The organism is Komagataeibacter diospyri, from assembly GCF_043995075.1.
Classification (GTDB): domain Bacteria; phylum Pseudomonadota; class Alphaproteobacteria; order Acetobacterales; family Acetobacteraceae; genus Komagataeibacter; species Komagataeibacter diospyri.
Window position 1 is genome coordinate 229,705 of record NZ_CP171837.1, and the last position, 56,515, is coordinate 286,219.

Here is a 56,515-nt window from a genome sequence, read left to right on the forward strand (position 1 = left end):
TTTTATGCGTTTCCTTGGTCTGGGGCTGTCGGACCGTGTGCCTGACGCCAAAACGGTCTGGCTGTTCCGTGAACGCCTGACCCAGACGGGTGCGATTGAAAGACTGTTTGACCGCTTTGACGCGACCCTGCGCAAGGCCGGATATTTGCCGATGTCGGGCCAGATTCTGGACGCAACGCTGGTGGCTGCTCCAAAGCAGCGCAATACAAACGCCGAGAAAGCGGATCTCCGGGCAGGGCGTATTCCTGAAGAGTGGCAGGACAAGCCCGCAAAGCTGTCCCACAAGGATCGCCATGCGCGCTGGACGCTGAAGTTCACGAAAGCAAAGCGTCAGGATGACGGAAGTATGCCCGCAACGGATCTTGCCATTCCGTTCTTTGGCTACAAATCCCACGTCTCCATCGACCGGAAATATCGGCTGATTCGCAAATGGAAGGCCACAGATGCCGCCGCCAGTGATGGCGCGCGATTGAGAGAGGGCTTGCTTGATAAAACCAATACGGCCTCAAGCGTCTGGGCGGATACCGCCTACCGCTCGAAAGCCAATGAGGACTTCATGGACAAAGAGGGTTTCGTCTCGAAGGTCCACAGGAAAAAGCCGAATCTCAAGCCCATGCCCCGCCATGCCCAGCGGTCCAACGCGGGGAAGTCGGTGATCCGATCCCGCGTCGAGCATGTCTTTGCCGATCAGAAATCGCAGATGGGATTGTTCATCCGGGCCGTCGGCATCACACGGGCCACAATGACGATCGGACTGGCCAATATCGTCTACAACATGCGCCGTTTCCTCTTCCTGGAGAGAATGAACGCGAGCGCATAGCAATCCAGCGGGGGGTAGTCCCCAATTTGCTCAAAACGCAGAAAGAAAGCTACCTCAGGAACCGTCAATCAAATCGCCGAAAGCCTAAAAACACGAGCCAGGCACATCAATCAGAGGTTTTTTCGAACCCTCCAGGTTGTGCTTATTCAGGTGGGAGAAAACGAGGCTTATTTCTCGGACTCTGCCCGGCTTGCTGACCGTCTGGCACAAGCCAACGTGGATGTCAGGCTTCAGAAATGGCCGCGTGTATTTCATGTCTGGCAGGCATGGAGTCCGCTTTTGCCTCAAGCCAGAGAAGCGGTTGCCAGCGCCGCAGAGTTCATCAAGCGTCAGTTGGCATAAAGGACGGAAGTTCGCTCAACATCGATAGATTATTCACAGTGCCTACCGGGCTCTGTAAAATAATTGATTTAACGCCGGTATTTACGGAGACCTGTGGATGCGTGGCGACGTGACAGACGAGGAATGGGCAATCACTGGAGACCTGCTGCCGCCTGGACGTAGCTGTTGCTCACTGTAATGCTTGATGTCCTACGTTTCGGTTGCCTATGGCAAAATATACATGAGCGCGAAGGAAAATAGCACTCGGTATATGTCCGATACGGCCGCTGATGCTCTTATGACCGCGTCAGTCGCCAACCCCAGCAGGCCTCGGAGCTTTTTTTGATAGCACGTCCTGCAGAGCCGCCTTGTTGAGCGACAGGTCCTCGACGATCCGTTTCAACTCCACGTTCCCGTCCTCGCGCTGGCGCAACCGTTTCATTTCGGCCGGCATCAGGCCCGCGTATTTCTTCCGCCAGTTGCAGAACGTTGCCCCCGAGATGCGTGCCTTCCGTTAAACCCGGTAGCAGGTGTGCCCGTGTCCGTGGACCTCAATACAAACGCGATCTGCGCCTTGGTGAACGCCGATGCCTTCAAGAAATTCTCATTATCCTGGATCCGGGATCATAGGTGGAGAATTCCAACCCCAATTTGCCGTGTTTTCGGGGAACTCGTCAAAACATTCGAGGTGGTATAGTCCCTGGGACGCTTAGCCTCTCGGGGCAAATGCGTCCCTGACGGCCTTCACGAATGATGCCCACATCTCGTCCGTTATTCGCGGGTAGTTACGGCGTAACTTCCTGCCCACACTGGCCTCATCGTTCGCGGTTACGGAGCGGATTATCTCGTCTGCCAACCTGTCCGGCATCTCACAAATTTCCTTCAGGTCCAGCCTGGCGTTGTCGTGGTTCCGGAGATACAGCGCCTCATCCCGCATGTGATGGACTATAGTCGTGTTGATGATATCCGCCAAGTAAATGACATGCGGAACATAGTTGGCATATCGCCAAGTAGGCCGAGCCAGGTCCTCGTCAGAAAAGATCAGGTCTGACTCTACGCCGTCGGGATATATCGTGGGCTTGGAGGCGAATGATATGTGGGATCTAATCTGGCTCATTAGGGGAGCGGAAATCTTGTCGAGGACGTCATCATAGGCTCGACGACTGGTTGGGTCGTCATTGATGGCGACGGATACGGGTAAGATGACGTCTTGGGAGGTCGCACCGTCTCGACGCAAAATGTCGTTGATGAGAAACCGGTGCACGCGGCCATTGCCGTCAATAAGTGGATGGACATAGACGAAGCCGAAAGATGCGATAGCAGCACGCATAACTGGTGACTGGTGTTGCGTGCGATCCAAAAATATCTCAATGCCCTCAAGCATGGCGGCCACGTCTTCTGCCGGGGGGGCCAGGTAGTGCACAACCTGCGAGTGATGGGTTGTCTGTCCGACAAAGACAGGAGACTTTCGATACCCGCTGTATGGAATCAGAGCTGTGTCGCCCAAAATGGCTTTCTGAATACTGGCCAGTCGCTGCTCAGATAGAATGCCACTCGCTGCCTGGTGAGCGTCTGAAGCGCCGCCTCCAAGGGAAGGCGGGACGTTGTAACCGGTCCAAGTCGCAATAACTTGAGCAAAACGCTGGATACGATTTGTCGCTCCAGATTCCTTTTCAATGTCAAAGCTCGCCCGACTTTCTCGTGTTGTCAGCCAGGATGCAGAGCGGGACAGCAATTCCGCACCGAACTCCTCAATGATTTCATCATAGTGTCTCGAGATATTGTAATTAAAGGCTTCCACAAGGCGCTTGGAAAGCGGAATGGCTGGGCAGAAAAATCTTGTCCCAGGCATATTGTTGATAACCTTCCACTTGGAGATGCGGATTTCATTCTCCACTACGCTCGCGGCCAGATTCCTGTCACTGTCAAGAACCGGAATGTAAGACCCTCGCAAGTCTGGTGGTTGGACGAGGTCTTCGCCGGTAAGGAACTCATACAGGAACGCAGCACGCCGGGCGTACTGACTGGTGGGTTTGTTGTTCACCCACTCCTGGACAAACCAAGATCCTCCGACGTTAAAGACGCGTGAGAGCAACTCAAGGTTTATGGGCTCATGACGGATGTGAAACTGCAGGTGGTCAGCTATCTTCTCCCCGGGATACATTTGGGGGGGATAGATTTCCGTAATATATGGACCAATGTCTGTAGTACGGCGGTTGGTTCCGATGTAACTTCTGACAGCTAGGCCCCCAAAAGGTTCTACTTCGAAATTCTCTGCGAGCCAGAGTCCCCCGCAAATCATGTTTCCGCCAGCCATCTCACCACCTGTGAAAAACGGGCGACTTTGCCCAAGAACGATGAGCGTAACACAAAAACGATGAAAAATGAGGCGTCAAACGCAAAAAACGTGTAGAAACAGCATGTGCAGGTCGTCCCAACCAGGACTCTCCGTCAAATTCCTTTGGGCCTGCCGGTCAGTTGGTACTCGGCCCATTGTCCGGGGCCCCCGTTGCCGGAACCGGTCGACCCGACATCGATATATCGCCTCGTCGTCATAGCGCTGGGCTATCGCGGCCTGGCTATGCGACGAAGGATCCGGTCACGGACACTCAGGCGTCTGCGCCGGATGTCTAGACCAAAGGGCAGTGCCCACTCTTATGACTTTCAATAATATTCGTCATGGGCCCGAAGGCGAGGTTTTTTCCAGCCTGTCGATTGCGGCCTGATCGGACGCGGCCTCACGAAGCGCGATCCAGTCGTCAGGCGGATCGCCGGCCTCCAGCATCCCTTTGAAAACCCTGTAAGCATCGGTCTTTGCCCCATAGGTCCGCAAAGTCGTTTCATCGTTCACCCATGCGAAGATGATGATTTTCGCGGTCGAGTCATAGCGAAAGAATAAACGGAAACGACCATTACCAAATTTTGCCCGGAACCAGTGCCTGTGCGCGACGCCAAGTGTCGAGCCTTGCCGATAGACGGTTGCGGTCGGATCGGCAGGAATTGTCTGGAATACCAACTTGCTCAAAGCAGCCAGCAGCTTCGTGTTCGCCTCCCTCTGGTATTTTTCAGGCTTTTTTGCCTTCAATACCTCGACCGCGTCGGTCAGCTTTTCCAACTGATCGAGAAAGAGGGGATGCGCCAGAATGGTCCAGCCATTGATCGTAATCACGATTAGAGCGCAACGTCACCGTCAATGCTGGCATCGAGGTCAATGTCCATGTCCCCGACAAGCGCGGCCATGCGATCGCGAAGGTTGGTGGGCAGAGCGGCAACGGATGTACCAGGGTGTTTCTCCATGTCCTCGGCCAGAAATACAAGGAAGCGGTCTATAACTGGGTCGCTTGCCTCGTCCTTAGCCCTCTCGACGTAGACCCGATGCTGATCGTCGATAAAGAAGGCGATACGTCCGCCGTAGTCCACGCCCAAAGCCTGCCGAACGCTTTTGGGAACGGTCGTCTGGCCCTTGGCGGTGATCCTGCTTTCTTCTTTCAGCAGCGCAGCCATGTTTAGATCCCCAATTTACACTCGGGTGTATGTAAGGGAATTTCCTTACCTTGTCAAGCTAGACTACACCTGCCGGTTATCTATTGGGCGATTAGGCGTTAATTTCTGAACACGCTCATAAGCGCAGCTTATTTATTCGTTGCTTGTGACGGGGGCAGAAAACCCCTAGCCGATGCGAAGTGAAGGCTAAAAGTATGAAAAGCTGAGCGGCAGGTGGCGACCAGAGGTACGGGCAACACGGCGCACCTCACGATACTGCAATCATCGCTTCAATGGCGATGATGGTTTTCAAAACATGAGCTTGTAAGAGCAGTGAGATCCGAGCGAGAGGAGAAACTTGCCAGCAGACGGGTTCAACGCCGAATACATCCAGCAGGACAAAGCTTGAGCCGATCAATCAACCACCGACCAGCTGGGCCTGGCGGTTCGGTTGTTGGATAGACTACAGTCATGGGCATATCGGCGCCCCCGTGGGCAATACCCTCGATACGGAGTTCAACCAGTCGGCCGCCGTCAATGTCCGCTCAAACAGTATGAAGTGGCATGCCACCCCAACCCAGACCGCCCAGCAGAAAATGATGCTTGGCATACAGATCGGCAAGCCGCCATGTCAGGGGCGACATGACGCCACGTTCCTTGCCTGCGGACAGGTTGGTGCGGTCGGTCAGCACAAGCTGGACGTGGCGGGCCAGTTCTTCCCGGGGAATGACGCCGTCAATCCGCGCCAGCGGATGATCATGTGCGGCCACGATCAGGAAGCGGATATCTCCCAGCGCCTCGCTGGACATGGATGGGGGAAGGTCGGGCAGGGGGCCTGCAATACCGATACCGGCCCGCCCATCGAGCAGGGGCTGAAACACGCCGCCAAGGGCCTCGACATAAAGCCGCAGGGGGGTGTGTGGAAACGTCTCGCGAAACTTCGCCGCCATGGCTGTCATGCGGTCCATCGGGAAGAACACATCGACTACGACCGACAGTTCCGGCTCCAGCCCGGACGACATGCCTTTGGCCCGCGCCTTCATGAAATCCACGCCCGCGACCACGCCGCGCGCATCGGCCAGCAGAACCCTGCCAGCGACGGTCAACTGTGGGTAGCGGCCCGTCCGGTCGAACAGCATCACACCCATCTGGGCCTCAAGGCCCGCAACCATTTCGCTGACGGCCGATTGCGACCGGCGCAGCAGTCGGGCCGCGGCCGAGAAGCTACCTTCATCGCTGGCCGCAATGAAGGTGCGCAGTTGATCCAGTGATACGCCATCCAGCAAGACTCACTCCATCCATCGGCTGTGGCGATATTATATATCGGAATATAGCGGGTTTATAGATACCTGTGTTTATGGGACATGCTGGATCATGTTCAGGGCCATCGGAAACCTGTTTTCAGGGCGCAACAGATGGTCCGTGTCCTGCCCCCCTGCGGAGAAGACCAGCGTGAAGATCCTGCATATCGATTCCAGTATCCTTGGCGAATATTCCGTCAGCCGCCAGCTTTCGGCTGAGACCGTCGCGCGGCAGAAGGCCGAGCATCCCGATGCCACCGTGCTCTACCGCGATCTCGCCGCCGATCCGTTGCCGTACCTGACCGGCGCGCACTTGGCGGCCCGTCAGGGTAGCCCCGTGACGGAAGCCACGCTTGAAGCGGATGTGGCGATCGGGAATTCCCATATCGAGGATCTGGCGGCCGCCGACATTATCGTGATTGGCGTACCGATGTACAATTTCTCCATTCCCGCACAGCTCAAGTCATGGATTGATCGTGTGGTCGTGGCTGGCAGGACGTTCCAGTATGGTGCGGCTGGCCCGGAAGGACTGCTGCCGGCGGGTAAAAAGGCATTCCTCATCTCGTCCCGTGGCGGGGTCTATACTGGCGACAGCCCGGCCGCCGTTCTGGATCACCAGGAAAAATATCTCAGTGCGGTCCTTGGCTTCATCGGTGTGCGTGATGTCGTCTGGATCAGGGCGGAAGGCCTGTCCCTGGGCGCTGAGGCCAAAGAGGCCGCCATTGTCCAGGCCCAGAGCGAAATCGCCCTCGTTCCGGCCTGATATCCTTTTGTGCAACAGGAATATTCTTTATGACCAGACATCATTTCGTGGCATCGGCGCTGATGGCCATGACTGTTTTCGGCGCGGTTTCCTATGCCTCCGCTCAGCAGGTTGCCACGCCCGACCCGTCGGCAGTGAGGGCTGGCACCTACAGGGTCGAGCCGTATCATACGCAGGTCGGCTTCACCCTCTCGCATATGGGTTTCAGCAATTTTTCCGGTTTTTTTACCGGTGTATCCGGCTCGCTTAAAATCGATCCCGCCCATCTCTCGGCCACCAGCCTTGATGTCACGATTCCGGTGCAGTCGGTCGACACCACGGTGCCGAAGCTGGATGGCGAGCTGAAAAGCGCGCAGTGGTTCGATGCGGGTCAGTTTCCCAACGCGACGTTCAAATCCACCCGCATTGTCCAGACTGGCGCGAATACCGCCGACATTACCGGCAACCTGACCCTGCACGGCGTGACCCGGCCGGTCACATTGAAGGCCCGTCTAGTCGGCAGCGGGACCAACCCGCTCGACAAGATGTTTACGGTGGGTTTTGAAGCGACGGGCACGATTGTCCGCAGCCAGTTTGGCGTCAAACAATACGTGCCGCTTGTGGGTGACGAGGTGACGCTAACGATTGCAGGGGCATTCGAACTGCAACAGTAAATCGTTACAGGCCTTACGATGTGTCGCGCGACATGCGCATTAACGGATCATTTTGTAAAGCCGCCTGTCATCAGGCTGACAGGCGGCCTTTTGTTGTTTCGATTTCGCTTCTGCCCTGTCCGTTATACGCAATGTAGACACGATCGGATTACAGGCTGTTTGAAAAGTTAGATTAGAAAATATCCAGCAATCATAAGGAAGTTTTTGGTGAAGATTTTTTCAAAAAGCGTCAAAGAACACCGCCTTTTTGAAAAAAGGCGGAACCCAAAAACTTTTATTGTTTTTTATCAATGATTTGTTTTCAAATAATCACTTAGCCTTTTGGGGGCGCTTCAACCCCGGACATGCTCAAGATGGCAGGCGGCAGGCGGGCTCCCTGAATATGGACGGCATCTACGTCTGCATTGATCTTCGTCCGCTCGTCTGGCGTGAAATGGATCGCCGCCGCGCCGAGATTTTGCTCCATATGCGCGATTTTCGTGGTGCCGGGGATCGGCACGATCCACGGCTTCTGGGCCAGCAGCCAGGCCAGGGCGATCTGCGCGGGCGTGGCGTTCTTCGCGCGCGCCCAGCGTTTGACCACGTCAACAAGCGCCATGTTCGCCTTGAGCGCGTCCGGCGCGAAGCGTGGAATGATGGCCCGTAAATCATTGGTGAAGTGTCGCGACGGGGTGATGCCCCCTCCCAGGAATCCCATGCCAAGCGGGCTCCAGGCCACGAAGCCGATGCCCAGTTCCTCACATAGGGGAATGATCTCCTGCTCGGGGCCGCGCCACAGCATGGAATATTCATTCTGGATCGCGGTGACCGGATGGACGGCATGCGCACGCCGGATCGTCTGTACACCTGGTTCAGACAGCCCGTAATGCCTGATTTTGCCTTCAGTAATCAGGTCGCTCAGCGTGCCGACAACATCCTCGATCGGCATGGCCGGATCGACACGGTGCTGATAGACGAGATCAAGGTGGTCGGTTCGCAGGCGCTTGAGCATGCCTTCGATCGCAATCCGAATATGCTCAGGGCGGCTGTTGAGGCCGGGCAGTTGCTTTCCGGTCTCTGGATCAATATTGAAACCGAACTTGGACTCAAGGACGACCTTGTCCCGGATACCCTGCAATGCCTCGCCGACCACCCCTTCGGAGAGGAAGGGACCGTAGGCTTCCGCCGTATCGATTAGCGTCACGCCCCGGTCCACCGCGCGCCGAATGAGGGCAATCCCCGTGGCCCGATCTATAAAGCTGCCATAAAAATCCTTGAGACCGCCCGGCGGGTGCCCCGGAACCCACTGGCAGCCGAGACCGATGCTCGATACTTCCAGATCCCTCAACTTGCGACGGGCCGTGACAGGAAGTGATGTGGGCAGTGTCGCGGCCCGCGCCATGCCTGCGGGAACGAGCGATGCAGCGCCAAGCGCCGCACCGAGCGACAATGCCTTGCGCCGGGTTAGGGAGAGCACGTCGCGAGGAGCAGGTTCAGGAGACATGGCTGTCGGTATCCTTCAGGGTTGACGTTTGAAAACAACGAGCGGCTGCATCAGAGGACGCGATCTGCTGATTGCCCTAGTCTGACAGCTTAATCCGAAGTTTCATTTTCAATTAGTCAGGTTAATCCGCATGACGTCATTAGTATGACTAATAAATCAGCCCCGGCTCTCATCCAGTCAACGCGCATTCGCCCCGAAACACAATGCTACCATCAGATACGCAAACCGGATCGGGCAGATGCGCCTTCATCCATGCCGCCATTGGTCAAACCTGGCGGCATGAAAGGGATCGACCTCAGTAGTGAATGACGGAGCGGATGGATTTTCCCTCATGCATCAGGTCAAAGGCGGTGTTGATGTCTTCGAGTGGCATCGTATGGGTTACGAACGGTGCCAACTGGATATCGCCGCGCATCGCATCCTCCACCATCCCGGGAAGCTGGGTGCGTCCCTTCACACCGCCGAACGCTGTGCCCCGCCATGAACGACCGGTGACAAGCTGGAACGGGCGGGTGGAAATCTCCTGACCTGCCCCGGCGACGCCGATCACGATCGACTGTCCCCACCCGCGATGCGCGGATTCGAGTGCCGCACGCATGACGTTGACATTGCCGATGCACTCGAACGTATGGTCGATGCCCCAGTCGGTCATTTCCACCAAAACCTGCTGGATCGGCTTGTCACAGTCCTTGGGATTGAGGCAATCCGTGGCGCCGAATGCCTTCGCCAGTTCGAACTTTTCGGGATTGGTATCAATGGCGAATATCCGTCCGGCTTTCGCCCGCCGCGCGCCCTGGATTACGGCAAGACCGATACCGCCAAGCCCGAAGACCGCGACTGAATCACCGGCCTGTACCTTGGCCGTGTTATGTACCGCACCGATACCGGTCGTCACGCCACAGCCGAGCAGGCAGACATGTCCCGGATTGGACGCCGGATTGATTTTAGCAAGCGAGACTTCAGCGACGACCGTGAATTCGCTGAACGTCGAACAGCCCATGTAGTGATGGATCGGCTGGCCCTTGTAAGAAAAACGTGTTGTCCCGTCCGGCATGACGCCCTTGCCTTGGGTCGCGCGAACTGAGATGCAGAGATTGGTCTTGCCCGATTTGCAGAACAGACATTCACCGCACTCCGCTGTATAGAGCGGAATGACGTGGTCGCCCGGCGCCACGCTGGTTACACCTTCCCCGACTTCGATCACGATCCCGGTCCCTTCGTGTCCAAGCACCGCCGGGAACAATCCTTCGGGATCATCCCCCGACAGGGTAAAGGCGTCCGTGTGGCACACACCTGTATGGGTGATCTGGACGAGCACCTCGCCTGCGCGGGGCGGTTCAACATCGATCTCGACGATTTCAAGTGGCTTGCCAGCCTCGAATGCAACGGCGGCCCGTGATTTCATGATGTTTCCTTCATATTTGGCAGGATCAGCGGAGATAGGACCGGACGAGCGAGACGACCTTCTCGATGGAACCGGAAGCCGCGTCGCGGTCCCCGGCGCACTCGACGAACTCCTCACGCAAATGGCTTTCCAGGATACCCGCCATCAGGCCGTTGGTAGCGCCCCGGATCGCAGCGACCTGTTGTAGCACCGGGCCACATTCAGCCCCTTTCTCCAGAGCCTGCTCTAATGCGTCGAGTTGTCCCCTGATGCGGCGCACCCGTGTCAGGACGCGCTTTTTCTCTTCGGGTGTATGCGGCACGAAAAGGTCACTCCAATTATACTGTCCCTTAGTATCCTTCACATACTCCCATGCAGTATGCAAACAGGCACGGGGAGAGACAGCGACACGATCTTGTGAAGATCACCCGTCGATCCTTTTCCCGTCATAACGGAGCTGTGCTTCCTGAACCTCCTCCATGTGCTGTTCGGCCCAGTGGGTCAGGCTGGCAACAGCCTGCGTCAATGTTTCGCCCAGAGATGTCAGGCTGTATTCGACCGCCACCGGCACCGTGGCATGGACAGTACGCAGGACCAGTCCGTCGCGTTCGAGGTTCTTCAGAACCTGGGACAGAACTTTCTGGGAAATGCCGCCGATCTTTCTCCGGATCACACTGAAACGTGCGCTGCCGTCCCTGAGACAATCAAGAATCAGAAGCGCCCATTTGTCGCCGATCCGGTTCAGCACCATGCGGGTGGGACAGTTTTGAGCATATACGTCGAACGCCGGGTGGGGGCGTGACGGCATTGGTTTCCTTTGAGTAACCATGTGTCCTGCAGGTGCCTTCTTGTCGTGTTTTTAGTCCATGAGTAACTTGGAAAACGAAACTAGGTTTCAATACGAAACCTGGTCTGAAATGTCACTGTGCTACATCGCATTTACAGGGATTTAGGCATGAGCAAGGTTATCGTGGTCTATCACTCGGTCTATGGTCATACGAAGGTGGTTGCCGAGCATGTGGCGCGCGGAGCCGAGGCAAGGCTCGTCGCAATCGACGCGAACGGAGACATCAGTGACGCGGAGTGGACGGCACTGAACGAGGCAGACGCCATCATCATGGGATCGCCCACCTACATGGGCAATGTGAGCTGGCAGTACAAGAAATTCGCCGATGCGACCTCGAAGATATGGTTCACGCGCGGCTGGCAGGACAAGGTTTTCGGTGGCTTCACCAATTCCGCGAGCCCGAACGGCGACAAGCAGGTAGCGTTGATCACCCTGCAGACCCTGGCGTCCCAGCATGGCGGAATCTGGGTCAGCCTGGGCGTTCCCCCGTCGAACACGAAGGCGGCAACCTGGAGGGTTCGAAAAACCTACTGGTTTTGAGGCCTTCTGTGTGATTCCATTCCTCTGGTTCTGGTTGAGGGAATGGCGATATGAAACAGCCTGGTTTCTTTGATGTTGAGGAGCGGCTTGCCCGGTTGAGCGGGCTTGGCGATCAACTCGAGGCCTTTTCCCGGACTGTGGATTTTGAGGTGTTCCGCCCTGATTTGAAGAAGGCTCTGGCGTATTCGGATGGGAGCAAAGGCGGGCGCCCTCCGTTTGATCTGGTGCTGATGTTCAAGATCCTGGTGATCCAGACGCTGAACAATTTGTCTGATGAGCGGACGGAGTACCTGATCAATGATCGTCTCTCTTTTATGCGTTTCCTTGGTCTGGGGCTGTCGGACCGTGTGCCTGACGCCAAAACGGTCTGGCTGTTCCGTGAACGCCTGACCCAGACGGGTGCGATTGAAAGACTGTTTGACCGCTTTGACGCGACCCTGCGCAAGGCCGGATATTTGCCGATGTCGGGCCAGATTCTGGACGCAACGCTGGTGGCTGCTCCAAAGCAGCGCAATACAAACGCCGAGAAAGCGGATCTCCGGGCAGGGCGTATTCCTGAAGAGTGGCAGGACAAGCCCGCAAAGCTGTCCCACAAGGATCGCCATGCGCGCTGGACGCTGAAGTTCACGAAAGCAAAGCGTCAGGATGACGGAAGTATGCCCGCAACGGATCTTGCCATTCCGTTCTTTGGCTACAAATCCCACGTCTCCATCGACCGGAAATATCGGCTGATTCGCAAATGGAAGGCCACAGATGCCGCCGCCAGTGATGGCGCGCGATTGAGAGAGGGCTTGCTTGATAAAACCAATACGGCCTCAAGCGTCTGGGCGGATACCGCCTACCGCTCGAAAGCCAATGAGGACTTCATGGACAAAGAGGGTTTCGTCTCGAAGGTCCACAGGAAAAAGCCGAATCTCAAGCCCATGCCCCGCCATGCCCAGCGGTCCAACGCGGGGAAGTCGGTGATCCGATCCCGCGTCGAGCATGTCTTTGCCGATCAGAAATCGCAGATGGGATTGTTCATCCGGGCCGTCGGCATCACACGGGCCACAATGACGATCGGACTGGCCAATATCGTCTACAACATGCGCCGTTTCCTCTTCCTGGAGAGAATGAACGCGAGCGCATAGCAATCCAGCGGGGGGTAGTCCCCAATTTGCTCAAAACGCAGAAAGAAAGCTACCTCAGGAACCGTCAATCAAATCGCCGAAAGCCTAAAAACACGAGCCAGGCACATCAATCAGAGGTTTTTTCGAACCCTCCAGGTTGTGCTTGATATTTCGCGTCAAGACGTATCAGAGCATCTTTTCGCCAAAATATCCCACCTGGTGCAGCATGTTGGCATCGACTACATCAAGTGGGACTTCAATAGAGACCTGGTTGAAGCGGCCGATGCTCATGGCCGTGCGGCTTACAGGCGTCAGGTTCTCGCATTATATGCCCTATGGGACCGGCTTCGCGCCACCCATCCTGCACTGGAAATCGAAAGTTGTGCATCGGGCGGCGGCCGCGCGGACTGGGGTGCTCTGGCCCACACCCAGCGGGTCTGGACTTCGGATAATACTGACGCACTGGACCGGCTTCGTATCCAAGGCGGCGCCTGGCAGTTCCTGCCCCCCGAAATTACCGGCACGCATATTTCGGCCGTACCGAATGGTATAACCGACCGCGTTTTCACACTCGGGTTCCGGGCCGCAGTCGCACTATTCGGTCACCTCGGAATTGAACTCGATCCGCTGGAACTAAGTGCCGACGAACGCGACGAACTTGTTCAGTGGATCAACCTGCATAAACGTTTGCGTAGCCTGCTTCATTCAGGCGACGCTCAACTTGGTGAGCAGACAGCAGACCGTGTTGTGCGGGGTGTAACGGCAACGGACTGTTCCGCTGCGGTATTCCTCATCGCCCAGAGTGGCTCCGGACAGGCACGATCTGCAGCGCCCGTCCTACTCCCAGGGCTAGATCCCGCCCGCCAATATAAAGTGTGTGCGCCTTCCCCCCAGAAACTGATGGGCAACAATCCATCTGCAGCGAACCGGTCTTTATTTGAAAAAGGCATCATTGTCAGCGGGGCAGTTCTGACGGAGATGGGCCTGACTCTTCCTCGACTTTATCCGGCACAGGCTCTTGTACTGGAATGCAATGCAATAGATATTTTGCCGGGATAAAATTGCTCAGAGGGTGCACTTTGAAAAGAGCGATATTCGCTAGACATCTGACACAAGCGAACTTTATCCCGATATTTTTTTTGACGCCCGGTTAATGAGATTGCGATTTCGTCGAGCAGGCACCAACCAGCTTATGCTCGCACCAGGCGCAGCTATCTTCACAGTCACTGGCGGAGCTGGTGCACTGTGCAAGATATTACGATCTGCGGGGCCCTGATATAAGTTGAGACATTCGTTCTAACGATTGTTTTGGATCCCATAAGCTGTACCTCGCCTGGCCGATGTAACTGTCACTTTCGCCACCAGATGGCGTGCTGGCACTCTATGGGACGTAAATCCAGCCATGCCGACATGCAGACGCCATGCGTTGTGTCGGTCCATCCGAATCACAACGCCCAAAGCGAGATTCGGATTCGCCCATACAACGCGCAGGTAGGTGCATTCGACGTTCGGTTTCCGCCATAAGAATGTCAGGTGGAAATGTTATCCAGCCCCGCTCGCAATCGTCCATACCGATGCGGCTCTAAACGTCTTCAACCCGAGTTCTGCACGATATGACGCTTGCCAGCGAACCATGGCGGAGAAGGATATATATCTCGGGTATTGAAGATGCAGCATCGTCATGCAGGGAGAGGTGGTCCCCATTTTTCGGACAGGGCGATAAGCTATCATCTGGCCTGAACGAGGACGGGTTTTATGGGCAAGGTTACGCGGAAACGGTATGCGGCAGAGTTCAAGTCACGGGTTGCGCTGGAGGCGATCCGTGGGGAACTGACGCTGGCGGAACTGGCTTCGAAACATGGCGTGCATCAGACGATGATCGCCCAATGGAAACGGCAGGCGATCGAGGGCATGGCAAGCCTTTTTTCTGGTAAGTCAGTAACGGAACCTTCAGTCAGCCTTGCTGATGTAGAGAAACTGCACGCCAAGATCGGCCAGTTGCTGGTGGAACGGGATTTTTTGCGGGATGCCTCTGCTCGGTTGGGCGTGATCAGAGGCGGCAGATGATTGACCCGAAGAGAGCATGCCTGCCGATAATCCGGCAATGCACGCTGCTGCAACTCAACCGGTCGGGCGTCTACTATCGGCCTGTGCCACAGAGCGAAGCCAATCTGGAGCTGATGCGGCTGATCGACGCCCAGTTCCTGGAAACGCCGTATTATGGCTCACGGCAGATGACATGGCATCTGCGCCGCCAGGGACATGAAGTGGGCCGCAAGCGGGTCCGGCGGCTCATGGCGATCATGGGCCTGCGGGCGATCTACCAGAAGCCGCGCACGACCGTGCCCCATCCGGAGCATCGGAAATATCCATATCTGCTACGGGATCTGGTCATCAATCGGCCTGACCAGGTCTGGTGTTCCGATATCACATATATTCCCATGAAACGGGGATTTCTCTATCTCGTGGCGATCATGGACTGGTTCACGCGCAAGGTCCTGTCCTGGCGTCTGTCGAACACGATGGACGTGGAGTTCTGTATCGAGGCGCTACAGGATGCCCTCATGCGCTATGGCGCCCCGGACATTTTCAATACTGACCAGGGGTCGCAATTTACGACACCCCGTTTCAGCGGGATACTGGAAGAGCGTCAGATCCGCATCAGCATGGATGGGCGCGGTCGCTGGCTGGACAACGTGTTCATCGAGCGTCTGTGGCGGTCGCTGAAATACGAATGCGTCTACCTGTACGCGTTCGAGACCGGATCAGAGCTGAGGGCCGGGCTTGGCAGATGGATCGCCCATTATAACGAAAGGCGTCCGCATACGGCGCTGGCTGGACGAACGCCCGATGAGGCGTATCATGACGTGCCGACGCCATCTGGTCCGGGGTTAACCCCGGACCAGATGGCCAACAGCAACGCCGTCAGAAGGGCGGCATAACAACAACCGGGTATAGCTTATCAAGCCCGCAAAACTGTCCGAACGGACGGGACCACCTCAGGGCACCTCTGGTAGATAACCCCGATCCTTAACCTCAAGATCGACCTGCGAAGCCGTTTTCACAGCTGGCTTTGTGAATCAATGACAGATGCTGGCGCTGCATCTGCCTTGTCCCTGCCCTTTCTGCGGCTTTGCAATGAATACTGCTGACGTGGTCCCATAAGGCCTCCTTAAAACCAAACAGCACCATGTTGCCAGCGCATAAAGAATTTCATCTTGCTTTCTTATATAGCGTACTGCATATTTGTGGGGCGCAGATAACAACAGAAGTATGTCCCTGAGTCCTGAAACCCCGGTTACGCGAGAAAGCACGAACAGTTGAAAAGCTTATCAAGTTCTCAAAAGGGTTATCGTAGACCGTCTGACGATATCACCGACTAGATCAAAAGGCTTTCGAAATTGATCAGCCTGCGGACATAACGTTGCGTGCTTAAATCAGGAGAGAAAATTTGTACTCCCAATTTATTACCATTCCTAACGTTGTTCGGATTATAGCCATTATTCTTATCACCGCCACTTTGTGGTCGAAATAATAAACAAATAATATTTATACATAGAATGATAAGAACTATATTGGGAAATTATATTCCATTTAAGATCTATGGGAATTTTTCGATAACCTGCCGGTCCAATTTTTGACCATTGGCTCTCAGGCTGCGACGCTCGATATCCCATTGCGCGGAATAGCTACCTGCAACAAATCCCATCAATACGAAAGATCCGCGCATACTTCCCTCGCGCGATAAGGTCTCATAACCGCCTTTGTCCACAAAGGCAGCATCGCCTACTTTTGGTGTGGGGTCAGCGTTTCCGATCCAGAATGAGACCAACCACATCCCACGTGCAGATCATCGATAGTATTTGATCTCATTGTCGGGTCTCCCGTTAAAATCATTTTGCGGTATTTCGCCCGCAGTATGTGTCGTCCTCTTGTGGATTTTTATCAGCCGACAGGAAAGTGACTATCAGGTTGCGAAACGCAAGGAGATCAGAGCAGCAAGAAAAAAAGATGACACAATCAATACTCCAGCTATCGGTCACCCCGCCCGACTGAGCGGGCCAGAGCAGATCCAGTTTGAATGGACACATACGAACTGCTGAAGATGCTCTAATTCATAAAAGTAAACCTCCTGACTTGCGAATTATCAAAAGCCGTTTTGATCTCCCCGTTGCTGTGACAACAATGATCAATCCGATGACCTCCCATACCACTTACAACCGCAGGATCAGTTATCGACTGACTTCCGGGGCACAGCCTGCAAAAGTAAAACGAAATGGTTTTCCCTTTTCATTTTCTTGTAGAGAACCATCGATTGTCGCAGACAGTATTATGATATTTCCTCATGGTATACAGTAATTATTTTTTCATAAATCCTAATTGCATAGATAAATATGATTATTGTTCCATCAGTTTGAGCACCTTCAAACACACACAGTCATATAAGTTCGGGACGTATATCCGCGATCCGGACCAGGATTTATTTCTCTAAAACGTAATATTACTATGCAGACCCAAAATGGCCTCATCGCCCGTGCGGCGGTAGGGGAAAGACGGATCGCCGCTTCCGCCCGCGGGATGCCAGACGTACTGGAAGTCGGGCTGCATGACCATCCAAGGCGTAACCTGCGCCTGATACGTCAGTTCAAGATGGTTTTCATTCCCCGGTATCAGCGACTGACTATCCCGGTTGAACTGCCGAAGCCCTGAACTGGCGCGACCGATACCCCAACCCAGTCCGATCGTGTCATTGTCGCGCCCCCTGAACGGGGCCTTCAGGTTGATGCCTGCATCAATGGCAAAACTGATCTCGTTGCGATCACCGCCATTGCCTGTCGCACGCACGAATATGCCCACCGAACGGGCGGATGTAAGCGATGGCCGCCAGATCATCTGGTCGATGATGCCATAGACCATCCAGTTGCCCCGGTCCCAGCGTGAAGTGAGATCAGCCTGCGAGGGGTTGGCGGCCAACGTGGCCGCCCCCAGGGAACCCCCATTGCGGTTATAGCGGTAATCGGCAAATCTGGCCGTATCGTAATATCCGCCCAGCTTGTACACGCCTGGTAGGCCGGGCTTCTTGGTCACGTTCGACATATCGGCAGGTTGCGGGTTCAGCGCATATTGCAGTTCGGTCATCAGCAGCGCGCCGGTGCCCATGTTGAAATTTCTGCCGTTGGCGCCATTATAGGTCTGGCTGGTGGGGTCACTGTTGCTACCGAGGTCCGAACCGGTCGCCTGCTGGATGGGTGTCGAATTGTAGCGGTTGCCCGGCGGGTTATCATCGGCAGCGGCGAACATGAAGGTGAACTTCTCGCTCGGCCGGTAGCGGATGCGAATAGCCGGGGACGAGAGCGGCCAGGACGGACCGCCGCCATACAGGTTGACCGAGGGGGCCATCGGCCAGCCGAAGTTCGCATTGAGGTAAAGTGAGGCGTAATCGCTGATCAGGAACTCGGTATCAAGATCCTGCTGGCCGATCTTCACATCAAGTTTGCCCTTGAGGAACGACTGCTGGTACCACAGTTCGAACAGGCGGGTGGAGCGGTCGGCCTCGAACCCACTGACGGGGTTGAAGTTATTCAGGTGATCCTGCGAGATGGAACGGCCGCGTGTCTGCAGCGCGCTGACATTGAACAGACCGCCCTTCAGCCCGAACAGCTTTTCGGTATCAACAGTCAGGGTGGGCATGGTCACAGCATCATAGGAGGGGCCTGTACCCGAACCCTGGCCATCTCCGTTGGTGCTGGGGGTGCCACCGGTGCCATTGCCCCAGACTTCATCGACTTCCTGGATGTCGAAGGTGATGCCGTGTTTGTACATCCATGACCGTGCGCCCCACATGTTCCCCAACAGGTTGCTGCTGGTATCCAGTTTGTCTCCGTCTCCCGCAGCGACTGCAGCCTTTTCCTCCGCATCGGCTGTGGCGCGTTCTGAATCGCGTACCGTGGCAGGATCGATCTGCTGGATCAGCGGGGTAGAGTTACCAAGACGGGCACGATCTTCTTCGATCTGGGTTTGAGGTGACTGGGCATAGGCTTTCATAATTCCGCAAAAATTGATTATAAAAAAAGCATTTATGGCGAACGCGATAAAAATATATCCATAATTGCATTTGATATTATTTTTCATTTCCACCCTGTTATATGAATTTATTATTTTATGCGTTGATTATACTATAAATATTGTTCCGTATTCGTGGGACAGGCGCATCTCGCGAATGATCTGCCCCCCCTTGTATGACGATGAATTCCGACAAACATTCTGTCGCAGCCCTTCCAGTTAACCCGCTTATAGCACGGACGTTTAAGTATGCAGGGTGCTATAATGTATATATCCGGCATATAGTTCCCGTGGGACAATCCGCGGATATCTCCTAAGGTCATTTGATCGGCAGTCCCGGATTCCAAAGAAATGGCGGTACCGACAGATTTGGCCGCCATTTCGACTGTCCAGCCGTAGCAAGAGCAAATAAAGCCGACGACAGCTCTATCTTTGCGAGACAAATCAGCAATGACATGCTCTATATGCGCCGGAAGACTAATCGTTAGGCACCAGACTGCCTAATATAGTACAGCATTGTGCTGTTGGATCTCTATGCAGTCCGTTTTAGGGCGATGATCATGCCAGAGCGGAACGCTGCAGTTGTCCACTCAGATCACGACACACCATCATCCCACGACCTTCATTTATAGACTATCGAGCAGATGCAGTGTCGGTGGCTTAAAAAATATGATGGCCTGAGGGTGATCTCACACGTCACATGAAAGATCGGAAGCGGGAAAAGACCCGATTGAAGACGCGAACGACGGATCTCGCATCAGACTAAGGCGATCAGACGGGTCTGTCGTGCGCTGGCAGTATTGGAACCGCGGACCTGCTGGATGCTCGATCGCCCCTCCTCAACACTGCGTCATCTCGCAAATGATAATACGGCTGAGCACCGGTTGACGACCGATACCATCGTGCTCACCAGAGATTACGACCGCTATAGCTATCGCTGCATCCATGTTTTTCTGAGGCCCGGCGGATCTGTCGGCGATAGGGACTTGACGTTCCGAAGGCACCCCAAAACAGAATTGCCTTTGGTTGGACGCCTGATCTTGCGTCCAGCTGCGCCCGCAGCATCGCGAACGCGTGTGGTCCTGGGACTTCACTGAAGGTCGGACGCACAAGGGCCGCAAATCCCTATTGCTTGACATCACGCTCATACTGAGCAGCCACGCAGTCCGTATTCTCGTCCCAAATCTAACGGAATTTGAGAAACGCCTGCAGCCGTACTTTACACTGCATGCAGCAGGCTCGTCCCCGGTCAGTCCAACCCAGAAAACTCGGGAACGGCCTGCCTGGAACCAACCATAAACTGGGCAAGTCCGGCATTCATTGCGCGCTGGAACGCATCGAGTGTCTCGGCGCTCACGTAATGTTCCAATCCTTCGGCATCGATCCGTGCATTTTCCTGACTGATCCCAAGTGAAAGCAGGAATGCCTCGACGATACGGTGCCGGGTACGGACCGCTTCCGCCATCTTTCGCCCCTCCTCGGTGAGGAACACCCCGCGGTATGGCTTACGGGCAACAAGCCCTTCATCCGTCAGACGAACCAGCATCTTGGCGACGGTCGGCTGCGAGACCCCCAGACGTTCCGCCAGATCGACCTGACGTGCTTCCTGGCCTTCATCCAGAAGGTCGGCAATCAGTTCCACGTAATCTTCGATCAGGGCATTCTGCCTTGCCATCCGGTTGGCACGGAAGCCCTCTGAATGGATTTTGGAGTCCGGGAGCGTATCGGCTGCTTTCTTGAGCCGCTGTAAATCGTTTTGTCTCATTGTGATTTCCACTCCCATGGAGGCAGGCAAAAAGCATTATTCTGGTTAGCATACTTCATTATAAAACGCATAATATGTCATTAGCTTCAGAAAACCGCTTTCACCCAATTGTTTTCCGTATGCTTTCTATTATAGCATATTGCATATCGCCATTCGATTTGATTTAGTGTGTCCCCATGCCCCATGATTCACGCCCCATCCCTCTCCCATCTGCGCCAGAAAAGACGGCGTGGCGCTTTGCCAGCCCGACTGAAGCTGGCAGCAACAGCCTGCCGGAAGTCTTTGCCAGTGTGCGGCTTCCTTCCGGCAACGCGCCCTGGTTCCGCCGCTTCCTGGCCTTCGTGGGACCGGGATATATGGTCTCGGTCGGTTATATGGACCCGGGCAACTGGGCCACGGATCTGCAGGGGGGCGCGCAATTCGGCTATACCCTTCTTGCCGTCATCATGCTGTCGAACCTGATGGCCATTCTGCTGCAGGCATTATCGGCCCGACTGGGCATCGCAACGGGGCGCGATCTCGCGCAGGCGTGCCGCGATCACTTTCCGCCTATCGTAAACATCACACTATGGCTTGCCTGCGAACTGGCCATCATCGCCTGCGACCTGGCCGAGGTCATCGGCACGGCCGTGGCCCTGCAACTGCTTTTCGGCATCCCCCTGCTGGTCGGTGCCGTAATCTCGGTACTCGACGCCTTTATTGTCCTTGTCCTGATGAACCGGGGCTTCCGTTATCTGGAAGCGTTCATCATCGGCCTGCTCAGCGTCATTGCAATCTGCTTTGCCGTGCAGGTCGTGGCGGCGGCACCGCCGCTGGCAGGCATCCTGAAAGGCTTCCTGCCCTCGACCGAGATCGTGACCAACAGCCAGATGCTGTATATCGCGATCGGCATCATCGGGGCGACGGTCATGCCTCATAACCTGTACCTGCACTCTTCAATCGTGCAGACCCGCGCCTTCGAACGCACGCCCGTCGGGCGGCGCGAAGCGATCCGCTGGTCGACATGGGACAGTACGATTGCCCTGATGCTGGCCCTGTTCATCAACGCTGCCATCCTGATCGTTGCGGCCGCCGCGTTCCATACCACCGGGCATCAGGATGTGGCGGAAATCGAGGATGCCTATCGTCTCCTGTCGCCAATCCTGGGCATGGGCATTGCGTCTACCCTGTTTGCCGTGGCGCTACTGGCAGCGGGCACCAACTCGACCATTACCGGCACGCTGGCTGGCCAGATCATCATGGAAGGCTTCCTGCGGCTCCGCATCCCACACTGGGCACGACGTCTGCTGACACGTGGGCTCGCGATCATTCCTGTAGTGATCGTAACAGCGATCTATGGCAGCAGCGGCGTGGGGCAACTGCTCCTGTTCAGCCAGGTTATCCTGTCGATGCAACTGCCCTTCGCGGTGATCCCGCTGGTCATGTTCGTATCCGACCGACGGAAAATGGGCGAGTTCGTGATCTCCAGAAAACTTGCCGCGCTGTCGTGGATCGTGGCGGCCATTATTCTGGTGCTCAACTTCAAGCTGCTTTACGACACGATCTTCTCCGCCCAACCCTGACCAGCCTTATTCATTATCAGAAAAATCCGGACGGCATGCGCACATCGAAATCTGTGCGCATGCCGTTTTGCCAATCATTACGGTCAACACCGATGCACGCGCCACATCATCATGGCCAATACTGTGGCTTAAGGTCGTGATGGCCTGATTTTGAGCGCATAAGCATGCTCAAGAGTCAGATGCCATGCTCCGTCATATTCGGAGATCAGCCTATTGCATTTATGGTACCGTACGTTACCATACCACAATCGGCATGAAGGATCCGTTTCCACTTATGGCCTCAGCACAATCATACCATCCCGTTTCACAGGAAAAAGCACTGCGACCCAGAGGCATCGAACGTCTCAGGAAGCTAACGAATTCTGCCACCGAGCTTTTCCTTGAACATGGCTATGAAGCGACTTCTTTGGACATGCTGATCCAGAAAGTGGGTGGGTCAAGGCGGAACATTTATGAGCGCTTCGGGGGCAAGGAAGGGCTTTTTGCCGCTGTGATCGCGGAAGAATGCAGGAAACTGGCAGAGCCGCTTGAAAATCTGACGCTGGAAGATGCCTGCATCAGGCAGACTCTGGAGCAATTCGGTTCTGAAATTCTCCATATCATCAAACAGCCCCGGGTGATCGAACTGCACCGTCTGATGATCGCGGAAGGTAAACGGTTTCCCCAACTCTCACGAACCATCTGGTCTGCCGGCCACCACAATGCAAAGTCGGTCCTGGCAGGCTGGATCCGTAAACAGCAGGCCCAGGGCAGGTTACGCACGGATATGGATGCATCCGGTCTGGCTTACGCTTTCATCCATATGGTTACGGGAGAAGCGCAGTTGCAGTTGCTGACCGGTGGCCCCCGAACGACCGCCGATCAGGATAGCAACACCATAGCCCTGTCGGTTTCTCTTTTCCTCACGGCTGCTCAGGACACGGACCATGCGTAATGTCCCTGCAAAACAGATTCTGGCTTATGCGCTGGTCGGTTTTTTCATAATCGGCGCGATTGGCAACATCCTTGCGCCAAAGACCATTACGGAAGAATACGCACGGTGGGGCTATCCGGACTGGTTCCATTTTGTAACCGGCAGCCTTGAACTCACATCGGCTATCCTGATGGCCCGACAGGCAAGCCGGACGATCGGCAGCCTGCTCGCGGCCTGTATCATGGCGTCCGCAATCGTGACCGTAATATTCCATGGCGAATACACCCATGCGATTGCTCCCGCCGTCGTTCTTGGTTGCCTGGTGCTGTCTGTCTATCTCCACAGGAAATGATCAGAGCATGCCAGTTCGGCATGTGACCGCCGTTTCCGTAGCTATCAACTGAAAAGGTTCATACATGAGCCAGATCCAACCCATTGCCCTCGTCAGCGGGGCAACACGCGGTATTGGCCGCGCCATCGCGCAGGGCCTTGCCAACAGGGGCGCAAAAGTCCTGCTGGGGGCCCGAAGCCTTGAAGCTGGCCAGAAAGTGGCAGCAGAAATCAGCACGCCTGACACGCAGGTCGAAGCTGTTGAACTGGATACAACCAGCCAGGCCACCATCGACAATCTGGTAACGTTCATCCGCGAGAAGTACGGTCGTCTGGATATCCTCGTGAACAATGCCGGCATCAGTCTGGATTTCTACCCGGATACCCCGGTTCGCGAAAAACTGTCGCGGACGCTTGAGACGAATGTTGTGGGCACGGCTGCCCTTACAGACGCCATGATCCCGCAGCTTGAGAAGTCCGGACACGCAAGGATTGTGAACGTGTCATCCGTTCTGGCCTCGTTTACAAGCCGGACACAGCCGGACTGGATCTACAAGGACGTCGCCATGCCCACCTATCAGGCATCCAAGGCAGCCCTCAATTCCCTGACGCTCAGCTATGCAAAACTGCTGATGGAAAAGAATATCAAGGTAAACGCCATCTGTCCCGGCCTGACAGCGACGGATGCCACCAACCATTATGGCGACCGCATGCCTGATCAGGCAGCACAGGTGGCCATTCAATACGCATTGCTTGATGACGCCGGCCCGACAGGTACCTTCGCTGACGAAAACGGTCGTGTAGATTGGTAATTAGTGAACACTTGGAGACAAAAATATCGCGAAAGGCACGAAGCTTGTAGGGATTTACCATGTGCCATAACGGCGGTTAACTTTGATGCGCCGCACCGGGCACGGGACTACGGCATCATCTGCGAAGATATGCTGTTTGTCAGAAGGGAATGGTATCATAACCCGTCAATGTTTATATTTATTAGAACATATTTATAAATCCATCTATCCTTCGAAATATTATCAGAAATTCGACCTGCTGTGGAATCGATAGAGATTTGTCTCTCCAAAGTCACACATCGGTCGAAATGTAACGTAACATTTAGTCACAAAATAGAGATAAGCGTTACATTGTTCTGGATTCGTGTAGATTGAGAGTTCTACTGATCATGCCGTGCAGGCATGCGAAAGGGAGTTAGAGGAATAATCGTACAATAATAAAATATGTCGTTCTTATATAAGAACTGTATATATGAAAATGTTTTGTGCACTACACGGACCATATTTCCAGAATATAAAGTCGTGTGGGGATGATATGAAGTTTGACGAACTTCGTTTACGGTTTGACCTTATCGACGATGAACCGTCAAGGAAACTTTGTTTGTCGTTGGCTCAGGCCATTCTGGGAATTAGACGCCATATCGAATACATGGTTTCGCCCGAGAGTAAACCCATTTCCAGACAAGAACAGGTGCAGTGGCTGCGCTGGATGCTATCACTTTGCCAAGAAAAAGGGCGTCAATTAATAGACGAGCACCCGGAGTCTCGTTACTTGCTGCTACGTGTCAGTATTCTTGATGAGATGACTAATGAGATGCTCCCTAATGAGCTTGAAGACGAGTCTGAGCGCGAAGAAGCAACAGAATCTTCCGTAACTTTACCCGCTTCTGAAAAGCCTTCTTCACCAGAAGCAGGTATTGATTGCGAATGATGTTTCCTGAAAAAGTCGCATGATTGCCGATTACTGGACATGTAAAGTGTCTGGAGATTTCCTGATATGCGCCATGTTTTCCTTATCCCGTTCCTGCTGGTCCTGCCTCGTCCTGCGTTTGGTCAACAATGTTCTTCCTCTGTTCCTCGGGCTGCCGGCAGTTTAACCACTGTGACAACCATATCGGAGCACGATGACACAGACCCAACTGACGCAATAGTTCACCTCGGAACCGCCGGAGCTCAAGTCGAGATGTTGTCCAATATACATGGGTTTGAGACGGGCATCGCCCATGCGCGGAACAAACTCCTGGTCTTCTTTGCCCCGAGAAGCCACGCGATCGTGCTTAGCGGCACGCTGATTCCGGTAGCCTACGACACCCTACGTTCCCTGGCCGGGTCGCGCGCCCACGATCTCGCACCGGTCGATGGCATCAGGGGAATGTTTGTTCGGGCAGATAACCGTTTTCAGGTCGTCTATGCGACCCCGGATGGCAAGGCAGCAGTCGCTGCCCGCATGTGGGGCGCCACCGGACAGGACATCACGAGAGACCAGATCAGGGGCATTCCTGGAGCCGTCCCGGAAATCAGTATCTCTGGCGCTTCAGCCGACGCTAACGAACAGTCCGGGCTCCCGGGTCTCTCGGGAGGCCTTATAGGGATACCTTCAGCCCCGGAAGTCATCATGTTCATAGACCCGCAATGTATCTACTCGATGAAGGCGATGCATATCCTTCAGCCCGCAATCGATGCAGGGAAAGTTCGCCTGAAAATAGTCCCGCTGTCATTGCTTGATTACGAGGATAATGGCGCCAGCACCGTCAATGCGAGAGCCATGCTGTCGCTTCCGGCAAACGAGATGGCACAAGCGTGGGTCAACGGTCGCCTAAACCCTGGATTGACAGCACCTGAACCGGATAGTGAGGAGAAGCTTGCCCGCAATACCGGGATTGCACGGCGGATAGGGCTCACAGGGAGCCCAACCTTCGTCTGGATGCACCGCAATGGCAGGATCGGCCGGCTCGACGGCGTTCCCACGGATGTCGCCACGTTTCTGACCTCGGTCTCGCAATGAAGACACGACAGGACCAGACCGGCCCGCGGCGTTTTTTTGCAAGAACGCGCAAGGTGGCCCGGCTGGTGATTGGCGATCCACGTACATTGGTCGCCTGGTCCGATGTAACGAGAAATGCCGCGCTGATTGAAGCCCTCGGGAAGGGATTACTGACGCCAAAAGCCGGTATGCAGGGCCCGCGGGCGCCAGATGGTACCCCTATTGATATCGCCGCGATCGCTGCCCAATATGGCGTCGAACCCCGCGTTGTGGCGATCTTACTCGATCAGAGACAGCATGAGACATACAGACGGGCGCTTGCTGCCAGTATGCTCGCTGTTGTTCTGGTTTTTGGCTGGACCGGAGAAATGCTCCTTTCCCGCTGGAAGGGCAGCCAACTCCTTGCTGCGCTGGAGTTCGCGCCCTTCTGGACATTTCTAACACTTGTGGCGTTTCAGAACGCGTGGCTCAACTGGCAGATCCGCGAACGCCGCCTGGGTTCCGCCTGCCAATTTGTCGCCACCGCCGACAGCCTCATTCCACGCAGGCCGTAACCGCAAGTCCATCTGCATTACGCTTGTGAATAGATAGGATCGGCGGAGCACTCAGAACGTGCCGGGTGGCGCGTTCTTGTCGCCGCCCTGAGCGCCTGTTGCCCAGGAGGCATGTTCGTAATCCTCGCGCCCCGACATCGCCCGTGGATCATCAGGCCGGACGATCGTACCGGCGCGATTGTACGTTGGGGGTGTCCAGATTACACGTGTCGATCCGTAGGCCGCGTGCGGATCGTAACGCGCATGCCTGGTCGGGGGAGCCTTTGGGCCATGCACATGGGCAGCAGATGACACGTTGCCAGCGCTGCATGCCGCAAGCAAGGGGGAGAGGACAAGAGGCAGAATGAAATGTTTCACGAATGGTCTCCCGCTTAGAGGAGACCATCCTGACCAAGTATCTTGCGACTAGGACTGCCGCTTTCTCCATTCGTCTTCCATGGAGAGGTAGCCTCGAATGCGTCGTTCCATATTCGCAGCCTTGGTCGTCAACGCTGCATGATCATCGCTGAGTCGGCGATAATTGATACAGGTCGCCTCAAGATCGCGCGCCCGGTCTTTTTCCTGTCCCCTTGATATTTTGAGATCGTTGGCAACCTGCTCAGCATGAGCACTCGTCCGACAAAGATGGTCTTTCAGTTCTCTGATCTGTGATTCCAGGCCATGAGCGTAGTCTTTCCAGTCTTCCAACTGGCTTTCGAGTTTATCAGAATGAGCATTCGCCAGATTAAGTGCCTCGGTCAAGCGACTGATTAACCGAACCTGCTCTTCGAGTTCGTTAAAATGCGGCGGAGCAGCACCATGAAGGGCCTGTCGGATATTGCGTTGCAAGCTCTCGTTATACTGACACGACATGCGTCCGAGTATGAAGCCTGCCGGCCCACTCATCCCGTTGCCACCAAACATTTCATGCCCTCCAAGTGTATCGCACTATAGAATCTTTTTCATTGTCGTATCTACAGCTTTATTTGCACCCGTATATATTTTCTGACTATTTTTATCATCCATAGGCTGGGTCGCAGTTCGATCACTCCCGCCGAGCGACTGCTGAATCGAGAGCAACGTGCCCGCCATACCGACAACGGCGGCGTCTCTGCTGAACTGGTCGATGTCGACCCGGTCCACGTCACCAAATCCGATCATGGCGGGAACCCGCTGGGGCAGGATTGAGATCATCCTGAATGAAATGAACGCCAGGGTGACGTGAATCATGACAAAGAGGCTGACCAGAACAATCATGCCGAGGAAGTTGCTGACAATCCAGCCGTTTGACAGCACCAGTCCGGCCGCAATGCCGAAACACATGTGGATCAGCCACGACACTGAATCAAATATAAAATATCCAAGGAAAAGCCCGAACAGCATCAGCACCGGCCGGAAGATGACATTGAACAGAAGAGCATAACCCTGTTTTGCATGACCGTGCAGCCCCTCCCCGTTCATGGTCATATGCGCGAGCATCCACAGAGGTGCTGCAATCACGGACTCACAGACCATGATGAACCATCCAGCCACGGCAAACATCCACATGACAAACGGGATCATCGGGATGACATAGGCGATGGTGAGGCCTGGCATAAGCATGGCGAAACAGCCGCCGATAATCGGCGCGCCAAAAAAGTGCATCAGCGCGTGCCCGGCCCCTGCCGCAACGGCACCTTCTGGATTCCCGCTCAAAAGCGACAGCACGCCGATACCAACGGTCCCGGCCGTAGAAGAAAGAACCGACGCAGTGCCCATCGTGAGAAGGGCGGTCGTGATCATCCAGTTTCCAAGTGACATGAGATTGCCAAACGGATCCGTCCAGTAGCCGTTCGTCCCGGACGGCTCGATAAATCCGGTCACGATCTGCAGGGCGTAATCGTTCAGGTGCAGGGCGCGGAACAGCTGGTCGAGCACACCTGCACCGTCTCCACCCGGTATCGCGCCTGTGTACAGGTCGGCATTCCCGCCTGGCGCGGTCACGCCATCCTGCGTCGCAACCATGCTGTCGATGTTTTCCATAAAGGTGTCCGCAGACTGCACAAGAGGCGCAATGTCCGAGGCAAGATAGTTTCCGAGACCGGAATAGGATGGGGTGGTGATGGTTGGCGTTGCGGTCATGAGAGACAGGGTCTGGCCGTTGAGGCGCGCAAATTCGAGATAGTAGGCTCCTGCGCCGGTCCATCCGAGATTATCCATCTGGTTGCTGGTGTTGACCGCATCTCCGTTCGTCGAAATCCCCCATTGGTGAAGCGCGAGCGTCTGATTGTTGACCGTGTCCTGAAGCTTAGACCGCAGTTGTGCCGCCTGCGTCGTGAGCCTCGACGCATAATCGTTGGTGGCATTGACGATGATGGTCATGAGTGGGGCCAGCGACGCTGTCGTTTTCGTCTGCCAGTAATTCTGGGCCACCTGCGCAACCTGGCTGCGAATGTCGCCAAGGATCACGGAATCAAGGACCTGTTTTTGCATACCCGCCTGATCGACCTGAAAACCGGCCAGATTCACCGCGTCAGTGTTGGGCGCCTGCAAACTTACGGCCCCGCAAACTGGTGTCCCGTCTCCTGCGCCGGCTGCCATATTGTAAGAATAGTTGATGATTCCCATCTTCCCGCCGGTCACGGACAGGACGGTCTGCCCGGTCGGGGCCGCAATCAGGTTCGTGTTATTCGCAGCAATGTTAATAATGGCCCGGCAGAACTCATTTTTCACAAGACCGGTCACAATCCCCTTTGTGCCGGGGATAAGGGGCTGTGCGATGACCTTGCCGTCTGGTCCGATTGCCTGCTTCGCCTTGTCGTAGACGACCTTCGCCATACCGATGCCCCAGAGCGAGCCCTGCACGACAACGGCCTGCGCCGCATTGAAGCCGGTTGCCGGAAGCGGCCACATCAGGATGGCCGCAATCCCGATCCGCACAATCGACATGCTGGTCTGGTTGTTGCCAAGGAGTTGCGCTGTTTCTGCCCCCCGGTGGATGTTCATGAAGTAGATATAGCTTACGACCGCCATCGCAAATGCCATGACGAACCCGGAGAACCACCCGATCATGGTTCCTATGACGGTCGCCTCGTTGCCGATGCTGGGCGCGCTCGTATCCTGCCCGAAAACCGGGAATACGGACCGGATGACCTGCGCCGCCCAGTCACTGCCCGGATCAAGCAGGTCCCATGTCACGTTATAGCCCGTGCTGCTGGCTGCAACTCCCGAACCGGTCGCAACAACCGTCTGCGCTGCCGCAGACACGGTAACAGCCGACAGAAACAGGAGTGGCAGGATGGCGAATACAGGGCGGCGAAAGCGCTTCATGGTTTGTCCTCCAGCAGCACGGTCACGGCGCAGGACTGGCGGTGGGACCGGGATGCATCCGCATCATGAAATCCGTCACCGCAGTCACAGCCTTGTGCATCATCTCGCGGACCTGCTCGCTCATGTCTTCCAGGGCACTGGCTCCCTCTTTTTTTCCGGGCACTTCGGCAGCAGTCCTGCCGATCTCGGCATCGATCTGGGTGAAGCGCTGCGTCACACTGCCGGGCATTCCCATGCGCTGGCCTGTTGCCTCGGCGGCTTCCCTTCCCTTTCCGTAGGCTTCGAGCCTGCTGGTGACATTCTCCAGTTGCGCCGCGAACGCCTGGTTATTCTGTTTCTCCGTCACAAACTGGCTATGCAGATCTGCATACCGGCCACCGGCCTTCATCTCCGACAACACACCGGCAACACCGTCAGGGTCGCCCTTTCCTGCATCTGAAATCGCCGCCATGATGGAGGAAGCTGGCCGCTCCCTGAGGTCACGCAGGGCCTCCACCGCCTGCTTTCCCAGACGTTCGGTCGCCTCCAGGCTCTTTTCGTCACGCGCGTTGTGCAGCCGGGTGCTGAAATCGGCGGCCTTTTCCATCCACGATGATGCCGGGTTCGCAGGCTGGCTATCAATGCGCGAGGCAATCGCTTCCGCAAGGCGGGCAAAGCCGCCACCGCGAACAACCTTGACGTGCTCCTGATCTTTGGCCCCCGCCCCCGCGTTCATTTCCCGCGTGTTCGCCGCCGCCTTTTCCTTCGTTTCATTGCTATCCGTCGTCGATCGGCTTTCCGGCGCATCTTTTGCCGGACCTGTCTGTTTCTCTCGAAAGTCCTTCTGAGGATCCGTCGTATGGGTCTGTCCGGGCTGGCTGCTGGCTGACTGCTCCGGTCCTGGCGGAGCGCCCTCCCCCGGGGACGCCATTCCTCGGGTTTTGTCCGCCTGACCTTTCTCACCGTGCGTAGACCCGGCAGCATGGTCATGCCCTGGCGCTGGCTGGTGCCCTGGTTCGGGAAAGACGGCCGCCCTCAGGTTCTCGATGGTGTGCGCGATGTCCGGGTGGTCCGGATCCTGACGTCCTTCAACCAGTTCGCTGGCAAGTGTCCGGATCGCGTTTACTTCTGGCTGCTGAAGGCGATGCGTTTCACGCATCATCGCAGCGACCACAGGTTCGTTCAGACCCGGGTAATGCGCCGCGCGCTCCGTCATCTCAGCATGAAGCGGATGGTCATCGTTCAGCGTCGGTCCCAAAAGACGCTCTACATCCTGCACGGCGTATGCCACGCGCGTACGGAAGCCGGGATCATTATGGACGTCAGGCTCTCGGGATTCCTGTCGCAACCGATCATATGCGGCGGCCTGCCCGGGTGCCTGCTTCCTGTATTCGGACTGCACGCGATCAAGGGTTTTCAGCACATCCTCGATATCGCCGGTTTTCTGCTGGGCCTCAGACATGGCAAACCTCTAGGGATTGATCGTGGGGGAAGGCATCGGTGTCAGGCCGTCCTTGAAGGCGACCTCTTCTTCCTGCGCAACCCGGGCAGCTCCCATGGTCGCGAGGTAGAGCCCGAGACGGTAGTTCTGCAGCGCAAGGTAATTGGACTGCGCCATCTCGGTGGCGACTTCGCGCATGACCGATGCGGGAGGCATTGCCTGGAGCGAGGCGTTCCAGCTTACGCTGGAGACCCTGCGATTGACTTCCAGGGCCATAGCCTGCAGCCACGACGCCTTGTCGAGCGGTGTGAGCCCCTCGGCCGTCATTTCAGCCTTCTGGTCCCGCGTGAGCGTGACAGACGGAACACCAAGAGATATGACGTAGCCCGTGACCCAGCGGGCAAGAGACATACGACTGTTGTACGACCGGCGCCGGGTTGCGGCTTCACGTCCCCGAAGGCTGGACAGCTGCTCGCCACGCAGGGCCGCCGGCGCTACCGGCTGGATGAGCGTGGTCGCATAATCATTGGCTGCATCCACTGCGCCATCCGCGGACAGGGTATCAGCGCCGAACAGGCTGGCGGCACGCTGGTCGGCGTTCGGCAGCCGGGACACGGAAGAGCAGAGCCCCTGCGCCACGTCGTCGGATGAACAGTAGCGCTTGAGGTGCAGGGACATGTTCGCATCCGTGCCCTGTGACGTGCCGTAATAGGAGGGCGTCCCCTGACCTGCCTCACCACGGGGATCGCTCACGGTCGCAATGGCATACACTGCGGACCGAGCCGCTTTGGACGCGGCCACGGTGGACTGCTGGGCATCAAGGCCCGCGCAGAATTCCGGATTCATCATATGCTCGTCCCGGATCCCGGTTTCCTGCTGACGCCGTAGAAATCCGGCCATCGCCGCGTCCTGGGCATCCATGAGTTGCGACTGGGCACCGACCTGGGCTTTCACGTAATTGGCAACCTGCGTGAAACCCTTCGTCAGGAGAGACGCAACGGAATTCGGGTTTGTAAGGCTACTGAGATTTGAATCGATGCTGTCCGTCAGGTTTTTCGTCATCGTATTGAGGGCGTTGCCCGTGAACGCCTGGAGAAGCTTGATCGCCGCTACGACAGCAACATCGCTGAAAAGCGCGTATGCCGGACGCGGCGTGACTGCCAGCACGCAGACACACGAAGCGGCACCAATGGCAACCATCTGCAGCCGGCGCATCAGAATACTCCGTCCACGAGATTGCTCAGGCTGTATCCAGTCGGAAGCTGGGGAGATCCGTTGATATACAGGTCAGTCGCACCGCTCGACGTTCCCGCAATGGTGGTCGCAATTGGCGGCCCACCACCACCGAAACTCAGGCTCGGGCACATGAGTCCGCTACTCGAGCCAAAACCGAGCCCCAGGTTAACGCCCGACAGACTGAGTCCACATTGGGTCGACCCCATGGCGTTCCCCCATGCGGCCTGCGCGGCCTGACAGACCTGGCCACCTATCTGGCCCTCGACGGCCTGCAGGAGGGCTGCGGGGTCAAGGCCGTTCGTGATGAGATTCAGTCCGGTGCCGTTGAAAAAATTGCTCAGGCAGGACAGGCCGTTGACGCTATCCGGCTGCTTTTCATAGGCGTCGTTGGCCTGGACGCGTTCGTTTACGGCTGTTGCCGCCGCCTGGGTCAGGGCGGCGCAGCCGACGCTTCCCGTAGATGTCGTGGCACCAGAGGCGCCTGATGACGTGGTCTGTGCATGCCCCTGTATCGATACAAGAGCGGCAGCCACTGACAACAGGACACGGAAGCGCAGACGGTTCATGCGGCCTCCTGACGTCTAGCCGGACGCGTCACAGCCTCCAGCAGGGCAATCCTTTCCGGAGCAAGAAGGCGATGAAGCGCCTGGCGCCTGCTTTCCGAGATCACGCCATGTCCAAAAGGGCTGTCCGCCGACAACAGGTCCCTGCGGCCGCGCAGATAGGGGATCAGCGCATCAAGGGAGCTGACCAGATCAGGCCATTCATGCGGCGCAACACCAGCGAGGATGGCGTGCCAGGCCGTCCTCGCTGTCATATCATTGTCCAACATCGCAATGACGTCCTCTCCGCCCCTGATGCGCCAGATCTCGCCGAGCGCATCCAGCGCAAGGGCGACATTGGGCATCGGGGAAGAAGGTCCGGATTTCCGGACGGATGAGGGCTTGTTCATGGAACCTTCCTCGGGTGATTACGACGAAGGTGTCGGGCCATCATGCGACCGGTCAGCGAATTCGACGTCGGACCGCGACTTTATTATGACCGACATCAATGACGTCGCCCGCCTGGGCTACCGTGGTCGCCAGAACCTTGTTCCATTCCCGGCCGCCCTGCCAGTCAACAGGAACGCTGGTGTCCACGTCCGCCGCGAACACGACACGCACCCCATGCGGAACGATCTGGCGTATGGCGAAGCCAAGTGGAACCTGCTTTCCGTATCCACTGGCGATATGGAAATATCGACGGGCTGGAACATTGCCGGATGTTCGAGGATCCGTACCAGTACCCGGCAATACGCCCGGCCCTTCCTGACCAGCATCTCCCGGTGAGGGTAAGGTCTCCCCGCCGGTCGTCCCCGTTGAGGGCAACGTCAATGCCAACTGGGGCGGAGTGTCCGGAGAGGTTGTCTGGACCAGATGAAACGCGGCAGGTGTGGCAGATATGGGGCCAGAGGCCAGCGCCATAACCACGGCAGGCATAACAGGCATATGAGTGTCTCCATCAAGTTCTCCTGACCAGAGCAGCGGCCTTTGCGACCTCAGACACCTTTTTTACGGGCTCCAACTCGACTATCATGACGTTCCGTCACGGCTGATCCGCTGTCAGGACGCGGCCAGTCGATATCTTCTGGATGTTGGAAGTTTCTTTTGCTGAGGAAAATGCCTGCCGTGAGAGTAAACGAAAATGTCCCATGACAATGGCAAGATGCAAGCCGAGGCTTTATTTGCGTCCGGCCAATTATATAAAGACATCGGGGAAATCATTTATGACAGGCGGACTGCGCTTGACTGGACGCAGGTGCACCTCGCCAAACTGGCACGGTTGAATGTATCGGTCATACGGAGCATCGAAGCAGGTCGTCCGGTTTCCCTGGAAACATTATCGGCGCTGCTACGGGTATTCGAGATAGATCCGCGCGATATTCTTCCGCAAGGTGCACCGGAAGGAACATGGTTTGCCCATCTGGATCTGGTGGCATCCGCCACGCAGCTGAAAAAGACCATGAAGCAGTGTTCGGACTACAATCTGGCAATCCAGAAATTACGCGACATTATTGGCAATATTTCAAAGACGTTTAACCTGCCGGAAATACCGGCCAGATTGCCGATCGATCATTATTCACACAGTGTCGCCTTCACCTCGGGGGAACGGCAGGACCTCCTTGAGATATTTGGGCGCAGGATCCAGATCTTCAGGACGCTTCAGGGGGCAACAGCGAGCCAGATCGCCCATAAATCACACGTTTCCCTGACCAGCCTGAGCCTGATCGAAGCAGGGCTGAGAAATCCAAGCCTTGAAACGGTTTATCGCATTGCCGAAGGACTGTCCGTCTCCGTTTATTACCTGATCCCGGGAATACACGACGACGCAGACCTTTTGCGTTCCCTGGACATGACCGCGTGGGCAATGTCCGCGCAATCACAACTCGAAGTCCTCGCTGATCTCGAGTCCATTATTGGTCACCTCGACGATATCGCAAGCCACTGACCGGGTGCATGAAGGTATGGAGACTGTCAGGAAAGGGGTCTCCTTTCTTATGGCAGGCACTATGCCTTGGACTGCCCATTCCAGGTGATGTGCCCCGGCTGATCACCAACGCGGACCGGAAACCGCGTCCGGAGTCATATTAGCGCGTTCTGCGCTATTTATTTCTTGACGGTTATATAACGCTTAAGAGATATTATTCTCAAAACACGCAGCCTATCCCGAAAACGCGATGACGAGGGCATACCGCCATGAACTCAGCATCGTTCGGCCAGGTCATAAAACACGGTCTGTTTACATGGCTTCAGACCTATCCCACGCCAGAAATGACGCGCGCCCTCTATGCCAGGCTGTGCGACGAGGTCCTTGTAGCGACAATGCTTACCCTGACAGTGCAGGAGGTAAAGGAGTCAGTCGCGCAATGGGCCGACCGACCCCAGGATGTTTTTTATGAAGCGCCTGCACGCAGGGGAGCATGGACAAGGACCCAGTTGCTCATCCTTGGCCAACGCTGGCTCTGTGGTGATAAAACCGCCGACATAGCCGAGATGGTTGGCCGCTCGGCCGGGAGCGTGCGTGCAAAAAGAAAGCAGCTTGGTCTGCCACCGCGCTTCAGGCTCTCAAAAATACAGGCGGAGACCATACTTGCCGAAAAGCGGAGCGCCATTCCCGCAGATCCCGAAGCTGTCCTGACATGGGAACAGGCCTCCCTGCTTCCTCATGAAGCCCGGCGGGGACGGACATGGCTTGTCAGGAACAGCCTCAACAGGCTGACCCTCACAGGACATAAGGGAGGAGACAAGGTACGGTGGCACGAGGCCGCCAACATTGAAATCGCCTACCGCCATTTTGCATTTCAGAACCCGCGTGAAATTGCGCGGGACTTCCTTATTTCGGAAAGCGCGCTGAAATCCCAAAGCTGCTGGGAGCAGCTTCCGCCACGACGCGGCACCAAAGTGCCCTGGTTCATTCACGCGAAGGCCGAATATTATATCGGCGAACACCACTACATCCGGCGGGAATGCCTCTGCAAGAGCGGATGCTTTTTCTGGACCACCCGCAAGGGAGGCGACCGGGTCAGCAGACGGTACCGCCGCAGCATTGCCGCCACGCATGGCATTGCCGCCTGAGTAGTAGCGGGAACCATCAAAGAAAAAACGTGCCGGTCGCAAGATAGACTTCCAGCCTGCTCTCATCACCGTCGGGAAATGAGAGTAGAGTGATGACCACCTTTTTTTCATGCCCCCGTAAGGGAGGCGCGCCATGCGGCTGTTTAATTCCGCAGTAACCAGGCGGCTTACCGACCCCGACTTTCAGGGGATTGTTGTAGACAGATCACTGCTGCTCAACATCGCACTGGCGGGCGTCGTCATCGTGTTCGCGGCGCACGACGCCTATATCCGTGCACACCCGCCCACACCCCTCTATTTCTACGTTGACGGCCAGAACGCTCCCCGACCGGCCGTGGCCCTCACCAGTCCGGTACTTGGCCAGGACCAGCTTCTCGGCTGGGCCGTCAAATGGGCGATCGCACCCTACAACATCAACTATCGTGATTTTCCAACCCAGATGAACACCGCGGGCGCTCACTACACGCTCAACGGATGGAACACCTTTGCAAAGTCTTTCATTACGCAGGGGAATCTGGCGAAACTCAGGGATGCAAAACTGCTCTGTTACGCGCAGCCGACACGGGCCGCGACCGTACGCGCCGAGACTGTCGTGCAGGGACACGCGCGCTACGTAATACAGTTCCCTTTCATCCAGACCTGCGAAAACGTCAACCAGCAGAATACGCAAATGCTGATGGCAACCGTGACGATTGATCGCGTGGAGGACCTGGATCACCCGGATGGACTGGCCATCGAACAGCTTGTCGTCTCGTCGGGGAGGGAGTGACAACCGTGCGAATTCTTTCTCTCTTTCCGCTGACCCTGTCCATCCTGCCACTTGCGGCACTCGCACAGCAGCCATCACAGCCCGGGCCGGCGGCAACGACACCCGCAGACGATCCTGATACAGCAGCCGAAGGTGAGGCCGAGCATGAGGCCATTCCTTTCACCCCCGAAGAAATCCTTCGGCTGGGGGAACGCCTGAAGGACGCGCGTCGTGCCACGGAGCAGGTCGGCACGGAATTCGCGACCCCTAATGCGCGCCCGGCGATCCGTGTCTCCTTTGCGCCTGGTCAGCAGACAAGCCTGATCTTTACGACAAAAGGCTATCCGACCGCATTGTCCTTCGTGGACAGCACGGGACAGCCCTGGCCGATCGCATGGAATACGTCTGGCAATTCCGCCAACCCGGACGGCAGCACGAACTGTGCTTCCGGAAAAAGCAGCGCATCAGCCGGGAATCCTGCGGTTGAGACAACGGGTTTCTATACCTGCGTCCCGTTCAAGGGCTCCAATACCATCAATATCGAACCGATGTCGCTCCAGCCCAGAGGTGGACTGCTCGTAACGCTTCAGAACGCGCCAAAGCCGGTCTCCTTCCTGTTGATCGCGGGACGTGGATCCTACGATGACAACCTGACCGTTCGCATGTCCGAGGGCGGGCCCAATGCCCGGGAGCCGGTCGACAGCCGCCCCGGAGTGCCCGCGACAGGCGAGCCCTACATGAACGCCATGCTAAGCGGCATTCCACCAGCGTCAGCCGTTCCGCTGGCCGTCGAGGGTATTTCACCCGACGACGTGCGCGCCTGGCGGATTGGAAACGAGGTCTATCTTCGCACGCGCCTTCATCTCATGACGCCCTCCTCGGACAGCATGGAGCAGGGTGAAGGGGGATACACGCTCTATGCCTTCCATGAGTCCCCCGTTGTCCTTCTCTCCGATGCGGGACGGACGGTCTCGGCCCATATCAGGGACGCACAGTGATGAAACCCAGGTTCAACCATCTGCTTAGTGATGCGTCGCGGGGCGGAAACCGGCGTCTGCTCGCAATCCTTGGGAGTATCGGCACCGTTCTTGGCGTCACGCTACTCATCTCCACCATCCACCGTAAGGAGCTTCCACGCTCGGACCCCGGCGGGCCGCCCGCCGCCAACCCCCTGCCCGGCGGCCTGAATTCCAATCCGCGCCAGCAGGAACTCCGCGAAGATCAGATCCGCGACGAGGCAGACCGGGCACAGACTGCGGGACAATCGTATTCACCCGATATTGCACCGGGCACGCCCACCCATCCCGACGACAAGCCTCCCCCGCCCGCGGTCGCCCAGGAGGTCGGGGCGGACGTCAACCCGGCGATGGCCAAGGCCGCCGCAGCGCCAGCCCCGCACGCGCCTGAGGTCGTGCCAAGCGTTCCCGTCGTACCAGTGCAGACGGATGCAGCCTTCCGTGCTGCCATGCCACGTGACCCGCAGCTCCAGAAGGACGCAATCGCCGCATACAGACATGCGATCATGGATCTTGCAGGCCGTCTTGATGGACGCTTTCCTGTCACAAATGTCCTGTATGAAAAGACGGAAACCGGAAGGGAGCAGACAAAGAAACCGGTGGTCTCCCCTTCAATAACTTCGGCGGCGACAGCAAATTCCCAGACGGGCCTCTCCCGCGTCCTTGTTCCTGCCGGGCGGGGGATTTACGCCCATACGGTTTCAGCAACCAACAGCGATCTCGGGGGAGAAATCATCCTGGAAGCTGATTCAGGTCCACTCGCTGGCGACAGGATGAAAGCATCCGTCAGAAGGGCCGGGGGACATCTGAACAGGCTGGTTGTCCGCGTTGATCAGGTCTTCCATAAAAATGATCCAACCCCGATCCAGGTCGAAGGTATGGTGGTTGCGCCGGACACCATGGAAGCTGCGGTGGCCTCAAGCGTTGACCAGCTATACGTCGAGCGCTTTGTTCTTCCCGCCGCTGCCGCCTTTGTCCAGGGGCTCGGGCAGGCGATCGAGATGACGTCGAACACGACCGGTTCGATCGGAGCCCTCGGCAACGTCAACTACGTCCAGTCACTGAACTTCCCGCAACAACTGGGGGTAGCGGCCGGTGCGGCGGCCTCGCAGGTCAACAGCGCGCTCATGCAGCAGATGCCGACCCAGCCGCGCGTAAATCTTGCCGCTCAGGTCAGTGTTGGCGTGATCTTCATGTCGGACGTCGTCATGAAGAAGTAAGTTTTCGGGCACCGGTCGCATGATATCGACGAATTCTGCACTCTCTACCAGAAGGCAGCATTCACCATGACCTCAGCCGCAACCGCAACGACGTCCCGGGATCCGTTCAGCGCGGATCGCGGCATTGAACCTGTTCCGTTCCGCAAGCTGGGCACAATGCCCGAGCCTGACCCTTCACCCACGCCGGACACAATTGCCGAGCCTCTCTCTCCTCACCCGCAACCTGTGACAGCAGCACCTGACAGAAACCGACCCGTTCCACATGCAATAGCCCTTTTCAGGGCGCTTCCGCGTCGCAGGCAGGTCATGATCGCGGGTACTGCCGTCGGCAGTCTGCTCTCCCTCTTCCTCGTGATGGGCATAACAAAGAGGCAGGCGTCTCCCGTGGCCCAGGAAGTCGGAATGATTTCCGCCCCGCTGCCATCAGGCCCCAAAGCGTCTCCCGCGCCGGGACACTCACCTACATCATCGCCATCACCGCCGGCACCTCAGGTCTCGGCTACAGATGAGGATCTCAAGGCACTCCTTGCGATGAAAAAGCCGCCCCATCCCGCCAGCCCAATACCGGCTACCCCGTCGGCCGAGAACACGCCCGCGCAGAAACACGACACTGGCATCGAAAAGGCTGTTCCGACGGACGATGCGGTCCAGAAAGCAAGCCGCCTGCAAGCGGCTCCCATGACATCTGACGACCAGTTGCAGGTGCTGCAGCTTGTAACGGAAGAAGCAGCATTGGTGCAGCGGACCCGCAGCGAGATCGCAGCACTCCGGCAGGATCTTGACCGACTGCGTATCGCAGATACGGCAAAGGCTTCGGATCTCAACCGCCGGATGTCGCTCCTCGAAGCGAAACGAGCCGTGGCCGACGCCGAAGCACCCCCCTCAGATGGACCGGCCGCCACACGCGCCGCGGCCGACAAGGCACGGGCAGCTCTGGAAGCCGCGGCGGCCGAGCCGCAGCCAGCACCAATGCCGCCGCAATCTCCAGCGTCCCGGACAGCGAAAATGCGCCCGACGCCTCCTGCTCCGCTCCCGACATGGACGCCCCACTACCGGATACTTGCCGCATCTCCCCAGCTTGCCATGGTGCAGGACGACGCGGCGCCGGCCGGGCAACCGCCGCAGTCCGAAATCGAAATCGGCACCGATCTCCGCGGATATGGTCGTGTGCGCGCCATCTCTCAACGCGGCACGATGTGGGTGATCCAGACTGAACGCGGCATCATCCAGTAAGGCAAGGACACATCGACGTGCAAGGTCTGGTCAACCTCGTCAACGATCTCGCTCTCGCCATGGCCTGGCTGCTGCCAATGGCCTGCTATATTGCAGCGTGGATTGCCTTCCTGACCGGGGCATGGGGATTATGGCAGCAGCGCCAGCCCCAGAACCCGTTCGTCGGCCGTCCCTGGGTGCCCTGGATCGGGATTGTCCTCTCTGGCGTCTTTGCCACTTTTGACAGGATACTCACCAAATCCGCCACCTCTGCCGGTCTCGATACACAGGTTTCGCTGGGAGCTTCTGTCACCGGCTACACGGAAGCGGCGACGGGAAGCGTCATTTCCGGGACTGGCCCAGAGGATGCCATCCTGTCAATCGTCAGTGATTTCGCCCTGTTCTTCGAAATGTTCGGCGCCTGGGCGGCGTTCATGGCGGTCGTTGCGTGGAACGCGTCGGCGACCGGAAAAACAAACCGCTCAAAACTCAGTTGCCTCATCCAGTTCATTTTCGGCGTGATCCTCCTCAATCCCGTCAAGGAAGCAACCTGGATCCTGAGCCACTGGACAATGTCCGGCTAAAATCATGACCCAACCCGTAGCGCTGAGATTGGCCAAGGTTCGACACTTTCTTCCTGCGCATTTTTTTGATAACCAATAAACATGATAAAATTGGGAAATAATAACCCGAAAAAGCGGGGCGCGCCCCATCTGGAGAGATGGCCACATGTGGCCGTGCGCCAGGGCATTAACCGTGCTGGAGCAATCCGCCGGCTGATCGCAAGGGAACTTGAAGCCGCCGAACGCGATGGCTGGGATGGGTAATCTTGTTCATAACGAACGGACCAAGCTGCGGGCAAACCTGCTGAATACCGCTGCGGGATCTTGCCTTTCGCTAGGTGTTCTATCTCCTTTGGCTGCGTCATTTTTTAATCTGACAGCCAACCGCGTTCCTACTCATATCGTTATCTTGGGAGTCGCTTTCTGGCTGGGAATGGCGTATTTTCTCCATCAGCGGGCACAAGCCGTTTTAGGAGGGCTTCGAGAATGACCTTTATGCAGTTCTTCGCCTTTATTGGCATGCCAATCATCATTGGCGTTCTTGGTTATGGTATTTCTAAAATGCCTATCAAGGATAATTGAGAGTTTATCGTCCGTTCCAATCAATGGTTGATCGTATGATACTTGTTTATAATTAGTATAACAGACCCATAAAATTTGATGTCCATGCAGAAATAAGGGTGTATTCACGTTAATACCTAAACTATTCTCGATCACTTTCGCTTACTGTTCATATTTTATAGAAATTAAACAAGAAATATTTCATTATTACTAAATATTCGAGCGATTCTGGATAAAGATATATGCCCCGGATTTTTATGCTATCGGGCATACGAGGTTGATGGTGACCTGTCGAAATGGCTAAAAGTTGCGGGATGCCCGTAGTTTTCACTTTACAGCAACTACGGTAATCCCGTATTATCGTCTCATGGATAACAGGTTTGACCCCGCAAAAGACCTCGCCAACCAAAAAAAGCACAAACTGTCTCTGGCCTTTGGCGACCGTATTTTCGAGGACGATAATCACCTGATCTTGCCCACCATCCGCATTGAGGATGAGGAGGATCGCTACAAAGTGGTTGGCGTCGTGGGCGAGAAGCTGTTCACCGGTGTGTTTGTCTGGCGGGACGATCTGCCCCGCTTTATTTCCGTGAGAAGGAGCAACAAAGGTGAAGAGAGAGCATATCATTCTGCCTGCTGATCCGGCGGATTCCGAAGACCGCGCGGTATCCATCGAAGGCATGGAGCGTGGGCAAAGGGCGCGGTTGATCCGTAAAACCCGTAACGATCTCGGTCTGTCTCAGGTCGAATTTGCCAGCCGTTTCCGCGTTCCTGTCGGTACATTACGGGACTGGGAGCAGGCACGGGCGATGGCCCCCGACTTCGCTGTAGCCTACGTTCGGGTCATCGGACGGCACCCCGATATGGTAGCTCAGGCGGTGGCCTGAGCTGCCTTCCCAACCAGCCGGGGATTCAGCCCATCAACCCCAAACGCCGGATAGCCATTTTTATACCGAAGTCATAGTGTAATGTTCGACAAGGTAGATTTTTTCGGAAAAAACATTCGCAGTCGCATGTTACTGGCCGAAGACTCCTCTGAGGGACATGCCTCCCTCTTTAACGGAGCCCTTGACCATGAACCTCTCTCGCACAAGCATCCCCGACGCGGCGCGACTGACGCGTCTGGTGACACAACGGGCCGGATACAGACAGCGTGCCGTCACGGCACTTGGCACATTGGCCGTCCCGATCCTCATTGCCAGCCATGCGCTGGCCCAATCCGCAACCGGCAGCGCAAACGGTATCGGGGCCCAGATGCAGGCCACCGCCCAGGAGGGGCTGACAGCGGGCGGCTTTGTCGCTGCTGCATGCATGTATGTCGCTGCCTTCATCTGCTTCATCGGCGGCGTATGGGCGGCCTGGCAGAGCCGCAACGAACAGAACCGTTCGCCCGGAAAGGTCGGTATGGCAATCGCCGGCATCGTGCTGTGCGGTCTGTTCGCAACGGGTCCGCAGTGGATCAACAAGGCTGCCAACACCGCGTCCGGCGGCTCGGCAACCGTTGGTACGCAGGCTCAGGCCTATCAGTTCACGAGCGGCGGCTAGGAACCCGATCGCAATGGCCCGTCTCACACAGTCTTTCCGGCTGCTGCCGCGCCCATGGGATCCGTCAGCGCCAGGCGCCAGGGAGATGGGTGAGTCGGGCCTTTTCACATGTGCCTGCTGCGGCCTGATAACGCCTGGTCGCAGGTTTCCATGGCATGGTGACGGACCCGGGCCTGTCTGCGCCTTATGCAACATTCTGCAGGATCCGACCCGTCCGGCCATTGAACGCGAAGCCGTCCTGATATGGTGGCCGAAACTGCCGCAGGCCCGCATCATGACCCTGACCCGCTGCGCGCATCAGGCCCTCATCCAGACGCTCGGCAATGGGCCAAACGGACAGGATGTCGTCTGGCATCGTGCAATGGACACGATTGCGTCAGGGTCGGACACCGCGATGATGCCTGCGCAATGCAAAAGCGCTCTCGCTGTGCTCCGCGCTTTGCACGCGCGAACGACCGAAGCCCGGCGGCGGCTGGAGACAACCTCTCCCCGACTGCTGGCGACTGCCCTGCTGATGGCGAACCGGGCTGACCCGCAGATCAATGAAAGCGCGACCACCCTGATGGACGGCATCCGGCTCTTCCCCCTGGGCCGTCTCTACAACGGCCCCACCGACATCTACCCGGCGCTCGTCAGGGAATGGCTTGATGCCGATCCCCAACCGGTCATGACATGACAGGATCATATCAATGGGCGGTATTCTTTCCAGTCTGCTGGCCGGCATCAGCCTCGGGCTGCGCCAGCCCCTTGCCTCATTCTGCGATGTGGAAAGTACGCACGGGGACCATCTCATCACCAAACGCGGTGAATATGTCTCCGTACTGCGCATCAATGGCCTGCGTCGCATGTGCACGCGGCAGGAAGTGGAAGCGCTCGCCGAGCAGCAGCGTATAGAATTGCAGGGTCTCCTTGAAGAACGTGGCCATGCCATTGTGGGATGGTATATTTCCGATCCCGATCGCTCGGGTATCGAGATTGACCGCCTGAGTCTCAATGGTTGCCGGTCCATAGCCAGACAGATCGGAGCAGACCTTTCGGACGTCATCGAAGAGAGGCGCCGGCGCTGGCCAAACGTCATGCGCTGGGAGGCCACTTGCTATGTCCTGTGGACCCGGCCCAGCGTACTGACACGTGAGGACCGCAAACAGGTGGCAGAGGAGCGCCGGACCCTTGCCTCCCAATTTCCCCGCGTGGGCAATACCCAACGTTTTGCCCTGCGCTCCGATATCATGGCGGCCCGCCATGAATCGTTCATTTCACGCGTCCAGGCTGCCCTGCAGGGGTTCGACATTTCCTGCGAATTCCTCGGCCCACATCAGGCATTGCAGGTCGCGCGCGAAGCGACCTATCGTGAAACGGCGGGGTCCGCCTGGAAACCGACCCTGCTGGGTGACCGGGTCATGCCACGGCTTCCCGACGATCTGGATGATCCGCAGCCACACCCGCAGGGCCTGCTCTGGCCGGCGATCCGGGACCAGATTTTCAATGCCGACGCCGAAACGAAAGGCGGACAACTCGTGACCGTGGGGGATTATACATACGCCCCGGTCGACATGACGATTGGCCCAGAGGATCCGCGCCCGTTTTCCGAACTCTCCAGCGTGCTTGGCCGCAAGAGACTGCCATGGCGCAGCGCCATGATCCTGGAGGGTGGTGGCCGCGCCGCCTTCGGCTTCAAGGAAGCCGGAGCCGGGTTTCTGGCGATGTTCCCCGGAAATAGCGACATTCGACGGGCGTTTGCCGCACTCAAGCTGGAGCGCCAGAAAAACAACCATAATTCCGTGCGGATGCGCATGACCGCCACAACCTGGGCTCCGGTTGGAGCAGAGGCGAAGCTGCGACGGCAGGCGTCGGACCTCTCCCAGGCGATTGATGCGTGGGGCAACAGCAAGACAACTCGGATTTCCGGCGATCCGCTGGAAGCGGCCATGGGTTCTGTCCCTGCCCTGGCGCTCGGTTCGACTGCGACCTCATCGCTCGCCCTTGTCGGTGACGCGTTCTCCATGATGCCGTGGGCACGCAGTGCATCACCGTGGCAGAGAGGATCCATCCTCTTCCGCAAACCCGATGGTTCAATCTGGCCCTACGATCCGACCGGGGGCGGGCTACGCCCATCCGTCGTAGACATTATCGTAGCCCCGCCTGGCGGCGGAAAATCCGTTCTGGCCAATACCATTCTGCTGGGCTTGATCCTCAGCAGCGCCGCGATCAGCAGCCACGGCACCAAGCTCCCCTATATCGGCAAGCTCGATATAGGGCCGTCCTCGCGCGGACTGATCGAGATGCTGCGCAACGCGCTTGGCCCCGAACGCCAGCACGAGGCGGTTTACGTCAAAATGCAGGCAATCCCGGGCTTCGAGGTCAATGTCTTCGATACCCAGGTCGGACTGGAATATCCCCTGCCACTCGAGCGCGTTTTCCTGCAGAATTTCATCTCGCTCCTTGCCACGCCGCTGGATGGCAGGCCTTGGGAGGGCATGGACCACCTGGTAGAGGACGTGATTGATGAAGCCTACCGCCTCTGTACCGGGGTGCAGGGGAGCACGCCTAAAATCTACACGCCAGGGATCGAGCCGGATGTCGATGCCGCAATAACATCGCTGGGCATAAGCCTGCCCCACCATGCGGGAGAGGACGATCCGACATGGTGGCGGGATGTCGTCGATGCCCTTGTCAGTCTCAGGGAGTACCGCCTCGCAGGTTTTGCCCAGCGTCATGCCATACCGGTCCTGCAGGATCTGCTGATTGCGGCCCGCAGCCCGGAAATCGAAAAACGCTATTCCAAGATCACCCTGGAAACTGGTGAAAGCCTGATCGACACGTTTGATCGCTACATCATGAACGTGATCAAGAATTTTCCCATGCTGGCGTCCCCGACAAGGCTGGATATGGGGGATGCGCGCGTGATCGTTCTCGATCTTGCCGAGGTGGCACCTTCCGGCTCTCCCGCAGCCAACCGCCAGACGGCACTCATGTATATGCTTGGCCGCCATATCCTGGCCCGGAATTTCTTTCTGCATCCCGATTATGCGGACGACCCGCATATGCCCCCGTCCATGCGGGACTATCATCTCGCCCGTTTCACGGAGATGTACGAAACGACGAAACGTGTCGACTTCGATGAGTGGCACCGCACCGAACCCGCGCCCCAGGTAGACAAGCAGGCTGTGCGCGACGGCCGCGAGGGACGCAAGCACAACGTCCAGCTCGCCTTCATTTCACAGAACCATACCGATTTCAGCGAGGATCTCTACAAGATATCAACCGCCCGATGGGTCCTCAAATGCGGTGATCAGGAGACGGCAGACAGTCTTATCCGACGTTTCAAGCTGTCCGATGCCAGCGCCTATGTCATTCGCAACGCGCTGCCGGGTCCGGGAAAGAATGGTGCGCCATTCTTCGTGGACATGTCGGCCGGAGAAGCAAAGTATGAACAGCTTCTGGTGAACGTCCTGGGGCCAATCGAACTCTGGTCTTTCTCAACGACGCCTGGCGACACGGCGCTCCGTTCGCGCCTTTATAAACGGATCCATTTTGCCCGCGCCCTGCGGATGCTCGCCACCGTATTTCCCTCGGGAACAGCAAATAGCGAGATCGAACGCAGAAAAAGCGAGCGCATGAATGTTTTCGGTCTCGCGACCGATGAAGCATTTGCCAGCGTTCTGGATGAACTGGCGGATGAGATCGTGGAAGGTAGAGGCGTGGCCGCAGGATTGTATGAAACCCTGCGCGCCATTGATGAACAATCGGAACTCGAATTTACCACTGGGTAGAAAGTGACCGATATTCGCCTGACTGCCTCACGTCTTGAATGTTACAGCGATGTTGAAGCAAACGCCGATTACGATATTGGCGCTGAAATCAGGCATCAGAACGAAGCACCGTCCAGATCAATAACACCCGTTCTCCCATGCGCGGCCTTATCCTTGTCCTGCTGCCTGCGTAACGTGGTCGCGGAAGCTCGGCCTCGACGAGGCTGACGTTCAGCAGTCAACGCCAGTCCCAGATCGTCCATGCGGATATCAATCAGGTCGGCCAGAGTGCCGATCCCAACACCGGAATCTCCCTTTTCCAGGCGCGCGCCACGAAGGTCATGGCCAAGTTGTTCAAGAGCCAAGCGAAATTTGGGTGAGCCCATGACTATAATTCATATCTGACATACAACACGCCTTATACCGTCATATATGACCTTCTGCGAACTCTGGCACCCGCCTTTTACGGCACCCTTCCTACCAGCAGTCGGCTCCTCGCGTAGAAAACGGTGTTCGCACTCCCCGCCATAGTGCAGGTGCGTATAAAAAAGAGCGCAGATCCGCCCCCCTGCTTCGGGCGCAGCATCGGTCTTCAAGGTACCAAATTTGCCTTCAATGCTGCCCCAGGCCCTGTTCGTTCCCATGTTGCCCAAAGCCCTTACGCGTGCCTCAATCGACTTCGAACTCGCCACCTCACAAGTGGTGTTAGGCGTCGCCTGCTGCATCACCCGTCACGGAACGATCACCGCTACTCACCATCATTGACTAGGTAGGATATCTATATATATATCTATCTATCATATCCCAGGAGGGAATCATGGTCGCAGTCCCAAATCGAGAAATCACGAACACCGGCATTAAGCCGATAACTGGCTCTGTTCGTGAAATTCGCGAAAGTCTGCAGGATACAGACAACAATCAATTCGTTGTGTTTCAACTTGCACATGCCAATAAAAGCACCGCATCGGCATTTGCAGAGGCCGTTCGGCTTATTGCTCCCCTGATCATTGATCGGCTTGCCATTCATAAAACAGCGACCCTCAAGAAGCTTGTTGATGCACTTGTTCCGGCTGCGTCTCCTCCCGAGCACCTCATTACTGAGGCACGCATGAACGCAGATGCTCGGCAAACGGTTCTTGAGAGCGCAGAGTGGATCAGCGCTGTTCGACTATCTGAAATTGCAGGTTTCAAAGGCCAAAATGCCAGCGCCCAGCCAAACAAATGGAAACGCGAAGGAAAAGTTTTTGCTTTGCGACATGACGGGAATGATCTGTATCCGGCGTATGCACTCGACCGCGACATGCAATACCGCCCAATCAAGGGACTTGTCCCAATTCTAAAGGTGTTCAAAGGCAAACTGGATGCATGGGACATTGCAATCTGGTTTGCGTCAGCAAACAGCTTTCTTGGCGGCACGGCTCCTAAGGATTTACTTAAAAGTGCGCCAGAGCGCGTCTTAGCGGCAGCAGAAGACGAAATTGCAGGTGTGCTCCATGGTTAAACCGAGGCGGCCAACTCAGCCAAAGCCTCGTAGCACCGCGCATTCCGGTACAACGAAGATATCCACATCTCGCGCAAAACCGAAGACGACAGAGTCACCGTCGACCCCGCCTGTCGCCGTCACAGCAACGTCCTGCACAATCGCGCGTCCCCCTCCAGACCTTAATGCTCTCGTAAAAAAAACGATTTGGTCGGCAGACAAGACAATCCACCGCATCCATCCTGAGACTTACGGAGCAAATACGTTCAATCCTGGTCCCCAAGGAAATGCCCGATTTAGCCCGATCATTGATGCAAATGGTATATCCATTCCGACCATTTATGGCGGCACGACGTTAGAATGTGCAGCCATGGAGACCGTCTTCCATGATGTTCCCCATGAGCCAGGACTGAAGACCGTTGCAAAGCGAAAGCTAAAGAACCATCAATATTCACAACTTCAGTCCTCGACTGACCTCACGCTTGCAGATCTTAGCAGCACAGCCTTGCGCAAGCTCGGTATTCCACGTGTTGATCTCATTGAGACTGATAAGGATATATATCCTCAAACGCGCAAGTGGGCCGAAGCCATTCACGCTCAGTGCCCAGACGTTCAAGGTTTAGAGTGGGTGTCGCGTCAGGACGACCGTGCGCGCGCTATCATCCTATTTGGAGATCGCTTGCCACCAGATCCATTGAGCAGTATTGCACCTTCGGTCGATATCGTGGAAAATGAAGACACTTATGCGGCTCTAGTCGAGTTAGCCGAGACCATCGGTGTCCAGATCACTGGGAAGTAATATCATTCTTTTGCCGATTCAGTTCCAGTCTCTATGGCATCAAAAATACCCATCTCGGCCAATGCACCAGCCGCCCGCCGGAAACTACGGACCGGATATGGACGCCCAGGTTTGGGATAAGCCTCCGTGTAAGCAATAGCAGATTCAATCTGTTCCTCGGTCAGGGTCGGATAGTCCGCTTTGATCTCCTTGATTGTCTGTCCCTGTGCGAGGGCAGCAACACGATAAGCAGATATATCCGTTCCCTTGATAACAGGATCAGTCCCATCCTCCTCTAATATATTTTTCTTGGCATCGAGGAGTTTCTTGTATTTGGATAGAAAGTTACGCTGAATTTCGGTAATATTGGCTTTAAAAGGACCAAAGCTTACGGTTCTGGCTTTTGCTTCATTTTTTTTGAAGGCCTGATATAGCTTCCGACGCCCCATCGGAGTTAGATCCGCATGCATCTGCTTTTCAAGCGCCAGAAACAACAACTCCGAGAGGCCGATCTTTCGTACCCGCCTACGCCCTTTCTCCACACCGTGAACCGGCATGCCCTCTTCCGGCTCGCTGATCTTCTCTACTTCCCCACGATCAATCGCCCGGTTGATATCCTTTTCTGACATACCGATTAGAAACTGCGCTTCGCGTGGGGTAACGGGCTGGATTTCTATCATGTGCGTCTCCAATTGATCCCATAATAGGGAATAATTAGGATATATCAAGTCGTACTAAGCGCCTGCCATGACCCTGCGGGTCAATTTAGCGAAAGCAAATTCCAAAGAAGACCCAAATCTGCTCTCGCAGCCTGTCGGGTTGGGCATTTTGCGGCTGATAACGCCAAGGCTGACCTGGCTTATGCTGCCTGAAGCCGCGCCATTCTTTTACAGTTGTATGCGAGAGCAACGAGTGTCCATTCGGTCGTGACTTTTGCAAGGCCACGCAGGCTGAATTTTCTGAAGCCCATGATGCTTTTGATAATTCCAAAGACCGGCTCCACGGTCTGTTTTCGTCGTCTGTAAAGATCTCCGGCTTCTGTAGTTTCCAGCCTGTCCTTCATGGCAAGCCGCCAGGGTTCGGTTATCCGGCGTGGCTCCCTTTCTGCGGGCCGGGGTCGGAAGTCGTAAGGTCTGCGGGCACAGGGCCGTCCAATGGCGACCAGCGGATCAATGCCCTTTTCCCGCAGTTTCCGGACCGCCTGCCCGCTGGCGTAACCGGTATCGGCGAGCACTGTCTTTGGGAGACCGATTGTGTCTTCCATCGACAGCACCGTGTCGGCAAAGGACGGCGCATCCGCTGATGTGGCGACAACGTCGGTTGTCACGATCAACTGGCTGCCTTCGGCGCACACCACGGCCTGGGCATTGTAAGCCTGCCGGAACTCGTGGGCGTCCGAACGCCGCATGAGGCGGCTGTCGGGATCGGTCAGACTGATCTGTCGGTCGGGTGGTGGTTCATCATCGGGCGGTTTGGGCGCCCGGCCGCGACGCCCTGTTTTCGCATCATAAGCGGCTTTCTTCTTCTCGTAGGCCGGTCGCGCCGTTTCAGCCTGCGCCTTCGCATCAGCTTCCAGCCGGGCGCAGGCTTCGTCCAGCTTCGCTTTCAGCGTTTCCCGCCGGGCAAGCTCTTCCGGCAATGCCTGCGGATCTCTGTCTGTGGCGTCCGCATGCTCCGCCTGGTCCATCAGTTTCGCGATATCCACAGCCAGCTGTTCGCGCAGCGCCCTGATCCGGTCGTAGCGCACCGAACGGTATTTCGATGCGTCAGCATCGATTTTCGTGCCGTCGATCGACACCACGCCCAGACGCAGCAGACCCGTCTCGCGCGCCAGAAGCAGGACCTGCGCAAATGCAGCTTCAATGGCTGTCCGGTTCGTCCGGCGGAAGGTCGCAATCGTATCATGATCCGGATGCAGGTTCGCCGCCACGAATCGCACCCCGATGTCGCGATATGTCGCCCGCTCGATCCGGCGTGAGGAAAACAACCCGTTCGCATAGCTGAAGATCAGAAGGGCCAGCATCAGGCGCGGATGATACTGCGCCTTGCCTCCCGTGCGCACTGGCACGCAGAACGCACTCATCGGAACCCGCTCAACGGCGGCTACAATGAAATGCGCCATATCATCAGCAGGAAGCCACGACTTCAGATCAGGCGGCAGAAGATACGGCTGAGACCGGTCAAACGGGATGAAGCTGCTCATCTCACCACCTTACAACTTCACCTCTTCACAGGGTACCCCAACCCGACAGGCTGCTCGGGGCCTGCATGAAATAAAAAGCAACGCAGCCAATTTTTGCTGTAGCAGTCGCAAGATGATCTTCGAAGCTTCTCCCATCATCCGGAGAAGCTCATGAAACATTCTCTGCTCATTTTTCTTTTGTCCATGGCGCTCAACGCCTGTGCGCAGAGCCTGTCGTCACCTTCTCCCATTGCGACGACCGGCATGGCCAATCCTGAACTGGCCTTGCAGCGGTCAATAGCAGAGACCACGACTGATCTTCGGGAACTTGGCAGCATCCGCCCGTCTCCGGTCGTTGCATCTACCAACCAACCCCCGCTCCCCGATGACCTGACCCGCCGGATCTGGTTCGTGTGGGACGGCCCGCTGGGCAAGGCCGTCGCAAAACTTGGCCAGGAGATTGGCTATAGCGTGACTGTCACCGGCCATCCCCGAGCAATGCACGTCGCGACCAACAGCGTTGCCGCCGTGGTGGATATCCTTCGGACATTGGGCGATCAGGCCGGAGATCAGGCCATGGTCTCGGTAGACCCGCTTCACCACGCGATAACGGTGGCCTGGCATGCGTAAGATGGCGCTCTTTCTATCTTCGGCCATCGTCGTGACGGCCGCAGGCAGCCCGACCCATGCGGCGTCTGTCTCCACGGGGAAGGTTGTCATTGAGGAGGGGCAGCACGTCCGGCTACCGACATCGTCTCCATCCCCGCCATCGGCCCGCAGCGGCACATTGGTCCCGGAGCCACAGCCGCCCCAGCCGGGTGCGGATCAGGTGGACGGGGCTGACCCCGCCCTTGCCAATCCCATCAATAAACCGGTGACAGGAGCCTCAACGCTCGACGAGGTGGTCGGCGGCGAAGCGCCCCCCTCTCTTGAGGCCCTTGAGAACACCCGCCCCAATGACGAGCCAGGCGATGACCTGAAACCCGGTCGAAGCGTCCAGCTTCGGGAAGCCGCGCATATTTACGGCGCGCAGGGCGGTCTGGCCGCCCGGGCATTCGCCATCAACGAGATGCTGCGGCGCCATGAGGAGACACTCGACGCCACTTATGATTTCCGGTCGATCGTGCTTCCGATCGGGAGTGGCCAGACCCTCATGCAGCCTCCCATCGTCACCGAGGCACAGATGGCCTTTGCGCTCAATGACACCGGCCAGGTGGCGCACGAGACAGAATGTGTTTTCGAGATCACCCGGGAGGCACAACTGACATCCGCGCCCCCGGACTGGCGCACGTATCTCGTCCGGACATGGGGCAAACCGCATCACCCGGTAGCCGCGGCCCTGCCCCGCACAAAGGCGGAAGTGTCACACTGGAACCAGTGGGTGGCGGAAGGCTGGGCAGATGGAGAAAAGCAGGCAACCGAAATCTTCCTCTCCGATCTGTCGCGCCTGCAGCGCGACATTACCAGCATGGCCCGCTACCGGGTGCTGCTGAACGCCGGGCGCGTCGAAGAACCACGCGTCGTGTTCGAGCACCAGGACGCCGTGGGAGGAGGAGACACCCTCCACCTCAATGACCGCACGATCCGGATCGCGAGCCAGCCGGGGCTTCAGGGCCACGTCCGGCGCGGAAGCGACTACGGTTATCCGGAGCATTGCCGATGAATATCACCATCCCCGTCACGACCGACGAACGCTGGCCGGATGAAGGCAGGAAAGGGTTTGCCTGGGTCGAGGAGCGACGGCGTAACGCGCCGGGGCTGGACTCCCTCCTTCGCTGGGCGCATGGCCTCGGCGCCTCGCGCATCGACATCAAGACCGGCCATCCGGTCACGATCAAGGTGCACGGCGTGATCCGCTACGCCACATGTAAAGCGACGGACTCCCTCGCGCTGGCGGATATCGTCGGCCATGTCTATGCCTCTGACGGGATGGCCATGCTTGGTGTCGGCCATATCCTCGATACGGCCTACAGCGTGGCACTGGACCGCAAGGTCAATCTGCGTTTCCGGATCAATCTTTCACCCATTTCGGTCAAGCGGGGCAGCGGCGTCCACATCGTCATGCGTCCGATCCCCGCGCGTCCCGCAAGCCTTGACCAGCAGATGGTCGAACAGGAAATCCGGGACACGAACAGGCTCAAAAGCGGCATGGTCCTGTTTGGTGGGGCAACCGGTTCCGGAAAGACCACGTTGCAATTCGGGCTTGCCATCGAAAAACTCATGGACCCGACCGTGTATTGCGACATGGCAACTGGCGAGGAGCCCATCGAGTTCCTGCTGGACGACCTGCGACCGCCTTCAGGCTCGCGGATCAGCCAGACGGAGATCCGCCCTCCTATCCTGACTTTTCCCACGTTCACCCGCAGCCTGACACGCCGCGAGATGAGCGATGGCATCATCACGGAATGTCGGGACGGCGAGACCATGAATGCAGCCATCAATATCGCCATGATGGGCGGTATCCTGGGCACGACGCTGCATGCAGACAGCGTCTCCCTCATGATCCAGCGCGCGATCGCGCTCTGTCCGCCCTCGGAACGTGACAACCTCGTCTCGGCCCTCGCTCAGGCGCTCCGGTTCTGCATCAACCAGCGCCTTGTGCCCCGCAAGGGCGGCGGGCGTGTTGCGATCCGCGAATTCCTCACCTTCGATCGTGATCTGCGCCGCAAGCTGACCCGGACCGAGCCAACAGACTGGCCGGACGTCGTGGCCGACGCGGTCGAGGCGCAGGGCCAGTCTTTCGGAAAGGCCATCCGCAAACTGCTTGATGCCGATCTGATCACCGAAGACACCGCTCTGGCGGAAGAAAGGAGAGACGCGTGATGTGGCGTGCAACGGCCTATCCTGTCCGGGTTTTCATTCTCGATGCCCGCAGCTGTTTTCCCATTCTCATCTCCGTGACACACTGGAGCCTCACCACCCTGCTGATCGGGGTCTTCGGCGTGGTGTTTTTCGGCACGATCTCGTTTTTCGGGCTGACGCTGCCGGCCGCGATACGCTCCATGCGACGCTTCCTCATCGGGCCGATCCGCACCGCCCTGCCGACATGGCAAAGGAGGCGGTTCTCATGAGCGCGATCGACCTGGCGGCGATCAGTGCGGCGCAGACACGGCTTCTGGCCAAAATCGGCAAGCCGATTGAACTGCTGGACCGTGGCACCGGAAAACGGGTGGTCGTATCACCGGCTGACGCGGCACACCCTGAAGCCTATCTGCCCATTTTCCTGATCAGTGCCGAAGCCCTGTGGCTGGAACTGACGGGAACGGGCTTTGCCCTTGATGTCAGCAGGACGCCCGACAGCGCGCTCGGCTATGCCGTCCGCAAGGTGCGCGCCGGTTCATTTACGGTCGTGATGTTATGTCTGATCGATGTCACGATGAGGCTTGCGGAGATGGACGACGCGCTGGTCCTCAATCATCTGATCGACTTCTGGGGCGAAGCCCATGGTCGGATTGCCGATGTCGCGCCGACCTTGCAGGGGGCGACATGATCCCCCGCCTCGCTCTGGCGGCACTCGGGGCGTTTCCCTTTTTTGTCGCCAGCACGACCGCCCGCGCCGCGAGCATCGAAGAAAATGGCCGCCAGATTGCAGCGTGTCTGGAGGCTTCGGCAAAAATCTCCGGTGTGCCCCGTGGCGTGCTGCTCGTCCTCCTCTATGTCGAGGCAGGTCGTCCCGGAATGGTCAGCCCGAACAGTAACGGCACGGCGGATCTCGGGCCGATGCAGGTCAACACGACATGGGTCGATCGCATCGCGAGGCGATGGCATAGCACGCCCGCGCAAACATATGCGGCGCTGCGCGACAGTTCGTGCGCCAATATCGAGGCAGGCGCCTGGATCCTCGGTCAGGCGATGCACGAAGCACACGGCCACCTCTGGCAGGCCGTGGCATTCTATCACTCTCATACCCCACGCCATGGCAACGCCTATCTCCGGCGTTTCTACGACATCGCCCTCACGATGATGGCCAGAAACCGCAGGGACGATCGCTCATGAGCACGAGCCGCGTCCCATGGTCATCCAGCGATGACTATCTGCTCTTTTCTTCGATCATTATCATCGTCGGGGTCCTGCTGTTCAGCTACATGGCCTGGAGCCTGTGGCATACGCAGATCACGGCCTTCTATCTGCGGGCCATGCTGGGGCAGATCAACCTGCTGCATACGTCTAATCCCGACCTGATGCGCCTGCGCTTCCAGTTGCAGGCCGCGCAATATCGACCGGATCTGGTGCGGGCGATCCAGCTTTATTATGGCCTTACGATCCTGGGCAATGCCCTGAAATGGCCGGTGGCCATCGTGATTGCCCTCATGGGCGGGTTATGCATGTGGCGTGCTGCCCCCGGCCGTTTTGCAAAAGCGCTCGATCTGGAAGGTCTGATCGCAGTGCAGGCAGAAATGTTTCCGACACTGAAAGGCTTCGTCCGACGCCGACTGGACAGGCTTGTAACGCCTACGGATGGTACTCCCCTGCCCGCGGACCCGGCTCTGACACGTGCCGAATGGGGCGCGCGCTTCGCTGTCGATGCACAGGGCCGCTACAGTGAAACCGGCGCGCTCGAGGCGTTCACGCGCCAGTTGGGCCGCCACTGGTCCAGCATCCACGCCGCATCCCCTGTCGAACAGGTGCTTCTCGTTGCCTTTGCGATGCACTACCTCCAGAGGCGTCGGGACGCCCTCGCCCTGCTTGGTGAACTCTCTGCCGGCCTGGCCGACGCCGGCCTTGATGGTCCGCATGGTCCGCTGGCGCCACTCACGGTGCCAGAGTCCGTTGTACGAAGCGCCCGCTCTGCCCTGCAGGACAAGGAAATCACAAACTGTATCGATACGCTCTGCGAGCGCAGCGGGTGGAGCGTGACCGCGCTCATGACCCTGCTGCACGAGGCCCGGCGTCAGGCGGGCGTACTGGCACCCTCCTCATTCGCCATCGTGAAGCTGATCGACCGATCATTGTGGTACGCGCTGCACTCACTCGGCTTTCCTGCTGAAATCCCGGCCGAAGACCTTCATCCCAATCCCCGCATCGAGGCCGCCGGCGCGCGTGCGCACTGGAGCGAAGAGCGGCGCTACCAGCGTCCGATCTACATCCCTGCGGTTGAGAACGCACTCGCCATCCTGCGTCCGATGCCCGAAGCACAAGGATCTTCCCATGACCCGTATCATCCTCCACGCTGATGGCCGGGCGCCCATCACCATTGAACTCGACGGGACAGGTTTACAGCCGCTCCATTTCCA

Annotated in this window: 57 protein-coding genes and 2 pseudogenes (2 of these 59 running past the window's edge); 39 read left to right on the plus strand and 20 right to left on the minus strand. The window is 57.0% G+C overall.

Annotation, left to right across the window (positions count from 1 at the left end; all coding sequences use genetic code 11):
* From ACE2AA_RS17450 to ACE2AA_RS17460, 3 genes are all read left to right on the plus strand, one after another.
* A protein-coding gene (locus ACE2AA_RS17450) for an IS5 family transposase (RefSeq protein WP_025814070.1) crosses the window boundary here: on the plus strand, window positions 1-820 show its 3' portion. 260 nt of this gene lie to the left of the window's left edge; the window shows 820 of its 1,080 coding nt (coding positions 261-1,080); the start codon falls outside the window, past its left edge; the stop codon is at window positions 818-820.
* Window positions 821-970: 150 nt separating this feature from the next.
* A complete protein-coding gene (locus ACE2AA_RS17455; RefSeq protein ID WP_395372350.1) occupies window positions 971-1,162 on the plus strand; it encodes an alpha/beta hydrolase in 192 nt (63 codons plus the stop codon).
* 350 nt (window positions 1,163-1,512) lie between these two features.
* Entirely contained in the window at window positions 1,513-1,659 is a 147-nt protein-coding gene (locus ACE2AA_RS17460) for a hypothetical protein (protein WP_154675789.1), read from the plus strand.
* 191 nt (window positions 1,660-1,850) lie between these two features.
* Here ACE2AA_RS17460 and ACE2AA_RS17465 read toward each other — a convergent pair whose 3' ends face one another.
* The 4 genes and pseudogenes from ACE2AA_RS17465 to ACE2AA_RS17480 all read right to left on the minus strand — a co-directional run bounded on the left by ACE2AA_RS17465 (window position 1,851) and on the right by ACE2AA_RS17480 (window position 5,910).
* On the minus strand, window positions 1,851-3,185 hold the full coding sequence (locus ACE2AA_RS17465; protein ID WP_227001134.1) for a Fic family protein: 1,335 nt from the start codon (window positions 3,183-3,185) through the stop codon (window positions 1,851-1,853).
* A 633-nt stretch (window positions 3,186-3,818) separates the two neighbouring features.
* Complete coding sequence (locus ACE2AA_RS17470) at window positions 3,819-4,310, minus strand: type II toxin-antitoxin system YhaV family toxin (protein ID WP_025812367.1); 492 nt, start codon at window positions 4,308-4,310, stop codon at window positions 3,819-3,821.
* Between the two features lie 2 nt (window positions 4,311-4,312).
* Complete coding sequence (locus ACE2AA_RS17475; protein ID WP_025812366.1) at window positions 4,313-4,645, minus strand: type II toxin-antitoxin system PrlF family antitoxin; 333 nt, start codon at window positions 4,643-4,645, stop codon at window positions 4,313-4,315.
* A gap of 353 nt (window positions 4,646-4,998) precedes the next feature.
* Window positions 4,999-5,910, minus strand: a pseudogene (locus tag ACE2AA_RS17480) (LysR family transcriptional regulator).
* Between the two features lie 166 nt (window positions 5,911-6,076).
* On the opposite strand from ACE2AA_RS17480, the gene ACE2AA_RS17485 reads away from it, so the two are divergent.
* Window positions 6,077-6,688: an FMN-dependent NADH-azoreductase gene (locus tag ACE2AA_RS17485; RefSeq protein WP_395372318.1), complete on the plus strand. Its 612-nt coding sequence runs from the start codon at window positions 6,077-6,079 to the stop codon at window positions 6,686-6,688.
* Between the two features lie 29 nt (window positions 6,689-6,717).
* Window positions 6,718-7,341, plus strand: coding sequence for a YceI family protein (locus tag ACE2AA_RS17490; protein ID WP_395372352.1), 624 nt, complete (start codon window positions 6,718-6,720; stop codon window positions 7,339-7,341).
* Window positions 7,342-7,654: 313 nt separating this feature from the next.
* Here the strand turns inward: ACE2AA_RS17490 and ACE2AA_RS17495 are convergent, their stop codons facing one another.
* The 4 genes from ACE2AA_RS17495 to ACE2AA_RS17510 all read right to left on the minus strand — a co-directional run bounded on the left by ACE2AA_RS17495 (window position 7,655) and on the right by ACE2AA_RS17510 (window position 11,016).
* Window positions 7,655-8,824, minus strand: coding sequence for an aldo/keto reductase (locus ACE2AA_RS17495; RefSeq protein WP_141302641.1), 1,170 nt, complete (start codon window positions 8,822-8,824; stop codon window positions 7,655-7,657).
* A 295-nt stretch (window positions 8,825-9,119) separates the two neighbouring features.
* Window positions 9,120-10,229: an S-(hydroxymethyl)glutathione dehydrogenase/class III alcohol dehydrogenase gene (locus tag ACE2AA_RS17500; protein WP_395372355.1), complete on the minus strand. Its 1,110-nt coding sequence runs from the start codon at window positions 10,227-10,229 to the stop codon at window positions 9,120-9,122.
* A gap of 25 nt (window positions 10,230-10,254) precedes the next feature.
* Window positions 10,255-10,530 (minus strand): formaldehyde-responsive transcriptional repressor FrmR, encoded by a 276-nt coding sequence (gene frmR, locus ACE2AA_RS17505; RefSeq protein WP_025812363.1) that lies wholly within the window; start codon window positions 10,528-10,530, stop codon window positions 10,255-10,257.
* Window positions 10,531-10,632: 102 nt separating this feature from the next.
* Window positions 10,633-11,016, minus strand: a complete 384-nt coding sequence (locus ACE2AA_RS17510) for a helix-turn-helix domain-containing protein (RefSeq protein WP_025812362.1) — start codon at window positions 11,014-11,016, stop codon at window positions 10,633-10,635.
* A 147-nt stretch (window positions 11,017-11,163) separates the two neighbouring features.
* Between ACE2AA_RS17510 and ACE2AA_RS17515 the strand changes: the two are divergent.
* From ACE2AA_RS17515 to ACE2AA_RS17530, 4 genes and pseudogenes are all read left to right on the plus strand, one after another.
* A pseudogene (locus ACE2AA_RS17515) lies at window positions 11,164-11,565 on the plus strand (flavodoxin family protein); the annotation flags it as partial.
* Between the two features lie 80 nt (window positions 11,566-11,645).
* On the plus strand, window positions 11,646-12,725 hold the full coding sequence (locus ACE2AA_RS17520) for an IS5 family transposase (protein ID WP_025814070.1): 1,080 nt from the start codon (window positions 11,646-11,648) through the stop codon (window positions 12,723-12,725).
* Window positions 12,726-12,863: 138 nt separating this feature from the next.
* Window positions 12,864-13,763 (plus strand): glycoside hydrolase family 36 protein, encoded by a 900-nt coding sequence (locus ACE2AA_RS17525; protein ID WP_200410018.1) that lies wholly within the window; start codon window positions 12,864-12,866, stop codon window positions 13,761-13,763.
* A gap of 696 nt (window positions 13,764-14,459) precedes the next feature.
* Window positions 14,460-15,646, plus strand: a protein-coding gene (locus ACE2AA_RS17530) for an IS3 family transposase (RefSeq protein WP_395372345.1) whose coding sequence is annotated in 2 segments (ribosomal slippage) — window positions 14,460-14,730 and window positions 14,730-15,646 — 1,188 coding nt in all. Because the reading frame shifts where the segments join, the coding sequence is not laid out codon by codon here.
* Window positions 15,647-17,192: 1,546 nt separating this feature from the next.
* Here the strand turns inward: ACE2AA_RS17530 and ACE2AA_RS17535 are convergent.
* Both ACE2AA_RS17535 and mntR read right to left on the minus strand, forming a co-directional pair.
* A complete protein-coding gene (locus tag ACE2AA_RS17535) occupies window positions 17,193-18,749 on the minus strand; it encodes a carbohydrate porin (RefSeq protein WP_227000638.1) in 1,557 nt (518 codons plus the stop codon).
* 1,267 nt (window positions 18,750-20,016) lie between these two features.
* The gene (gene mntR, locus ACE2AA_RS17540; protein WP_034958093.1) at window positions 20,017-20,532 is read right to left on the minus strand and encodes a manganese-binding transcriptional regulator MntR; all 516 of its coding nucleotides are present in this window, start codon (window positions 20,530-20,532) and stop codon (window positions 20,017-20,019) included.
* A 176-nt stretch (window positions 20,533-20,708) separates the two neighbouring features.
* Here mntR and ACE2AA_RS17545 point away from each other — a divergent pair, with 176 nt between their 5' ends.
* From ACE2AA_RS17545 to ACE2AA_RS17575, 7 genes are all read left to right on the plus strand, one after another.
* A complete protein-coding gene (locus ACE2AA_RS17545) occupies window positions 20,709-22,094 on the plus strand; it encodes an Nramp family divalent metal transporter (RefSeq protein WP_141299351.1) in 1,386 nt (461 codons plus the stop codon).
* A gap of 274 nt (window positions 22,095-22,368) precedes the next feature.
* The gene (locus ACE2AA_RS17550; RefSeq protein WP_025811952.1) at window positions 22,369-23,028 is read left to right on the plus strand and encodes a TetR/AcrR family transcriptional regulator; all 660 of its coding nucleotides are present in this window, start codon (window positions 22,369-22,371) and stop codon (window positions 23,026-23,028) included.
* Window positions 23,021-23,359 (plus strand): DoxX family protein, encoded by a 339-nt coding sequence (locus ACE2AA_RS17555; protein WP_141299353.1) that lies wholly within the window; start codon window positions 23,021-23,023, stop codon window positions 23,357-23,359. Before ACE2AA_RS17550 ends, ACE2AA_RS17555 begins: the two co-directional genes overlap by 8 nt.
* Window positions 23,360-23,423: 64 nt before the next feature.
* Window positions 23,424-24,149, plus strand: coding sequence for an SDR family oxidoreductase (locus ACE2AA_RS17560; RefSeq protein ID WP_025811950.1), 726 nt, complete (start codon window positions 23,424-23,426; stop codon window positions 24,147-24,149).
* A gap of 514 nt (window positions 24,150-24,663) precedes the next feature.
* Complete coding sequence (locus tag ACE2AA_RS17565) at window positions 24,664-25,059, plus strand: hypothetical protein (protein ID WP_084296403.1); 396 nt, start codon at window positions 24,664-24,666, stop codon at window positions 25,057-25,059.
* A 66-nt stretch (window positions 25,060-25,125) separates the two neighbouring features.
* Window positions 25,126-26,133, plus strand: a complete 1,008-nt coding sequence (locus ACE2AA_RS17570) for a thiol:disulfide interchange protein (protein WP_141299355.1) — start codon at window positions 25,126-25,128, stop codon at window positions 26,131-26,133.
* Window positions 26,130-26,666 (plus strand): hypothetical protein, encoded by a 537-nt coding sequence (locus ACE2AA_RS17575; RefSeq protein ID WP_025811948.1) that lies wholly within the window; start codon window positions 26,130-26,132, stop codon window positions 26,664-26,666. The genes ACE2AA_RS17570 and ACE2AA_RS17575 overlap by 4 nt, the downstream gene beginning before the upstream one ends.
* A 51-nt stretch (window positions 26,667-26,717) precedes the next feature.
* Here the strand turns inward: ACE2AA_RS17575 and ACE2AA_RS17580 are convergent, their stop codons facing one another.
* The 7 genes from ACE2AA_RS17580 to ACE2AA_RS17610 are packed head-to-tail and all read right to left on the minus strand — an operon-like array spanning window position 26,718 to window position 33,562.
* On the minus strand, window positions 26,718-27,023 hold the full coding sequence (locus tag ACE2AA_RS17580; RefSeq protein WP_084296402.1) for a hypothetical protein: 306 nt from the start codon (window positions 27,021-27,023) through the stop codon (window positions 26,718-26,720).
* Between the two features lie 48 nt (window positions 27,024-27,071).
* Window positions 27,072-27,569: a hypothetical protein gene (locus tag ACE2AA_RS17585; protein ID WP_025811946.1), complete on the minus strand. Its 498-nt coding sequence runs from the start codon at window positions 27,567-27,569 to the stop codon at window positions 27,072-27,074.
* Between the two features lie 24 nt (window positions 27,570-27,593).
* Entirely contained in the window at window positions 27,594-29,954 is a 2,361-nt protein-coding gene (locus ACE2AA_RS17590) for a DotA/TraY family protein (RefSeq protein ID WP_025811944.1), read from the minus strand.
* Window positions 29,955-29,976: 22 nt separating this feature from the next.
* Window positions 29,977-31,395 (minus strand): hypothetical protein, encoded by a 1,419-nt coding sequence (locus ACE2AA_RS17595; RefSeq protein WP_141299357.1) that lies wholly within the window; start codon window positions 31,393-31,395, stop codon window positions 29,977-29,979.
* A 9-nt stretch (window positions 31,396-31,404) separates the two neighbouring features.
* Window positions 31,405-32,589 carry a hypothetical protein gene (locus ACE2AA_RS17600; protein WP_395372362.1) on the minus strand — a complete coding sequence of 395 codons (1,185 nt, stop codon included), beginning with the start codon at window positions 32,587-32,589 and terminating at the stop codon, window positions 31,405-31,407.
* Window positions 32,589-33,176, minus strand: coding sequence for a hypothetical protein (locus ACE2AA_RS17605; protein ID WP_395372364.1), 588 nt, complete (start codon window positions 33,174-33,176; stop codon window positions 32,589-32,591). Before ACE2AA_RS17605 ends, ACE2AA_RS17600 begins: the two co-directional genes overlap by 1 nt.
* Window positions 33,173-33,562: a hypothetical protein gene (locus ACE2AA_RS17610; protein WP_242621813.1), complete on the minus strand. Its 390-nt coding sequence runs from the start codon at window positions 33,560-33,562 to the stop codon at window positions 33,173-33,175. Before ACE2AA_RS17610 ends, ACE2AA_RS17605 begins: the two co-directional genes overlap by 4 nt.
* Here ACE2AA_RS17610 and ACE2AA_RS17615 point away from each other — a divergent pair.
* The 13 genes from ACE2AA_RS17615 (at window position 33,561) to ACE2AA_RS17675 (ending at window position 46,862) form a co-directional block, all read left to right on the plus strand.
* Window positions 33,561-33,938: a hypothetical protein gene (locus ACE2AA_RS17615; protein WP_130731470.1), complete on the plus strand. Its 378-nt coding sequence runs from the start codon at window positions 33,561-33,563 to the stop codon at window positions 33,936-33,938. The genes ACE2AA_RS17610 and ACE2AA_RS17615 overlap by 2 nt on opposite strands.
* A gap of 355 nt (window positions 33,939-34,293) precedes the next feature.
* Window positions 34,294-35,097, plus strand: coding sequence for a helix-turn-helix domain-containing protein (locus ACE2AA_RS17620; RefSeq protein ID WP_395372366.1), 804 nt, complete (start codon window positions 34,294-34,296; stop codon window positions 35,095-35,097).
* 248 nt (window positions 35,098-35,345) lie between these two features.
* Window positions 35,346-36,224, plus strand: a complete 879-nt coding sequence (locus ACE2AA_RS17625) for a hypothetical protein (RefSeq protein WP_395372368.1) — start codon at window positions 35,346-35,348, stop codon at window positions 36,222-36,224.
* A 133-nt stretch (window positions 36,225-36,357) separates the two neighbouring features.
* Complete coding sequence (locus tag ACE2AA_RS17630) at window positions 36,358-36,993, plus strand: DotI/IcmL/TraM family protein (protein WP_053323851.1); 636 nt, start codon at window positions 36,358-36,360, stop codon at window positions 36,991-36,993.
* Window positions 36,990-37,970, plus strand: coding sequence for a DotH/IcmK family type IV secretion protein (locus tag ACE2AA_RS17635; RefSeq protein ID WP_395372371.1), 981 nt, complete (start codon window positions 36,990-36,992; stop codon window positions 37,968-37,970). Before ACE2AA_RS17630 ends, ACE2AA_RS17635 begins: the two co-directional genes overlap by 4 nt.
* The gene (locus ACE2AA_RS17640; RefSeq protein ID WP_395372373.1) at window positions 37,970-39,208 is read left to right on the plus strand and encodes a DotG/IcmE/VirB10 family protein; all 1,239 of its coding nucleotides are present in this window, start codon (window positions 37,970-37,972) and stop codon (window positions 39,206-39,208) included. Before ACE2AA_RS17635 ends, ACE2AA_RS17640 begins: the two co-directional genes overlap by 1 nt.
* Before the next feature lie 402 nt (window positions 39,209-39,610).
* Window positions 39,611-40,441 (plus strand): hypothetical protein, encoded by an 831-nt coding sequence (locus ACE2AA_RS17645; protein ID WP_395372375.1) that lies wholly within the window; start codon window positions 39,611-39,613, stop codon window positions 40,439-40,441.
* Between the two features lie 17 nt (window positions 40,442-40,458).
* Complete coding sequence (locus ACE2AA_RS17650; protein ID WP_395372377.1) at window positions 40,459-41,004, plus strand: hypothetical protein; 546 nt, start codon at window positions 40,459-40,461, stop codon at window positions 41,002-41,004.
* Window positions 41,005-41,911: 907 nt separating this feature from the next.
* The gene (locus ACE2AA_RS17655; RefSeq protein WP_048852463.1) at window positions 41,912-42,184 is read left to right on the plus strand and encodes a BrnT family toxin; all 273 of its coding nucleotides are present in this window, start codon (window positions 41,912-41,914) and stop codon (window positions 42,182-42,184) included.
* Window positions 42,153-42,431 (plus strand): DNA-binding transcriptional regulator, encoded by a 279-nt coding sequence (locus ACE2AA_RS17660; protein WP_003625676.1) that lies wholly within the window; start codon window positions 42,153-42,155, stop codon window positions 42,429-42,431. The genes ACE2AA_RS17655 and ACE2AA_RS17660 overlap by 32 nt, the downstream gene beginning before the upstream one ends.
* A 187-nt stretch (window positions 42,432-42,618) precedes the next feature.
* Window positions 42,619-43,089 (plus strand): hypothetical protein, encoded by a 471-nt coding sequence (locus tag ACE2AA_RS17665; RefSeq protein ID WP_078524684.1) that lies wholly within the window; start codon window positions 42,619-42,621, stop codon window positions 43,087-43,089.
* A gap of 274 nt (window positions 43,090-43,363) precedes the next feature.
* Window positions 43,364-43,765, plus strand: coding sequence for a hypothetical protein (locus ACE2AA_RS17670; RefSeq protein ID WP_236944622.1), 402 nt, complete (start codon window positions 43,364-43,366; stop codon window positions 43,763-43,765).
* Between the two features lie 13 nt (window positions 43,766-43,778).
* Complete coding sequence (locus tag ACE2AA_RS17675; RefSeq protein ID WP_395372380.1) at window positions 43,779-46,862, plus strand: ATP-binding protein; 3,084 nt, start codon at window positions 43,779-43,781, stop codon at window positions 46,860-46,862.
* Between the two features lie 95 nt (window positions 46,863-46,957).
* Here the strand turns inward: ACE2AA_RS17675 and ACE2AA_RS17680 are convergent, their stop codons facing one another.
* Window positions 46,958-47,227 carry a DNA-binding protein gene (locus tag ACE2AA_RS17680; RefSeq protein WP_167370176.1) on the minus strand — a complete coding sequence of 90 codons (270 nt, stop codon included), beginning with the start codon at window positions 47,225-47,227 and terminating at the stop codon, window positions 46,958-46,960.
* Between the two features lie 431 nt (window positions 47,228-47,658).
* On the opposite strand from ACE2AA_RS17680, the gene ACE2AA_RS17685 reads away from it, so the two are divergent.
* Together ACE2AA_RS17685 and ACE2AA_RS17690 are read left to right on the plus strand one after the other, a co-directional pair.
* Window positions 47,659-48,342 carry a hypothetical protein gene (locus ACE2AA_RS17685; protein WP_010512313.1) on the plus strand — a complete coding sequence of 228 codons (684 nt, stop codon included), beginning with the start codon at window positions 47,659-47,661 and terminating at the stop codon, window positions 48,340-48,342.
* Window positions 48,335-49,120 carry an RES family NAD+ phosphorylase gene (locus ACE2AA_RS17690; protein WP_236944623.1) on the plus strand — a complete coding sequence of 262 codons (786 nt, stop codon included), beginning with the start codon at window positions 48,335-48,337 and terminating at the stop codon, window positions 49,118-49,120. The genes ACE2AA_RS17685 and ACE2AA_RS17690 overlap by 8 nt, the downstream gene beginning before the upstream one ends.
* 2 nt (window positions 49,121-49,122) lie before the next feature.
* Here ACE2AA_RS17690 and ACE2AA_RS17695 read toward each other — a convergent pair whose 3' ends face one another.
* Both ACE2AA_RS17695 and ACE2AA_RS17700 read right to left on the minus strand, forming a co-directional pair.
* A complete protein-coding gene (locus ACE2AA_RS17695; RefSeq protein ID WP_048852619.1) occupies window positions 49,123-49,779 on the minus strand; it encodes a DUF433 domain-containing protein in 657 nt (218 codons plus the stop codon).
* A gap of 179 nt (window positions 49,780-49,958) precedes the next feature.
* Window positions 49,959-51,302, minus strand: coding sequence for an IS1182 family transposase (locus tag ACE2AA_RS17700; protein WP_395372306.1), 1,344 nt, complete (start codon window positions 51,300-51,302; stop codon window positions 49,959-49,961).
* A gap of 150 nt (window positions 51,303-51,452) precedes the next feature.
* Between ACE2AA_RS17700 and ACE2AA_RS17705 the strand changes: the two genes are divergently transcribed.
* The 8 genes in view from ACE2AA_RS17705 to ACE2AA_RS17740 are tightly spaced (each overlapping or abutting the next) and all read left to right on the plus strand, a layout consistent with a single transcriptional unit that may run on beyond the window.
* A complete protein-coding gene (locus ACE2AA_RS17705) occupies window positions 51,453-51,911 on the plus strand; it encodes a DotD/TraH family lipoprotein (RefSeq protein ID WP_078524687.1) in 459 nt (152 codons plus the stop codon).
* The gene (locus tag ACE2AA_RS17710; RefSeq protein ID WP_395372382.1) at window positions 51,904-52,944 is read left to right on the plus strand and encodes a type IV secretory system conjugative DNA transfer family protein; all 1,041 of its coding nucleotides are present in this window, start codon (window positions 51,904-51,906) and stop codon (window positions 52,942-52,944) included. The genes ACE2AA_RS17705 and ACE2AA_RS17710 overlap by 8 nt, the downstream gene beginning before the upstream one ends.
* Window positions 52,941-54,104 (plus strand): type IV pilus twitching motility protein PilT, encoded by a 1,164-nt coding sequence (locus ACE2AA_RS17715; RefSeq protein WP_275877833.1) that lies wholly within the window; start codon window positions 52,941-52,943, stop codon window positions 54,102-54,104. The genes ACE2AA_RS17710 and ACE2AA_RS17715 overlap by 4 nt, the downstream gene beginning before the upstream one ends.
* Window positions 54,104-54,352, plus strand: coding sequence for an IcmT/TraK family protein (gene icmT / locus ACE2AA_RS17720; protein WP_078524615.1), 249 nt, complete (start codon window positions 54,104-54,106; stop codon window positions 54,350-54,352). Before ACE2AA_RS17715 ends, icmT begins: the two co-directional genes overlap by 1 nt.
* Window positions 54,349-54,771, plus strand: coding sequence for a hypothetical protein (locus tag ACE2AA_RS17725; RefSeq protein WP_078524616.1), 423 nt, complete (start codon window positions 54,349-54,351; stop codon window positions 54,769-54,771). The genes icmT and ACE2AA_RS17725 overlap by 4 nt, the downstream gene beginning before the upstream one ends.
* Window positions 54,768-55,277, plus strand: a complete 510-nt coding sequence (locus ACE2AA_RS17730; protein ID WP_395372384.1) for a lytic transglycosylase domain-containing protein — start codon at window positions 54,768-54,770, stop codon at window positions 55,275-55,277. Before ACE2AA_RS17725 ends, ACE2AA_RS17730 begins: the two co-directional genes overlap by 4 nt.
* Window positions 55,274-56,455, plus strand: coding sequence for a hypothetical protein (locus ACE2AA_RS17735; protein WP_078524618.1), 1,182 nt, complete (start codon window positions 55,274-55,276; stop codon window positions 56,453-56,455). The genes ACE2AA_RS17730 and ACE2AA_RS17735 overlap by 4 nt, the downstream gene beginning before the upstream one ends.
* Window positions 56,430-56,515: the beginning of a hypothetical protein gene (locus ACE2AA_RS17740; RefSeq protein WP_102325793.1), read on the plus strand. The gene runs 520 nt beyond the window's last position; only the first 86 of its 606 coding nucleotides appear in the window; its start codon is at window positions 56,430-56,432; the stop codon falls past the right edge of the window. Before ACE2AA_RS17735 ends, ACE2AA_RS17740 begins: the two co-directional genes overlap by 26 nt.

What these genes read in the sequence shown, in the direction of transcription:
- ACE2AA_RS17600 (WP_395372362.1), bottom strand. Translation starts at nt 32,589, where the DNA reads ATGCGCCGGCTGCAGATGGTTGCCATTGGTGCCGCTTCGTGTGTCTGC.
- ACE2AA_RS17730 (WP_395372384.1), top strand. Translation starts at nt 54,768, where the DNA reads ATGATCCCCCGCCTCGCTCTGGCGGCACTCGGGGCGTTTCCCTTTTTT.
- ACE2AA_RS17685 (WP_010512313.1), top strand. Translation starts at nt 47,659, where the DNA reads ATGGTCGCAGTCCCAAATCGAGAAATCACGAACACCGGCATTAAGCCG.
- ACE2AA_RS17615 (WP_130731470.1), top strand. Translation starts at nt 33,561, where the DNA reads ATGGAACCTTCCTCGGGTGATTACGACGAAGGTGTCGGGCCATCATGC.
- ACE2AA_RS17510 (WP_025812362.1), bottom strand. Translation starts at nt 11,016, where the DNA reads ATGCCGTCACGCCCCCACCCGGCGTTCGACGTATATGCTCAAAACTGT.
- ACE2AA_RS17640 (WP_395372373.1), top strand. Translation starts at nt 37,970, where the DNA reads ATGAAACCCAGGTTCAACCATCTGCTTAGTGATGCGTCGCGGGGCGGA.
- icmT (WP_078524615.1), top strand. Translation starts at nt 54,104, where the DNA reads ATGTGGCGTGCAACGGCCTATCCTGTCCGGGTTTTCATTCTCGATGCC.
- ACE2AA_RS17495 (WP_141302641.1), bottom strand. Translation starts at nt 8,824, where the DNA reads ATGTCTCCTGAACCTGCTCCTCGCGACGTGCTCTCCCTAACCCGGCGC.
- ACE2AA_RS17625 (WP_395372368.1), top strand. Translation starts at nt 35,346, where the DNA reads ATGAACTCAGCATCGTTCGGCCAGGTCATAAAACACGGTCTGTTTACA.
- ACE2AA_RS17695 (WP_048852619.1), bottom strand. Translation starts at nt 49,779, where the DNA reads ATGATAGAAATCCAGCCCGTTACCCCACGCGAAGCGCAGTTTCTAATC.
- ACE2AA_RS17610 (WP_242621813.1), bottom strand. Translation starts at nt 33,562, where the DNA reads ATGAACAAGCCCTCATCCGTCCGGAAATCCGGACCTTCTTCCCCGATG.
- ACE2AA_RS17620 (WP_395372366.1), top strand. Translation starts at nt 34,294, where the DNA reads ATGTCCCATGACAATGGCAAGATGCAAGCCGAGGCTTTATTTGCGTCC.
- ACE2AA_RS17675 (WP_395372380.1), top strand. Translation starts at nt 43,779, where the DNA reads ATGGGCGGTATTCTTTCCAGTCTGCTGGCCGGCATCAGCCTCGGGCTG.
- ACE2AA_RS17490 (WP_395372352.1), top strand. Translation starts at nt 6,718, where the DNA reads ATGACCAGACATCATTTCGTGGCATCGGCGCTGATGGCCATGACTGTT.
- ACE2AA_RS17700 (WP_395372306.1), bottom strand. Translation starts at nt 51,302, where the DNA reads ATGAGCAGCTTCATCCCGTTTGACCGGTCTCAGCCGTATCTTCTGCCG.
- ACE2AA_RS17570 (WP_141299355.1), top strand. Translation starts at nt 25,126, where the DNA reads ATGCGCCATGTTTTCCTTATCCCGTTCCTGCTGGTCCTGCCTCGTCCT.
- ACE2AA_RS17500 (WP_395372355.1), bottom strand. Translation starts at nt 10,229, where the DNA reads ATGAAATCACGGGCCGCCGTTGCATTCGAGGCTGGCAAGCCACTTGAA.
- ACE2AA_RS17680 (WP_167370176.1), bottom strand. Translation starts at nt 47,227, where the DNA reads ATGGGCTCACCCAAATTTCGCTTGGCTCTTGAACAACTTGGCCATGAC.
- ACE2AA_RS17705 (WP_078524687.1), top strand. Translation starts at nt 51,453, where the DNA reads ATGAAACATTCTCTGCTCATTTTTCTTTTGTCCATGGCGCTCAACGCC.
- ACE2AA_RS17605 (WP_395372364.1), bottom strand. Translation starts at nt 33,176, where the DNA reads ATGAACCGTCTGCGCTTCCGTGTCCTGTTGTCAGTGGCTGCCGCTCTT.
- ACE2AA_RS17690 (WP_236944623.1), top strand. Translation starts at nt 48,335, where the DNA reads ATGGTTAAACCGAGGCGGCCAACTCAGCCAAAGCCTCGTAGCACCGCG.
- ACE2AA_RS17550 (WP_025811952.1), top strand. Translation starts at nt 22,369, where the DNA reads ATGGCCTCAGCACAATCATACCATCCCGTTTCACAGGAAAAAGCACTG.
- ACE2AA_RS17735 (WP_078524618.1), top strand. Translation starts at nt 55,274, where the DNA reads ATGAGCACGAGCCGCGTCCCATGGTCATCCAGCGATGACTATCTGCTC.
- ACE2AA_RS17545 (WP_141299351.1), top strand. Translation starts at nt 20,709, where the DNA reads ATGCCCCATGATTCACGCCCCATCCCTCTCCCATCTGCGCCAGAAAAG.
- mntR (WP_034958093.1), bottom strand. Translation starts at nt 20,532, where the DNA reads ATGAGACAAAACGATTTACAGCGGCTCAAGAAAGCAGCCGATACGCTC.
- ACE2AA_RS17655 (WP_048852463.1), top strand. Translation starts at nt 41,912, where the DNA reads ATGGATAACAGGTTTGACCCCGCAAAAGACCTCGCCAACCAAAAAAAG.
- ACE2AA_RS17710 (WP_395372382.1), top strand. Translation starts at nt 51,904, where the DNA reads ATGCGTAAGATGGCGCTCTTTCTATCTTCGGCCATCGTCGTGACGGCC.
- ACE2AA_RS17575 (WP_025811948.1), top strand. Translation starts at nt 26,130, where the DNA reads ATGAAGACACGACAGGACCAGACCGGCCCGCGGCGTTTTTTTGCAAGA.
- ACE2AA_RS17725 (WP_078524616.1), top strand. Translation starts at nt 54,349, where the DNA reads ATGAGCGCGATCGACCTGGCGGCGATCAGTGCGGCGCAGACACGGCTT.
- ACE2AA_RS17565 (WP_084296403.1), top strand. Translation starts at nt 24,664, where the DNA reads ATGAAGTTTGACGAACTTCGTTTACGGTTTGACCTTATCGACGATGAA.
- ACE2AA_RS17560 (WP_025811950.1), top strand. Translation starts at nt 23,424, where the DNA reads ATGAGCCAGATCCAACCCATTGCCCTCGTCAGCGGGGCAACACGCGGT.
- ACE2AA_RS17715 (WP_275877833.1), top strand. Translation starts at nt 52,941, where the DNA reads ATGAATATCACCATCCCCGTCACGACCGACGAACGCTGGCCGGATGAA.
- ACE2AA_RS17630 (WP_053323851.1), top strand. Translation starts at nt 36,358, where the DNA reads ATGCGGCTGTTTAATTCCGCAGTAACCAGGCGGCTTACCGACCCCGAC.
- ACE2AA_RS17670 (WP_236944622.1), top strand. Translation starts at nt 43,364, where the DNA reads ATGACCCTGACCCGCTGCGCGCATCAGGCCCTCATCCAGACGCTCGGC.
- ACE2AA_RS17645 (WP_395372375.1), top strand. Translation starts at nt 39,611, where the DNA reads ATGATTTCCGCCCCGCTGCCATCAGGCCCCAAAGCGTCTCCCGCGCCG.
- ACE2AA_RS17585 (WP_025811946.1), bottom strand. Translation starts at nt 27,569, where the DNA reads ATGTTTGGTGGCAACGGGATGAGTGGGCCGGCAGGCTTCATACTCGGA.
- ACE2AA_RS17535 (WP_227000638.1), bottom strand. Translation starts at nt 18,749, where the DNA reads ATGAAAGCCTATGCCCAGTCACCTCAAACCCAGATCGAAGAAGATCGT.
- ACE2AA_RS17665 (WP_078524684.1), top strand. Translation starts at nt 42,619, where the DNA reads ATGAACCTCTCTCGCACAAGCATCCCCGACGCGGCGCGACTGACGCGT.
- ACE2AA_RS17595 (WP_141299357.1), bottom strand. Translation starts at nt 31,395, where the DNA reads ATGTCTGAGGCCCAGCAGAAAACCGGCGATATCGAGGATGTGCTGAAA.
- ACE2AA_RS17555 (WP_141299353.1), top strand. Translation starts at nt 23,021, where the DNA reads ATGCGTAATGTCCCTGCAAAACAGATTCTGGCTTATGCGCTGGTCGGT.
- ACE2AA_RS17520 (WP_025814070.1), top strand. Translation starts at nt 11,646, where the DNA reads ATGAAACAGCCTGGTTTCTTTGATGTTGAGGAGCGGCTTGCCCGGTTG.
- ACE2AA_RS17590 (WP_025811944.1), bottom strand. Translation starts at nt 29,954, where the DNA reads ATGAAGCGCTTTCGCCGCCCTGTATTCGCCATCCTGCCACTCCTGTTT.
- ACE2AA_RS17475 (WP_025812366.1), bottom strand. Translation starts at nt 4,645, where the DNA reads ATGGCTGCGCTGCTGAAAGAAGAAAGCAGGATCACCGCCAAGGGCCAG.